The organism is Rhodococcus ruitaii (assembly GCF_055230935.1).
In genome coordinates this window covers 284,321-341,991 of sequence record NZ_JBUYWC010000002.1, presented here as the reverse complement: position 1 = coordinate 341,991, position 57,671 = coordinate 284,321, and the positions used below count along the sequence as shown (strand labels likewise).

Annotated in this window: 40 protein-coding genes and 1 pseudogene (2 of these 41 running past the window's edge); 13 read left to right on the top strand and 28 right to left on the bottom strand. The window is 66.3% G+C overall.

Annotated features, from left to right (window positions below):
- The 3 genes in view from ACZI8W_RS02600 to ACZI8W_RS02590 are tightly spaced (at most 7 nt apart) and all read right to left on the bottom strand, a layout consistent with a single transcriptional unit that may run on beyond the window.
- Positions 1-1,902, bottom strand: the 5' portion of a protein-coding gene (locus tag ACZI8W_RS02600) for a 5-oxoprolinase/urea amidolyase family protein (protein WP_463366910.1). Its footprint begins 69 nt before the window's first position; the window shows 1,902 of its 1,971 coding nt (coding positions 1-1,902); it begins with the start codon at positions 1,900-1,902; the stop codon falls past the left edge of the window.
- Positions 1,903-1,909: 7 nt separating this feature from the next.
- A complete protein-coding gene (locus ACZI8W_RS02595; protein ID WP_463366909.1) occupies positions 1,910-2,560 on the bottom strand; it encodes an urea amidolyase associated protein UAAP2 in 651 nt (216 codons plus the stop codon).
- 3 nt (positions 2,561-2,563) lie between these two features.
- Positions 2,564-3,406, bottom strand: coding sequence for an urea amidolyase associated protein UAAP1 (locus ACZI8W_RS02590; RefSeq protein WP_463366908.1), 843 nt, complete (start codon positions 3,404-3,406; stop codon positions 2,564-2,566).
- Positions 3,407-3,582: 176 nt separating this feature from the next.
- Between ACZI8W_RS02590 and ACZI8W_RS02585 the strand changes: the two genes are divergently transcribed.
- Positions 3,583-4,281 (top strand): TetR/AcrR family transcriptional regulator, encoded by a 699-nt coding sequence (locus ACZI8W_RS02585; RefSeq protein WP_463366907.1) that lies wholly within the window; start codon positions 3,583-3,585, stop codon positions 4,279-4,281.
- Between the two features lie 15 nt (positions 4,282-4,296).
- Here ACZI8W_RS02585 and ctaD read toward each other — a convergent pair whose 3' ends face one another.
- Both ctaD and ACZI8W_RS02575 read right to left on the bottom strand, forming a co-directional pair.
- Positions 4,297-6,051: an aa3-type cytochrome oxidase subunit I gene (gene ctaD, locus ACZI8W_RS02580; RefSeq protein WP_463366906.1), complete on the bottom strand. Its 1,755-nt coding sequence runs from the start codon at positions 6,049-6,051 to the stop codon at positions 4,297-4,299.
- 205 nt (positions 6,052-6,256) lie between these two features.
- Positions 6,257-7,153, bottom strand: a complete 897-nt coding sequence (locus ACZI8W_RS02575) for a hypothetical protein (RefSeq protein ID WP_463366905.1) — start codon at positions 7,151-7,153, stop codon at positions 6,257-6,259.
- A gap of 213 nt (positions 7,154-7,366) precedes the next feature.
- Between ACZI8W_RS02575 and ACZI8W_RS02570 the strand changes: the two genes are divergently transcribed.
- Entirely contained in the window at positions 7,367-9,706 is a 2,340-nt protein-coding gene (locus ACZI8W_RS02570) for an esterase-like activity of phytase family protein (RefSeq protein WP_463366904.1), read from the top strand.
- Between the two features lie 115 nt (positions 9,707-9,821).
- On the opposite strand, the gene ACZI8W_RS02565 is transcribed toward ACZI8W_RS02570, so the two are convergent.
- The 5 genes from ACZI8W_RS02565 to ACZI8W_RS02545 all read right to left on the bottom strand — a co-directional run bounded on the left by ACZI8W_RS02565 (position 9,822) and on the right by ACZI8W_RS02545 (position 13,910).
- Positions 9,822-10,577, bottom strand: a complete 756-nt coding sequence (locus tag ACZI8W_RS02565) for a hypothetical protein (RefSeq protein WP_463366903.1) — start codon at positions 10,575-10,577, stop codon at positions 9,822-9,824.
- Between the two features lie 49 nt (positions 10,578-10,626).
- Positions 10,627-11,148, bottom strand: coding sequence for a hypothetical protein (locus tag ACZI8W_RS02560; protein WP_463366902.1), 522 nt, complete (start codon positions 11,146-11,148; stop codon positions 10,627-10,629).
- Entirely contained in the window at positions 11,145-12,002 is an 858-nt protein-coding gene (locus ACZI8W_RS02555; RefSeq protein ID WP_463366901.1) for a ParA family protein, read from the bottom strand. The genes ACZI8W_RS02560 and ACZI8W_RS02555 overlap by 4 nt, the downstream gene beginning before the upstream one ends.
- Positions 12,003-12,086: 84 nt before the next feature.
- A complete protein-coding gene (locus tag ACZI8W_RS02550; RefSeq protein WP_463366900.1) occupies positions 12,087-12,554 on the bottom strand; it encodes a hypothetical protein in 468 nt (155 codons plus the stop codon).
- 159 nt (positions 12,555-12,713) lie between these two features.
- Positions 12,714-13,910 carry a hypothetical protein gene (locus ACZI8W_RS02545; RefSeq protein WP_463366899.1) on the bottom strand — a complete coding sequence of 399 codons (1,197 nt, stop codon included), beginning with the start codon at positions 13,908-13,910 and terminating at the stop codon, positions 12,714-12,716.
- Positions 13,911-14,685: 775 nt separating this feature from the next.
- Here ACZI8W_RS02545 and ACZI8W_RS02540 point away from each other — a divergent pair.
- The 5 genes from ACZI8W_RS02540 (at position 14,686) to ACZI8W_RS02520 (ending at position 25,964) form a co-directional block, all read left to right on the top strand.
- A complete protein-coding gene (locus ACZI8W_RS02540; RefSeq protein ID WP_463367042.1) occupies positions 14,686-20,163 on the top strand; it encodes an ATP-binding protein in 5,478 nt (1,825 codons plus the stop codon).
- A 736-nt stretch (positions 20,164-20,899) separates the two neighbouring features.
- Positions 20,900-21,730 carry a beta-ketoacyl-ACP reductase gene (locus ACZI8W_RS02535; protein WP_463366898.1) on the top strand — a complete coding sequence of 277 codons (831 nt, stop codon included), beginning with the start codon at positions 20,900-20,902 and terminating at the stop codon, positions 21,728-21,730.
- Between the two features lie 51 nt (positions 21,731-21,781).
- Positions 21,782-23,725 carry a ketoacyl-ACP synthase III gene (locus ACZI8W_RS02530; protein WP_463366897.1) on the top strand — a complete coding sequence of 648 codons (1,944 nt, stop codon included), beginning with the start codon at positions 21,782-21,784 and terminating at the stop codon, positions 23,723-23,725.
- 303 nt (positions 23,726-24,028) lie between these two features.
- Positions 24,029-25,225, top strand: coding sequence for an L-2-hydroxyglutarate oxidase (gene lhgO / locus ACZI8W_RS02525; RefSeq protein ID WP_463366896.1), 1,197 nt, complete (start codon positions 24,029-24,031; stop codon positions 25,223-25,225).
- Positions 25,226-25,304: 79 nt separating this feature from the next.
- Positions 25,305-25,964 carry an SDR family oxidoreductase gene (locus tag ACZI8W_RS02520; protein ID WP_463366895.1) on the top strand — a complete coding sequence of 220 codons (660 nt, stop codon included), beginning with the start codon at positions 25,305-25,307 and terminating at the stop codon, positions 25,962-25,964.
- Positions 25,965-26,052: 88 nt separating this feature from the next.
- On the opposite strand, the gene ACZI8W_RS02515 is transcribed toward ACZI8W_RS02520, so the two are convergent.
- The 5 genes from ACZI8W_RS02515 to ACZI8W_RS02495 all read right to left on the bottom strand — a co-directional run bounded on the left by ACZI8W_RS02515 (position 26,053) and on the right by ACZI8W_RS02495 (position 37,170).
- The gene (locus ACZI8W_RS02515; RefSeq protein WP_463366894.1) at positions 26,053-26,697 is read right to left on the bottom strand and encodes a DUF6875 domain-containing protein; all 645 of its coding nucleotides are present in this window, start codon (positions 26,695-26,697) and stop codon (positions 26,053-26,055) included.
- Positions 26,694-33,611, bottom strand: coding sequence for an amino acid adenylation domain-containing protein (locus ACZI8W_RS02510; protein ID WP_463366893.1), 6,918 nt, complete (start codon positions 33,609-33,611; stop codon positions 26,694-26,696). Before ACZI8W_RS02510 ends, ACZI8W_RS02515 begins: the two co-directional genes overlap by 4 nt.
- A gap of 127 nt (positions 33,612-33,738) precedes the next feature.
- A complete protein-coding gene (locus tag ACZI8W_RS02505) occupies positions 33,739-34,614 on the bottom strand; it encodes a hypothetical protein (RefSeq protein WP_463366892.1) in 876 nt (291 codons plus the stop codon).
- A 49-nt stretch (positions 34,615-34,663) separates the two neighbouring features.
- Entirely contained in the window at positions 34,664-36,769 is a 2,106-nt protein-coding gene (locus ACZI8W_RS02500) for a hypothetical protein (protein ID WP_463366891.1), read from the bottom strand.
- 188 nt (positions 36,770-36,957) lie between these two features.
- Positions 36,958-37,170, bottom strand: a complete 213-nt coding sequence (locus ACZI8W_RS02495) for a hypothetical protein (RefSeq protein ID WP_463366890.1) — start codon at positions 37,168-37,170, stop codon at positions 36,958-36,960.
- 185 nt (positions 37,171-37,355) lie between these two features.
- Here ACZI8W_RS02495 and ACZI8W_RS02490 point away from each other — a divergent pair, with 185 nt between their 5' ends.
- A complete protein-coding gene (locus tag ACZI8W_RS02490) occupies positions 37,356-38,264 on the top strand; it encodes a beta/alpha barrel domain-containing protein (RefSeq protein WP_463367041.1) in 909 nt (302 codons plus the stop codon).
- Positions 38,261-39,256, top strand: coding sequence for a glycerate kinase (locus ACZI8W_RS02485; RefSeq protein WP_463366889.1), 996 nt, complete (start codon positions 38,261-38,263; stop codon positions 39,254-39,256). Before ACZI8W_RS02490 ends, ACZI8W_RS02485 begins: the two co-directional genes overlap by 4 nt.
- On the opposite strand, the pseudogene ACZI8W_RS02480 reads toward ACZI8W_RS02485, so the two are convergent.
- The 7 genes and pseudogenes from ACZI8W_RS02480 to ACZI8W_RS02450 all read right to left on the bottom strand — a co-directional run.
- Positions 39,232-40,188 (bottom strand): annotated as a pseudogene (locus ACZI8W_RS02480) (MsnO8 family LLM class oxidoreductase); the annotation flags it as partial. The gene ACZI8W_RS02485 and the pseudogene ACZI8W_RS02480 overlap by 25 nt on opposite strands.
- A 71-nt stretch (positions 40,189-40,259) precedes the next feature.
- On the bottom strand, positions 40,260-41,390 hold the full coding sequence (locus ACZI8W_RS02475) for a hypothetical protein (RefSeq protein ID WP_463367040.1): 1,131 nt from the start codon (positions 41,388-41,390) through the stop codon (positions 40,260-40,262).
- A 59-nt stretch (positions 41,391-41,449) separates the two neighbouring features.
- Positions 41,450-41,938 carry an LppA family lipoprotein gene (locus ACZI8W_RS02470; protein ID WP_463366888.1) on the bottom strand — a complete coding sequence of 163 codons (489 nt, stop codon included), beginning with the start codon at positions 41,936-41,938 and terminating at the stop codon, positions 41,450-41,452.
- The gene (locus ACZI8W_RS02465) at positions 41,935-43,548 is read right to left on the bottom strand and encodes an alpha/beta hydrolase (RefSeq protein WP_463366887.1); all 1,614 of its coding nucleotides are present in this window, start codon (positions 43,546-43,548) and stop codon (positions 41,935-41,937) included. Before ACZI8W_RS02465 ends, ACZI8W_RS02470 begins: the two co-directional genes overlap by 4 nt.
- Positions 43,549-43,663: 115 nt before the next feature.
- A complete protein-coding gene (locus ACZI8W_RS02460) occupies positions 43,664-46,192 on the bottom strand; it encodes an ABC transporter permease (RefSeq protein WP_463366886.1) in 2,529 nt (842 codons plus the stop codon).
- 12 nt (positions 46,193-46,204) lie between these two features.
- Positions 46,205-46,966, bottom strand: a complete 762-nt coding sequence (locus ACZI8W_RS02455; RefSeq protein ID WP_463366885.1) for an ABC transporter ATP-binding protein — start codon at positions 46,964-46,966, stop codon at positions 46,205-46,207.
- 90 nt (positions 46,967-47,056) lie between these two features.
- Complete coding sequence (locus ACZI8W_RS02450; protein WP_463366884.1) at positions 47,057-47,818, bottom strand: SDR family NAD(P)-dependent oxidoreductase; 762 nt, start codon at positions 47,816-47,818, stop codon at positions 47,057-47,059.
- A gap of 238 nt (positions 47,819-48,056) precedes the next feature.
- Here ACZI8W_RS02450 and ACZI8W_RS02445 point away from each other — a divergent pair, with 238 nt between their 5' ends.
- Positions 48,057-48,665 carry a T3SS (YopN, CesT) and YbjN peptide-binding chaperone 1 gene (locus tag ACZI8W_RS02445; RefSeq protein WP_463366883.1) on the top strand — a complete coding sequence of 203 codons (609 nt, stop codon included), beginning with the start codon at positions 48,057-48,059 and terminating at the stop codon, positions 48,663-48,665.
- A gap of 39 nt (positions 48,666-48,704) precedes the next feature.
- The gene (locus ACZI8W_RS02440) at positions 48,705-49,475 is read left to right on the top strand and encodes a deoxyribonuclease IV (RefSeq protein WP_463366882.1); all 771 of its coding nucleotides are present in this window, start codon (positions 48,705-48,707) and stop codon (positions 49,473-49,475) included.
- 30 nt (positions 49,476-49,505) lie between these two features.
- On the opposite strand, the gene ACZI8W_RS02435 is transcribed toward ACZI8W_RS02440, so the two are convergent.
- The 3 genes from ACZI8W_RS02435 to ACZI8W_RS02425 are packed head-to-tail and all read right to left on the bottom strand — an operon-like array spanning position 49,506 to position 54,329.
- Positions 49,506-52,034: a polynucleotide kinase-phosphatase gene (locus ACZI8W_RS02435; RefSeq protein WP_463366881.1), complete on the bottom strand. Its 2,529-nt coding sequence runs from the start codon at positions 52,032-52,034 to the stop codon at positions 49,506-49,508.
- Positions 52,034-53,428: a 3' terminal RNA ribose 2'-O-methyltransferase Hen1 gene (locus ACZI8W_RS02430; RefSeq protein WP_463366880.1), complete on the bottom strand. Its 1,395-nt coding sequence runs from the start codon at positions 53,426-53,428 to the stop codon at positions 52,034-52,036. Before ACZI8W_RS02430 ends, ACZI8W_RS02435 begins: the two co-directional genes overlap by 1 nt.
- Before the next feature lie 55 nt (positions 53,429-53,483).
- Entirely contained in the window at positions 53,484-54,329 is an 846-nt protein-coding gene (locus ACZI8W_RS02425) for a class I SAM-dependent methyltransferase (RefSeq protein ID WP_463366879.1), read from the bottom strand.
- An 81-nt stretch (positions 54,330-54,410) separates the two neighbouring features.
- Between ACZI8W_RS02425 and ACZI8W_RS02420 the strand changes: the two genes are divergently transcribed.
- On the top strand, positions 54,411-54,995 hold the full coding sequence (locus ACZI8W_RS02420) for a TetR/AcrR family transcriptional regulator (protein WP_463366878.1): 585 nt from the start codon (positions 54,411-54,413) through the stop codon (positions 54,993-54,995).
- Positions 54,996-55,020: 25 nt separating this feature from the next.
- Here the strand turns inward: ACZI8W_RS02420 and ACZI8W_RS02415 are convergent, their stop codons facing one another.
- The gene (locus ACZI8W_RS02415) at positions 55,021-55,872 is read right to left on the bottom strand and encodes a helix-turn-helix domain-containing protein (RefSeq protein WP_463366877.1); all 852 of its coding nucleotides are present in this window, start codon (positions 55,870-55,872) and stop codon (positions 55,021-55,023) included.
- Between the two features lie 100 nt (positions 55,873-55,972).
- Between ACZI8W_RS02415 and ACZI8W_RS02410 the strand changes: the two genes are divergently transcribed.
- Positions 55,973-56,698: an SDR family NAD(P)-dependent oxidoreductase gene (locus ACZI8W_RS02410; RefSeq protein WP_463366876.1), complete on the top strand. Its 726-nt coding sequence runs from the start codon at positions 55,973-55,975 to the stop codon at positions 56,696-56,698.
- Here the strand turns inward: ACZI8W_RS02410 and ACZI8W_RS02405 are convergent.
- Together ACZI8W_RS02405 and ACZI8W_RS02400 are read right to left on the bottom strand one after the other, a co-directional pair.
- Positions 56,677-57,321, bottom strand: coding sequence for a TetR/AcrR family transcriptional regulator (locus ACZI8W_RS02405; RefSeq protein ID WP_463366875.1), 645 nt, complete (start codon positions 57,319-57,321; stop codon positions 56,677-56,679). The genes ACZI8W_RS02410 and ACZI8W_RS02405 overlap by 22 nt on opposite strands.
- Positions 57,318-57,671, bottom strand: the end of a protein-coding gene (locus ACZI8W_RS02400) for an ABC transporter permease (protein WP_463366874.1). 402 nt of this gene lie beyond the right edge of the window; the window shows 354 of its 756 coding nt (coding positions 403-756); its start codon lies off the right edge, out of view; its stop codon occupies positions 57,318-57,320. Before ACZI8W_RS02400 ends, ACZI8W_RS02405 begins: the two co-directional genes overlap by 4 nt.

Here is a 57,671-nt window from a genome sequence, read left to right as displayed (position 1 = left end):
GTCGATCGATTCGGTGTTGTCCACCAGAAACTTCCGGTGTTCGGCGAGCGAGAAGGTGCCGTCCGTGATCTCCACTCCCCCGCCGCGTCCGGCGGCGAGGTCGGCGCGGAGGTCGAGCAGTTCCTCGGGATCGACCGGGTACCAGGAGATCCGGTCGAAGAAGCGTAGGAGCCAGGGTGTGCCGTTCTCGAACGGGCCGGCCTGCTGCGGATGCCGGTGGTTCCACACCTGGGTGGTGCGTCCGACGAATTGGTAGCCACCCGGGCCTTCCATTCCGTAGATGCACAGATATGCGCCTCCGATTCCGACCGCATTCTCCGGAGTCCAGGTGCGTGCGGGGTTGTACTTGGTGGTCACGAGCCGGTGTCGCGGGTCGAGCGGGGTCGCGACCGGCGCGCCGAGGTAGACGTCGCCGAGCCCGAGCACCATGTACTCTGCGCCGAAGAGCGTGTCGAACACGTCAGCGACGGCGTCGAGGCCGTTCATGCGTCGGATGAACTCGATGTTCCACGGGCACCACGGCGCATCGGAACGCACTCCGTGCATATAGCGCTGGATGGCGTCGCGTGTCGCAGGATCGTCCCACGACAGCGGTAGCCGCACCTCCCTGCTGGATACCTCGAGTTCGTCGCTGTCGCCGAGGGTGTCCTCGACGTCCGCGAGGTGTCCGAGCAAGGTCGTCACGGGCAGCACATCGGGATCGACCTTGACCTGCAGGGACCGGATACCCGGGGTGAGTTCGAGCAGGCCGCGCGGGCGGTCGGCATCGAGCCGCTGGTGCAGTGCGTGGACGCGGGCGCGCAGCCCCAGGTCGAGGGTCATATCGCCGTATTCGACGAGCACGTTGTCGTCGCCGCTGCGCCGGTAGGTGACGGCAGTGTGGCCGTCGCGGCGGGCGAGCACACCGTCGTCGCCATCTCTGCCGGTGGAGGCGAGCAGCGACAACCCGGCGCGACGCGCCGTTCCGAGTGTGCGGCGGGATGCGACACGCTCCGCGCGCACCGGCACGAACCGGATCGTGTTGCCGGGGGCAAGCTGACCGAGTTTCCAGCGGTCGGCCGACGCCACGGTCACCGGGCACACGAAGCCGCCGAGGCTCGGCCCGTCAGGCCCGAGGAGGATCGGGGTGTCGCCGGTGAAGTCCAGTGCACCGACGGAGTAGGCGTTGTCGTGGATGTTCGACGGGTGCAGTCCGGCCTCACCGCCGTCGGTCCGGGCCCACTCCGGTACCGGCCCGACGAGTCGGACGCCCGTGCGGTCAGAGTTGAAGTGCACTTCGTAGTCAGTGGCGTAGAGGGTGTCGATGTCGGCACGGGTGAAGAACTCGGGTGCGCCGTGCGGGCCCTCGGTGACCGCGATCTGCCAGTGCGCGGTCAGTGCGGGGATGTGTTCGGAGGGTACCGCGGCGCTCGTACCCGTCGGAGAGTCGCCGACGACGAGCACGTCGCCGTCGCGGAGCGTACGGCCCTCGTGACCACCGAAGGATCCGAGCGTGAAGGTTGCTTTGCTGCCCAGGAATTGGGGAACGTCGAGGCCGCCGGCCACTAGCACGTAGACACGCAGACCCGGACCCTCGATCGTTCCGACGTCGAGCAGACTTCCGGCCGGAACCGTGACCGGCCGCCACTGCGGCACGATCTCACCGTCGATACGTACCGTGACCGGGGCGCCCGTCACGCACACCACGGTGTCCTCGGTGAATCGCAGGACCGGACCTGCCATGGCGGATTCGAGGCCCGGCACGCCCTCGTCGTTTCCGAGAGCGGTGTTGCCGAGGCGGAACGACAGGTCGTCCATCGGTCCGGACGGCGGTACACCGATCTGCCAGTAGCCGGCGCGACCCGGATAGTCCTGGACGGTGGTGAGCATTCCGGGTCGTTCGACGGTGATCTTCGTGGTCATCGCGAGCTCACACCTCCTGCGGGCGCGTGACGATCATCCGCACGGGTGTGGGATCGAAACCGTTGCACGGGTTGTTGATCTGCGGGCAGTTGGAGACGAGTACCAGCACGTCGCGGTCGGCCCGGATCGCGAGGCGCTTGCCGGGTGCAGACATCCCGTCGACGATGCCGAGGGTGCCGTCGGTCTCGACGGGCACGTTCATGAAGAAGTTGATGTTGGACACCAGATCTCGTTTGCCGAGACCCCACTTGGCCCCTTCGATCAGGAAGTTGTCGACGCATGCGTGCTGGTGTTTGGTGTGATGCCCGTAGCGGAGGGTGTTGGACTCCTGCGAGCAGGCGCCGCCGACGGTGTCGTGGTTGCCCACTTCGTCGCCGACGAGCGTCATGAGGGGATCGCCCTCGGCGTTGCGGAGTACCGAGCCGGTGGTGAGGAACAGGTTGCCCTGCCCCGCAATGGTTGCGGCGGCGCTGTAGCGGGACGCGGTGTCGTGGGCGTCGTAGATCAGCGTGTCGACGGCCTGGTTGCCGCGCAAGTCGACGATGGTCAGGACGTCGCCGGCGGCGACGACCGCCGACCAGGGGCCGCGAAGCTCGACCGTCTCGTCGAGCACAACGGTCCCGGGGACGAGTGCAGCAGTGTCGATGGTGGCGGTCATGGTTCAGTTCTCCATTCCGGATTCGGCAGCGGCCCAGACGTCTTCGGTGTTGAGCACCGCGCGGTGGTATTCGGGTTCGCCGGTGTCGATCGAGTCGAGATCACCGGCGGTGCGCCACGCCGTCACTTCGAGTGCGGTGGTGATGAACTCGGGGTTCGGATCGAGAGGGTGTGCGGTGTTGGCGAGGAGCACGATGGCGGGGAGGTGGACGAGCAGTTCGACGTACGCCCCGGCGCCGGCGGTTCCGGTGCTGGTGAGCGCGCCGTCGTCCTCGACGCGGATGCCGTGGAAGAACGACAACGACGGCGGGAGGTCGCGGGGCTGCAGATCGTGCTTGGCCGCGGCGACCGTGAACAGTTCACGGCCCGCAGGGGACGACGAATGCAACGCACCGGCGCCGTAGCGCGCCGAGTTTCCTGCCGCGTGGCTCGTGCCGCACAGCGCGTCGTGGTGGCCGGAGGTGTCGGCGACGACGGTCGCGAGTACACGTCCCTGATCGGAGAGCAGGGGATGCCCGACGCCGAGGTAGGCCTGCCAGGGCACCTTGACCGTGTCCGCGACGTTGAGCCGCTCGTGCGGGGCGTCGGCACGGAACAGCAGGAGGTGAGCGCACGCGGCGCCGTCGAGATCGCGGAGGCGCAGGCGGGTGCCGCGGGCAAGGACCTTGCTGGTGTAGCGGCCGCCCGGCACGGTCTCGGCCCAGGTCATCGACACGCACCGCCCGTTGGGTGGGGTCGGCCACGCCGACGCCGGCACGATCGGCATGGCATCGGTGACGGTTCCGACCTGTGCACGTGCGTGGGTTCGGGCGGCGTGGGTCGTGGCTGTCTCGAGTGTCTCGGTCATGGCGCTCCGATTCGTGGCTGACGGGGAAACTGTCGAGTGACAGTTTTCAGCGCAGGCATCTTCGGAGGATGTCCCCCGAGTAACGAGTGTGTGGCCGATGTTTCCACCTGATGACGCAACGCTCACACATCGATCCAACTGGGCAGCAACACAACTCGTTGTGCCATGGTGGTGAGGTGACCCGAGTAGGACCAGGCCGCCCGCGCCTGACAAGCCCCCGACGTCCAGGCAATACCGCCCGCGCGGAGATTCTCGACGCTGCCGCAGAACTGTTCAGTACGCGCGGTTTCGGCTCGACCACGACGCGACAGATCGCCGATGCCGTCGGTATACGCCAGGCGTCGCTCTACAACCATTTCGCGACGAAGAACGACATCCTCGTCACGCTGCTCGACGCCACCATCGCGCCGACCATCGAATTCGACGATGCTCTCGACGACTCCGAACCGGCCGCGGTGCTGTTGTGCGCGCTGACGTGGTTCGACGCCGCCCAGTTGTGCGCGGGACGGTGGAACCTCGGCGCGCTGTACATGCTGCCGGAAGTTCGCACCGAAGCGTTCGCAGCATTTCGGAACGACCGTCGACGTCTGGCTCGCCGCTACCGCGATCTCGCCGTCGAGGTGCTCGGCGGCGCGACGCTCGCCGGCGCCGATCCACGTGCCGAGCTACCGTTCCGGCTTGTGGAGTCGGTCATCGATATCCGCGCCGACCGGCAGCGCGGCGAGCAGGAGATCGACGCGCGGCTGCCCGAGGTCCTCGCGGCCGCGGCGCTCACCGTCCTGGGAAGGCCCGCCGACGACGTCGCAGATCGGGCGCGGGCACTCGTCGTCGGTGTCGTGGCCGATTCACTTGGTGTAGTGCACGCCCAGGAATAGGCGCTCGGGAACAGCTCAGTGCCGGTCGTACGAGGCGTCGGGTGGGGTGCGGTCGGCACCCTCTGCCACCTGCACATTGTGCTTCCGGGAGCCGAACCCCACATGCGCCTCAGCGCGCATCCGATCCGACATGTGCGGGTGGTGCAGTTCGAAGGCGGGGCGTTCGGACCGGATACGCGGTAGTTCGGTGAAGTTGTGACGTGGCGGCGGGCAGGTGGTGGCCCACTCGAGCGAGTTGCCGTAACCCCACGGATCGTCGACCGTGACGACCTGGCCGTAGCGGTAGCTTTTGAAGACGTTCCAGATGAACGGCAGGGTCGAGGCACCGACCACGAATGCCCCGATGGTGGACACCGTATTGAGCGTCGTGAAGCCGTCGGACGGCAAGTAGTCGGCGTACCGGCGAGGCATACCCTCGTTACCGAGCCAGTGCTGCACCAGGAACGTCGTGTGGAAGCCGACGAACGTCAGCCAGAAGTGCCACTTGCCGAGGCGTTCGTCCAGCATCCGGCCCGTCATCTTCGGGAACCAGAAGTAGATGCCGGCGTAGGTCGCGAAGACGATCGTGCCGAACAGAACGTAGTGGAAGTGAGCCACCACGAAGTAGGTGTCGTGGACGTGGAAGTCCAGCGGTGGCGAGGCGAGGATGACACCGGTCAGACCGCCGAACAGGAACGTGATCAGGAACCCCACCGAGAACAGCATGGGCGTCTCGAACGTGATCTGCCCTCGCCACATCGTGCCGATCCAGTTGAAGAACTTCACACCCGTCGGAATCGCGATCAGGAAGGTCATGAACGAGAAGTACGGCAGCAACACCGCACCGGTCGCATACATGTGATGAGCCCACACCGCGGAGGACAGCGCCGCGATCGCAATGGTCGCGTACACCAGACCCGAGTACCCGAAGACCGGTTTGCGGCTGAACACCGGGAAGACTTCGGTGACGATGCCGAAGAACGGCAGGGCGATGATGTAGACCTCCGGGTGCCCGAAGAACCAGAACAGATGCTGGTAGAGCAACACGCCACCGGTCGCCGGGTCGTAGATGTGTGCACCGAGGAGCCTGTCGGCCAGGGCGCCCATGAACGCCGCGGTGAGGAGCGGGAACACCAGCAGCACCAGGATCATGGTGATGAAGATGTTCCAGGTGAAGATCGGCATCCGAAACATGGTCATGCCCGGAGCCCGCATGCACACGACAGTTGTGATCATGTTGACGCCGCCGAGGATGGTACCCAGACCGGTGACGGCCAAGCCGGCGAACCACAGGTTCGCCCCTATCCCGGGGGCGTGTATTGCATTGGCGAGCGGCATGTAGGAGGTCCAGCCGAAGTCGGCGCCGCCACCGGGGGTGACCAGCCCGAACAGGACCACCAGCGCCCCGAACAGGAACAGCCAGTAACTGAAGGCATTCAACCGAGGGAAGGCAACGTCGGGCGCACCGATCTGCAGCGGAAGAATGTAGTTGGCGAACCCGAACACGACGGGGGTGGCGTAGAGCAGCAGCATGATGCCGCCGTGCATCGTGAACAACTGGTTGTACTGCTCGTTCGACAGAAATTGCAGCCCCGGCACCGCGAGTTCGGTACGCATCAGCAGTGCCATCAATCCGCCCGCCAGGAAGAAGGCAAAAGCGGTGACGATGTACATGATCCCGAGTGTTTTCGGGTCGGTTGTCGTGATGAGCTTGTAGAGCACCGCTCCCTTGCGGGCGCGTCTTTCCGGATAGGGCCTTGTTGCTTGGGCCTCCACCACCACCGGATTCATGGACGAACCTCCCGGACGACCGCGACGCCGACGTACGGCATTCCACCGGCGCGTGCCCTCGGCGTGCCTGAGCCCTCCGGAACAGGCCGGTAGCCACGAGCGTAGACCTCGCCCCAACGGACGGCGGTGTAATGGCGGATTCGGATATCACTGATGCCAGCGCCGGAAATGCTGGTTGGTGTATCGAAATATCGAACACCTACCGTCATTTCCGGCGCCTACGGGCCCGCGCTCGCTCGAAACGCCGGACAACCACATCGAAATGGGCCAGTTCCGCCCACGTCCAGCGGATCACATCCAGCCCGAGATCCCGCAGCGCGTCCTCCCGCAGCTTCTCTCTGACGAGATCCCGCCGGTCCGAGTATTTCCCCAGACCGTCGAACTCTCCGACGATTCCTTCGTCCTCCCAGAAGAAATCGAGACGGTAGCGTCGGCCGTCGCGCGCAACGATCTTGTGCTGTAGCTGCGGCCGGGGCAGTCTCGCCTCGTCGATCCGCACCCGCGACAACGACTCGCCGACGCTCTCACTCCGCGCATCCAGGAAACCCGCGACTGATCGTGCGCGTCCGACGCCGTGCAACCCCATCGCAGCATCGACGACGGAGGGCAGTGTCGCCGCGGCGTCGGTGTCTATGCGCAGCAGCGCATCGCCGATGGCGACTGCTTGCAGCTTCGGCGCAGACCGCGCGATGTCCGAGATCGTGCGCGCCACCGACGTCACCGGTACGTCGTCGACGGTCGTGAGGTCTGTCTCTGCCCACTGTGCGACGTGAGTGTGGATCCGAGACTTTCGCCGCGCCCCCTCGTCGGATCCGCGCGACACGTGCACACGCGTCAGCGGAATGTTCCAGACGGCCGCCCCGTGCAGGATCGCCGCCGAGACGTGACTCAGTGCATTCCCCGGACGCAGTGTCGAGCCGATGTGGCGCGCGAGGACCCGATGCCGTCCGATCTCGTCGAGTGCGTCGTAGTCCCTACGATGCAGGTAACCGCCGTGTGCGACCCTGACCAGGCTGCCGCTCTGTACCTCGCGCGCAATCTCGAACGCGGATGCTCCCGCCTCGATCAGTTGTGCACGCTTCACCACCTGTGGATCACCCATGGCGGCGATCCTGCCGCACGGCCACACGGCGCCCGCCCGATGACGACCGAACCGGACTGTTCTGTGGATGAACCCGTCGCCTGTGGACAACTTCGGGCAAACGAGAATCCTCGGACACTTGTCCGATGCCCGGCGTTCATCCAGAAATCCCCATCGGGTCATCCGCGGGCGAAAGGCTCGCACGATCGAGCTGAAACCGAACGATGAGGACAAATGACGACGACGAACCGAAGCCGCCTCGCGGCGATCGCTGCGATCGCAGCGCTGATGGCGGCCGCATGCTCGACCGATGACAGTGGCTCATCGGACGAACCCGCCCAGGACGCTCCGCGGGCCACGTCGTCGATCGACTGGAATGTCCCGGATTCCGGGCGGTACCACCGGCAGGCCACCTACCCGGTATTCGAGAACCGTCCCGCGGACGAACCTCTCGAGACCGAGACGGTCGCCGAGATCTCCACCGTCACCCCCGATGGCAACACCGTCATCTACACGGATGCGACAGCCAAGCGCGTCGGGTTCGTGGACCTGCGCGACCCTGCAACTCCCGTTGGCCTGGGCACCCTGTCGTTGGTCGAGCTCGGCAATGCCGACGACCAGCCGACCTCCGTGGCTGCATTCGGCGAGTTCGTTCTCGTCGTCGTCGACACCAGCGGCGGCGACTTCGTGAATCCGTCGGGCCGCATCGACGTCGTGCGGGTCAGCGACCGCACGCGCGTCCACAGCATCGACCTCGGTGGTCAGCCGGACTCGATCGCCATCAGTCCCGACGGCGCATTCGCCGCGGTCGCAATAGAGAACCAGCGCGACGAGGAGTTCACCCCGGACGGCGCCGAGGAAGGCGACCTCCCGCAGGCACCCACGGGTTTCCTGCAGCTCATCGACCTGACCGGCGAACCGACCGCGTGGACGGCACGCAAGGTCGACTTCGACGTCGAACAGGCCCGTGACGCCGGCCTCGACACTCCCGAAGACCTCGAGCCCGAATACGTCAGCATCAACTCCCGCGGCCAGGTCGCGCTGACGCTGCAGGAAAACAACGGCGTCGCGATCATCGACGGCCCCACCGGCGAGGTCACCTCGATCTTCAACGCCGGATCCGTCTCCGTCGACGGGATCGACACCGCCGAGGACGGTGTGCTCGACCAGACCGGGTCGATCTCCGACACACCACGCGAACCCGACGCCATCGGGTGGATCGGCGACGACCACCTTGCCACCGCAAACGAGGGCGACTGGAAGGGTGGCACTCGCGGCTGGACCGTCTTCGACGCCGCGACCGGAGACGTGGTCTGGGACGCCGGCAACTCGTTTTCCCAGCTTGCGGTGCGGACCGGTCTTCACATCGAGGGCCGAGCCGAAGCAAAGGGTCCCGAACCGGAAGGGCTCGCCATCACCGACATCGGAGGCCGGCCGACGGCGCTCGTGGCATCGGAACGCAGCAACTTCGTCGCGGTGTACGACGTCAGCGACCCCGCCGCACCCGAGTTCGTCCAGATTCTCCCGACGACACCGGGCCCCGAAGGGATCCTTCCGATCCCCCAGCGCGATCTGCTGGTCATCGCATCGGAGAAGGACGACGCCGAGGCCCGGGTCCGCGCCTCGGTCAGTGTGTACGGATACGGTGACGCGTTCGCGCAGAACTCGGGAACCCCATCGTTCCCGTCCATCGCCTCCGGCGACATCGACGGCATCCCGATCGGATGGGGTGCGCTGAGTGCCCTGAGCGCCGACCCGGCCGACGACGACCGGCTGTTCACCGCCACCGATATTGCGTACGGGCCGGCACGGGTTCTCGGGGTGGATGTATCGCAGACGCCCGCATTGATCGACAGCGAACTCGTGGTCACCGAGAACGACGAGCCCGTCGCGCTCGACGTCGAAGGGCTTGCGGCCCGCCCCGACGGCGGGTTCGTCCTTGCTGTCGAAGGCGACGAGGGCCCCGGCAACGAACTGGTCATGGTCGCCGCGGACGGAAGCATCGAGCAGCGGATCGCGCTGCCCGACGACATTGCGGCCGGACTCGGCGGTCAAGGCCTCGAAGGAGTGGCCGTCGACGGGGACGCCATCTGGGTGGTGTTGCAACGCGAACTCGACAGTGACGACACGGGAGTCGCACGCATCGGCCGCTACACGCCCGCGAGCGGCGAGTGGGAGTGGTTCGGCTACCAACTCGAGAGCACCGACGCCGACGGCGACTGGATCGGTCTGTCCGAGATCGTCGTCTACGACGGCGCACTGCTGATCCTCGAGCGGGACAAGCTCAACGGACCGGATGCCCGCGTGAAGGCGCTCTATCGTGTCGAGATTCCCACCGATGCCGGAGTGACCACGGCCGACGACACTCCGCAGGTGCTGCCGAAGACGTTGGCACGCGACTTGCTGCCCGACCTGCAGGCGACCCGCGGTTACGTGCAGGAGAAGGTCGAAGGTGTCGCGGTTGCGGGCAACGGCGATCTGTACGTCGTGACCGACAACGACGGGCTCGACGACGCGAGCGGCGAAACGGTGTTCCTCGATCTCGGGCCGGCGGGAGCTGCGCTCGGCGGCTGACGCTGGCGCCGGAAATGCTGGTTGACGTCCGATATTCCGGTACACCAACAAGCATTTCCGGCACCTACGTCAAGCGCTGTGGGTGCCATCGACCCAGAAGAAACTACGATTCTGCTTATCCGCTGTGCAACAGGCGCTTTCCGAGGGGATCACCCGACCGATCGTCGAGACGCCAGAAAGTCCAGCCGTCATAGTCGGCGTCGTCATCGCTGACGAATTTCGTGACGGCGTTCGCCGCGGCGGTGGGATGACCGAATCGGCGGCCTTCCATCGGACCACGCGTGATCTCGACGCTACTGTTCGTCGGGTCGAAGCGCGCGTGGATCCGATATCCGCCGAAGTCCGACACGATTGCCGTTCTGGGGTCGACGAATTCGGGTACGGTGGCCGGCGCGGCTGCCTTCGCGGTCCTGGTTCGCGGCTGCGACACCTGCTTATGACGACGAGAGTCGCGTACTCCGTTGAGATTGAGCAGGTCCCACCGATCATGCCCGTGCGCGACACTGCTCATCGGGATGGGATGACTTCCGGTGGGTACGCGGCCGGGACGCTCGGCGAGCCACAGTTCGACGTCCGCCGCAATCCCTGATTCCACCTCGTCGGATTCGACCATGTAGAACTCCGGGGAGTCCGTGGCGAAGTCCACGAACACCCAGTACGACGACCCTGTGGGATCACTACCGGGTGTGCCGTCCTGTCGACGGGCCATCCACTGTCCCCGGGTAGTCGATCGCACTCGCACGACGCAACTGTGCCCGTCCACCCCCTTGACCCGCACGGAACGAGAGCCCTTCAGCTGCACAGCGCTTCCGCCTCGCTGAACGACATCGGTGACGAACGCCCGGATGCCCCTGTCGGCTGACTCTTCCATGGAGCAACCATACGGTTACATTACGGATGTCGGAAAGCCCCGGTACCGGTCACCGAAAAGCGTCTCCCTTGGTGGACAAGGCCTTGACCCGCTCGACAATGCGTTCCTGCAGCTTGGACGCGGTGCGCCAGCGCATTGCGAGTTTGTCGTAGTCCATCGCGTGCTCGGCGATGATGTCTTTCAACCGGTCGACCTCGAGCGGTGCGAGTTCGAGGCGCAGACCCGCTTCTCCCCCGTCACGGAACGCATCGAACGGGTCGAACAGACCGGGGGCGCGTTTGGCGCGGCGAGCCGGCGCCTTCCGGGCCGGAGCGTGCCCGGCCGATTCGCACCCGAAGTCCGGAGCCGCGACGGCATCTGCCGATGTGGCGGCGGGCTCGAGCGCACCGACGATCGCGTCGGCGAATCGTTGATTGCGTCCGGCTTCGTCCGCGATCACCCGGACGAGCGCAGCGAGGGATCCGGCTGCATGCGGCGCGGTGCTGTTGAGCCGGAGCAGCGCGGCACTCGCCTCGCCGATCCGAACCTGCAACCGGGCGTCGGGCACACCACTGCCGGCTTCGCTACTCACAGATACACCTGCGCATTCATCAGGATCGTTTCGGTGAACATGCGCAGGGCATCGAACTGTCCGGCGCCACCGTATTTGCGCTTGAGCGTGCCGTACGGAACGAACTCCGCCGACGCAGCGATCTGGTTCGCTTCGGGAATCCACGCGGGAACGACGTTGGCTATCGTGTCGTCGCGTTGAAGCTGCTCGATGATAGTGCGGTGCAGGCTCGAGGCACTGCGGTATTTGGTGATCACCAGTCCGAGTTCACGGATCGAATGACCGGTGCGGGCGGAGAACTTCTCCACCCGTTGCTGCAACTGCGGGATCCCGTAGGTGGACAGGATGTCCGGAATCGTGGGAACGATGTAGCCGTCGGCGGCGCGGAGTCCGTTGAGGGTGAGCATCCCGAGGTTGGGTGGGCAATCGACAAGGATGTAGTCGTAGTCGTCGGCGATCGGGTCGAGCGTAGATCGCAGGATCTCGATCGGCCGACGCGATTCGGGATCGGCGTATTGCTGGAAACTCAGGCCCTCCTGGATCTCCATGAGATCCAGCGAGGATGCGAGCAGATCGATTCCACGCACCGCCGTCACGGGAGAAACGTCGTGCTGGAGTGCCTTCTCGATGTCGAATGCGTCGGCGTCCGGGTCCACAGCACGCGCGAAGAGCGTGGCAAGCGTCCGGCCGAGTTCGTTGAGTTCCCGCCACCGCTCCTCTCCGATCATCATCGTGGTGAGGTTGGTCTGCGGATCGAGATCCACGAGCAGCACCCGCTGGCCGAACTCGGCCGCCATGAACTCGCCCAGAGCGGCTGTCATCGTGGTTTTGCCGACGCCACCCTTGAGGTTGATTGTTGCAATTACCCGCGCCACCAGCGCACTCCTCCGGAAAATGTTGCTACACGTCGCTGCAGCAAACTACACCGGGAATGTGGACAATAGTGACGTGGGGCCCGCTCAGCGCCCCTGCGATTCCACCGCGACCCGCTCGTAGTCCGCAATTGCCTGGTCGCGACTCACCATCGAGTCTGCGGTCGCGTATCCGGAGAGCACCACCGCCGGCTTGTGGTCGATCACGGCAGATACGACCTCACCGCCCGAGGTGAACACGATAATCCCCTTGGCTTCGTCGCCGGGGAGCCCTTCCCACACCACGCCGTCGGTATCGAGCGCGCGGTTGATCTCGCTCACCAGAAGCGGCGCACTGAAGTGATACATCCGATCCCACGAGCCGCGATCGAGACCACCGGCCTCCGCGATCTCACCGAGGCTCCGCTGCTGTCCCGACGTGAGAACCGTGTCGAGCTCCGATTCCATTTTCGGATCATCGACCACGGTCACCGTGCCTCCGGAACCGCAACCCGCCAGCAGTATCGCTGCCACACCACCGAGCACGGCTGATTTCAATCCGCTGCGAAAAATCACTTCTGCCCCTCGCGTCACTTTCGTCCCCCCACCCGAACGCGACGGACGCTAACACCGAATCGAGCGGTCGATCAGTGGCTCGGCTCACAATTATCGAAGCCGAATCCGACCTATATGTGACGCATGATCCGGCCTTGTGCTCATTCACAAACCGCGACGTCACTCCTTCGCTGTCAGCTCCGCGATGTCGCCGAGAAGCGCGGATTGCAGTACACCTATCGTCTCAGTGGCACCACCGAATTGGTCACCGACGAAGTTCGTGTTGTCGGTCGAGAGTTCGCGCGCACCAGAGCGCCCGATGAGGTCGTCGATCCGCTCGTCGAGGCTTGCCGTCCGCTGCGCAACTTCCACCATGTTCATCCGACTGTCTGCGAATCCGAGAAGGTCTCCGATGCGAGCGAGAGCCGCGACCCGGTCGAGAAGCTGTTCCCAGACGGTGCCGAGCGCCGCAATCCGGGACTCGAGCCCCGTCCGCGCGGCAGGCGCGCTGTCGATCGCGTCGTCCAGTTCGGTGAGCAGTCCTCGCAGTGCGATCGTGTCGGTGGCGATCTGGGCGAGCTCGTCGGTGAGGTTCAGCTGTGAGCGCTGCACGGCAAGGTGTTCGGAATGCCAGGCCGGCGACGATTCGATACGGTCGTACAAGGTCCCCGCGAGAAACAGCAGGGTGTCGTAGCGATCGACGAAGTGATCCACTTCGCCCGGCACCTGCCGGACAAGTGCCTCGGCGGCGCGCCGTCCCACGTCCGCCGCAGGCGTACGCTCGGACCACCGGACCACGCGGTCGCTCGCGATACCCAGTACCGTGTCGCGGGCGCGCTCCGCCGCAGCCACCGGGATCGGGGCGGGGGTGTGCTGCAATGCGCGGAACAACGCCTCGCGCTGCTCGAGTTCGAGATGAATGCCGTCGCGGCGTTCCCGGCGCACCGCGCGCACCCCCTGCGCGTAGTGCGCCGGGGAATGCACGATCGAGTGCTGCACCGCTCGGATTCTCTTGTCGAACTCGCTCGCCCGATGCTCGAGCATCAGCCGAGACACGCCGGGGCGCTGCGCCGCAGCACGGGCAGCGAACCTCTCCCGTTCATCGGTCAGGCGCCGGAGCTCTCCGAAACCCCCGACATCCCCGCCGACGTCCGGGATCCGGCGCGCGAGACGCCGACGGGCAGCAAGCACCGATCTGGCCGGTTCGTCGAGGTAGCCGGAGGCGATCGCGACAGCCGCGTCATCGGACAATGGATCGTGATGGCCGTCGATGCGGCACTGTTCGCACCACCGCCGAACCTGGGCGGCGATCCGCTCGCGTCGTTCGAGCCGGGACTCGAACGACGCGGAATGCCTCGACTTGTCGGACTCGGTCATCGTGCCCCTCCTCGGTTACTGTCGACCTCCACTGTTCCAGAATTCTTCGACAGCGAACTGGTACCACGATGCTCCCCAGGCTCGACCACGGGATCGCACGGAGGCGAGGAAGGAAGCGCGTGAGGCAGCCCCGGCCCCGAAGGCGCCGTTGAACTGCGGTGATGGATGTCACACGGCAGATTTCCGAAAGATGGGTAGGTTCCGTCACCGGGTGCCGCCCCGAATCCTGCGACACCTCAAATTCCGTTGTCCCACAACAGGTTATCCATGAAGGACACGGAGACACTCCGGACCGACCCCAAGTTACCCACTGGTGTTACCGCACAGTATGCCTCACGCGACTCATCGCGATGCCACCACGCAGTTCATCTCCACAACCGGGAAGTCAAGCACTGCACCATCTCCCGCCGAAGCAGTCGGCCCTGCCACCACCCTCGACCGGTCGATCGCCAAAACGTGACAAACCCTCATGTTTGCTCCATGCTGTTCTTCGGACGGATCACCCGAAGCAGGGGGCGTTGTCACAGACGACAACCGCGGGCTTCTCGTACGATCCGTCCGAACCGCCCAATGGCACCCTGGGGCAGGGTCCGCGGGGCAGGGGACCGACACGCATGCCCACGCCAACCACGAGGAGCCGACCGATACATGTTCCCAGCCGCGTTGTCAGCCCGTGACGCGGGACGAGCATTCGGTTGACTCGGCTTCCTCGAATGGGGTTGAGCTTCGACGAGCGCGGTAGTGCGCACAATCATGGAGAACGGTGGCAACGAGTATGTTCAAACGGATCGCAGTGGTCAATCGGGGCGAGGCGGCAGTCCGCCTCATCCGGGCAGTCCGGGAGCTGAACTCCGAGCACAACTACGACATCACGACGATCGCGCTGCACACTGAGGCCGAGCGACGGGCCATGTTCGTCCGTCAAGCCGACGAGAGTGTCACCCTCCGGCCGTCCACGACAGCCGCGACCCCCTACCTCGATTACGCCGAACTCGAGCGTGCGCTGACCGAAGCGAAGGCCGACGCGGTGTGGGTCGGCTGGGGCTTCGTCGCCGAGGACCCCACCTTCGCCGACGTGTGCGCCCGGCTGGACATCACGTTCATCGGCCCGTCTTCCGCCGCGATGCGCCTACTCGGCGACAAGGTCGAGGCCAAGCTCCTCGCCGAGAAGGTCGGCGTGCCCGTCGCACCGTGGTCCGGTGGTCCCGTCGAGAACCGCGCCGATGCGCGCCGCCACGCTCAGGCGATCGGCTACCCGCTGATCATCAAGGCCCGTTCCGGCGGCGGCGGGCGCGGCATCCGCAAGGTCTACGCAGAGGACGAGCTCGAACTCGCACTCGAGCGCACCCAGGGTGAGGCCGAGCGCTCCTTCGGCGACCCGGTCGTCTTCATCGAGCGTCTCGTCACCGACGCTCGCCACGTCGAGGTGCAGGTCATCGCCGACAACCACGGCAACGTGTGGGCACCCGGCGTACGCGACTGCTCCATCCAGCGCAAGAACCAGAAGGTCATCGAGGAATCCGCCTCCCCGCTGCTGACCAAGGACCAGGCCGACGAGCTACGCACGGTGTCCGCCGACCTGATCCGCGCCGCGGGATACAGCGGCGCGGGCACAGTCGAGTACCTGTACCAGCCCGACCTGAAGATCTTCACCTTCCTCGAGGTCAACACCCGTCTGCAGGTCGAGCATCCGATCACCGAGGCGACCACCGGCATCGATCTGGTCAAGCTGCAGATCCTCGTCGCCGCCGGCGAGCAGCTCCCCGGCGACTGTCCGCCCGAGTTCGGTCACGCCGTCGAAGCCCGCCTGAACGCCGAGGACGCCGACAACGGATTCGCCCCCGCGCCGGGCACCGTGCAGCTGCTCAAGTTCCCGCTCGGCTCGGGTCTGCGCGTCGACACCGGAATCGCCCAGGGCGACGTGATCCCGCCCGACTACGACTCGATGGTCGCCAAGATCATCGCGTGGGGCCGCGACCGCGACGAAGCCCTCGCCCGCCTCCGCACGGCGCTCCGCGAGACCACCGTCGTGCTCGACGGCGGCACCACCACCAAATCGTTCCTCCTCGACCTGCTGAACCGCGACGAAGTCGTCGGCGCCAGCGCCGACACCGGCTGGCTCGACCGCACCGGCGCCGGCACCGCCACCGGACCGACGAAGGTCGCCGATATCGCGCTCCTCGCAACCGCCGTCGACGTGTACGACGCCGACGAAGCCCGCGCTCGCGCCGGGTTCCTCGCCTCGGCACGTGGCGGACGCCCTCGAGCAGGCCAGACCGGCGCCCGCAAGATCGAACTGAGCTACCAGGGCCAGGGCTACGAACTGCTCGTCGGCCAGATCGGTCCGCACCGCTACCGCATCGGCGCCGGCCACACCGAACTCGAAGTCGACATCGAGCGTCTCGGGGAATACGAAACCCGTCTCACGCTCGACGGAAAACGCCACAACATCGTCTCGATCGCCGGACCTGCACACTTCCTCGTCGAGGTCGACGGCACCAGCCATCAGATCAGCCAGGACGAAGCCGGCGTCGTCCGCACGCCTGCCCCGGCCGTCGTGGTTGCCGTGCCCGTCGCCGTGGGCGACGACGTCGAGGCCGGTCAGACGCTGGTCGTCCTCGAATCCATGAAGATGGAGACCGCGGTCCGCGCACCGTTCGCGGGGAAGGTCCGCGAGATCCTCGCGGTTGTCAACGGCCAGGTCGACGCCGGCGCTCCGCTACTGCGCGTCGATCAGATTGCCGAGGAGACCACAACGGTGGTGGCCGATCGGGTGCAGTTCCCCACCGCCGCACCTGCCTTGACCGACGACGCGGTGGCCGACGCCCACGCTCGCCTCGACCGGCTCGAAGCACTGATCACCGGCTACGACGTCTCTGCCGAGCGCACCGCAACCCTGCTCGGCGAGTACGAGCAACTCACCGCGAAGGCTGCGTCCTGCGACCTGGTGCGCGCCGAACTCGCACTGCTCACCACGTTCGCCGACGTCTGTGAACTGTCGCGCAACCGTCCGACGCAGGATGAGGAGAACAGCGACGACAAGGTACACAGTCCCCGCGAGTTCTTCCACGGGTATCTCCAGTCGCTCGACGTCGAGGTCGGTGGCCTGCCCGAGAGCTTCCGCGGACGCCTTTCACGCGCTTTGCGTCACTACGACGTCGTCGAGCTCGAGCGCACACCCGAACTCGAGGAGGCCGTCTACCGGCTGTTCTGCGCACAGGAACGCATCGAGGCGCAGATCCCCGTGGTCTCGGCGCTCCTCGATCGTTGGCTCGAGCACGGCACCGGCGAGTCCGGTGTGTCGGGCGAACTCAACGAAGTTCTCGATCGCCTCATCGTCGCCACCCAGGTCCGCTTCCCCGTCATCGGCGACACCGCCCGCAACCTGCGCTACCGCTTCTTCGAGGAGCCGGTGATCCGCAAGGCTCGCGAGCAGGTGTACGACGGTGTGCGCGGTTCGCTCGCCCACCTCGCCGAGCATCAGGGTTCCGCCGACTACGCCGAGCGGATCGAGTCGCTGGTCGCCACTCCGGAGCCGCTCATCGATCTGCTCGCGCAGCAGATTTCGCGTCCCGAGTCGGTTCCCGGCCCGCTCCTCGAAGTGATCACTCGGCGGGCGTACAAGATCCGCACCCTCGAGGACGTGGAGTCGACCATCCGCGACGGTCGACAGTTCGTCACCGGCAACTTCGATCTGCGCGGCACCCGGCTGTACCTGATCTCGGCCGAGGCCACCCATTCCGACCTCGCTGCGCTGCTCGATTCCGTCGAAGGCGCCGCGACACCGCTGCCGAGCACCGAGAATCTCGTCATCGATCTCTACCTGGCGTGGAATGACGCTCCCCGCGACTCCGATGCGCAGGCGCAGGCGTTGCAGACCGCGCTGGCCGCGAAGGACGTCACCGCGACCGCGCGTCGCGTGACGGTCACGGTGTGCCACACCGATAATGCCGAGGAGCATGTCTTCACGTTCCGCCCCTACGAGACGGGATACGCGGAAGAGACCAACATCCGCGACATCCATCCGCTCACCGGCCAGCGTCTCGACCTGTGGCGCCTGAAGAACTTCGACGGCACACGTCTCCCTGCGAATCCGGACACGTACCTGTATCACATCGTTTCGCAGGACAACCCGTCCGACGAGCGGTTCATCGCCCTCGCCGAGGTGCGGGATCTGACACCGCAGCGCGACGAGTCCGGTGCGATCGTGGGCCTGCCTGCGTTCGAGCGGGCGCTCGCGAGTTCGCTCGACGGCATGCGACGTGCGCAGGCGGCCCGCGGTGGTCGCCGTCTCGACGCGAACCGCGTCGTGCTGTTCGTCTGGCCGGTCGTGGACCTGACGTTCGACGAACTGCGCCGGACCGCCCAGAACGCCGCACCACTCACCGTCGGCGCCGGACTCGAGGAGATCACCGTCATCGGCTGGCTCCGGGAGGGGCAGGAGCAGCCCGCCCGTGAGGTCGCGCTGCGATTCTCGTACCGCTCGGGTGCAGGTGTGGTCGTGGGTCTCACCGATCCGCCGAAGGAACCGCTCAAGCCGCTCGACGAGTACACACAGAAGGTGCAGCGTTCTCGCGCCCGCAACACCGTGTACCCCTACGAGCTGATTCCGCTGCTCACCGGCAACGGTGGCAGCTTCGTCGAGTACGATTTCGATGAGTCCGGCGAGTTCGCCCCCACCGACCGACCGTACGGTCGCAACAAGGCCGGCCTCATCGTCGGTGTCGTCACCGCCGCAACCGAGCTGTATCCCGAGGGCATGACCCGTGTCGCGATGTTCGGCGACCCGACCAAGGCGCTCGGCACGGTCGCGGAGGCAGAATGCTCCCGTGTCGTCGCCGCCGTCGACCTCGCCGAGAAGCTCGGCGCTCCCGTCGAGTGGTTCGCCCTGTCGTCCGGTGCGACGATCTCGATGGACTCCGGCACCGAGAACATGGACTGGGTGTCGCGTGCACTGCGCCGCATCATCACCTTCACGCAGAACGGCGGCGAGATCAACGTCGTCGTCACCGGCATCAACGTCGGTGCGCAGCCCTACTGGAACGCCGAAGCGACGATGCTCATGCACACCAAGGGCATTCTGGTGATGACGCCGGACAGCGCGATGGTGCTCACCGGGAAGCAGTCGCTGGACTACTCCGGTGGTGTGTCCGCCGAGGACAACTTCGGTATCGGTGGCTACGACCGCGTCATGGGCCCCAACGGCCAGGCCCAGTACTGGGCCCCGAACCTGTCTGCCGCAATCGAGGTGCTCTTCGGTCACTACGCCCACGCATTCATCGCGCCGGGCGAGCGGTTCCCGCGCAGGGCCGAGTCGACCGACCCGATCGACCGCGACGTGCGCGTCTACCCTCATGTGCATCCGTCGAGCGACTTCACCACTGTCGGCGACATCTTCTCCTCCGAGACGAACCCGGACCGCAAGAAGCCGTTCGATATTCGTACGGTGATGCGTGCCGTGGTCGACCAGGATCACGCGGTACTCGAGCGCTGGGCCGACATGGCGGACGCCGACACCTCGGTCGTGTTCGATGCCCACCTCGGCGGCCATGCGGTATCCGTCATCGGCATCGAGTCGCGGGCCATCGCTCGTAAGGGCTGGTTCCCGACAGACGGCCCCGACCAGTGGACCTCGGGCACACTGTTCCCGAAGTCGTCGAAGAAGACTGCGCGTGCGATCAACGCGGCGAGCGGCAACCGTCCGCTCGTGGTGCTCGCAAACCTGTCCGGCTTCGACGGCTCCCCCGAGTCGCTACGCAACGTGCAGCTCGAGAATGGTGCCGAGATCGGCCGCGCGATCGTCAATTTCGACGGACCCATCGTATTCGTGGTGGTCTCCCGATACCACGGTGGTGCGTTCGTCGTGTTCTCCGGGGCGCTCAACGAGAACATGGAAGTTCTCGCAGTCGAGGGTTCGTTCGCCTCGGTCCTCGGTGGCGCACCCGCCGCGGCCGTGGTCTTCACCCGCGATGTGAACAAGCGCACGGCGAGTGACTCGCGCGTCGTCGAGCTCGAGGCCCAGGTGGCGGCGGCAGAGGATGGCGAGAAAGCACGTCTCGGTGTCGAACTCGCATCGCTGCGGACCTCCGTGCGCTCCGAGAAGCTCGGTGAGGTCGCCGCAGAGTTCGAGGCGATTCACAACATCCAGCGCGCCCAGCGGGTCGGCTCGGTGGACGCGATTGTGCCGGCCGCAGAATTGCGTCCGCAGATCATTGCGGCCATCGAGCGTGGCATTGCGCGAACCCTCGCGTAACCCGCCGTAGTACGACCGAAGCCCTGCCCCGGACATCCCGGTGCAGGGCTTCGGCATTGTCGTCCGTCGTCGAGATCGAGGAGGCCGGGTTCGAACGGCGGCAATCCGCTCGCTACCACACGACGGACCCTTGTGCCTAACATCACAATGGATGCACAGAGAGAAACGGATGATTCCGAAATTCCGGGAGTTACGGCCCCGGATCATCCTGTCGGCACTGAGTGCACACAATTCTTGCACCGCATGCCATTCTCATAGATCCGGTCACATGTCATCCTATTCTGTTGCACCACAGTGTTTTACGAAGAGTCACTCAATCTGATCAAGATCGTCACGCCTCATTCGCGATTCGACCTGACTCCGGAGTAATACTGCGCGCCACCAGAAGCCTCAGAACCAACCCTGCACACGTACGCGGACACCTCTGCAAACAGACAGCCTGTTCGTACTCGCGAGTACTCGCCCAACCTTTCCCTAATATGTTGCACTGCAACGTATTATGAATTGATCATGAATTTCTCACGAATATCCACAGAGACGCATTGCACATGACAAAGTCGAGGAAATACTGCATCATTGAATGCGCAGGGAGTTGACGAGCAGGGGCGCTCGACAATACAAAGCGCAGCAGGGGAATATCGCAATCGCGCACCACCACAACACTATCGGGCACACGCAGCCCCAAAGGCACATCGCAGTGCCTGACGCGATCGCCGCCAGTCAGAGGAGACGACACATGACCAGCACTGCCGAACCCACCACGCAGTCCGTCCAGGGCAACAAGCTTCGCGGACGCGTCGCATTCGTCACCGGAGGGACGCGAGGCATCGGTGCTGCCATCAGCCGCAGCCTGGCCACTCAGGGCGCAACCGTGGCAGCGGGCTACGCCCGCAACACCTCGCAGGCCGATCAGTTCCTGGCAGATCTGAAGACCAACGGCCGCGACGGCGTGAACTACTCCGTGCACAAGGGGGACGTCTCCAATGCCGAGGATTGCCGCCGGACCATCGACGAGGTCATCGCCGAACACGGCCGCATCGACATCCTGATCAACAACGCCGGCATCACCATCGATCGCACGGTACTCAAGATGGAGGACGACGACTGGGACAAGGTCATCTCCGTCAACCTCTCCGGCGCGTTCTACCTGGCCCAGGCCGCTCTTCGCCACATGCTCGAGCGCGGTACCGGCCGTATCGTCAACGTCTCGTCCGTCATCGGCGAGACCGGCAACATCGGCCAGGCCAACTATGCCGCGTCCAAGGCCGGCCTCTTCGGCCTCACCAAAACCCTCGCAAAGGAAGCCACGTTCCACCTGGGCAAGGCAGGCCTGCTCACCCCGGACAGCATCGGTGTCACCGTCAACACCGTCACCCCGGGCTTCGTCGCCACCGAAATGGTCGACGCCATCCCGGAGAAGGTGCTCGGACGCATCACCGACAGCATCCCCGTCAAGCGCCTTGCCGACCCCCAGGAAATCGCTCGTGTCGTCCACTTCCTCGCGGCCGACGCATCGTCGTACATCACCGGCCAGGTATGGGGCGTCAACGGCGGACTCGACATGTGATCGCGCGCTCCATCTGCCAACCCGTACACCACTGAACGGTTCCCACTTCACATGCAGCCCTTCGAGCTCAACCGGCATGGCAAGATCGTCTTCCCGTCCAACTTCTTTCCCGATCTGGATTTCTCGGCGTTCACCAGCATCGAGCACCTCGACTCGGTGATCCGCCGCGATTTCGACACGAAGGCTCCTTCGGTATCCGAGATCCTCTCGCGCAGCGCGCAGGGCGTCTACACGTCGAAGTTCGAACTCATGCGAGACATGGCGCTGAGTGGCTTCTGGGCCAACCGGTTCGCGCTCACCATGTTCGACAAGCAGCCGACACGATGGTCGGATGTTCCTCGCAACCGCGACGACATCTACATGCCGACCCTCACCCCCTGGCCGGATGCAGCGGACCGTATGGCTGCCGTCCAGAGTGCCTATCGTGAACTTCCTGCTGCCTGGAACGACACGGCCGAGGATCTCATCTTCGCACGACTGTTCAATGTCTTCGGCTCCCGCCGGCACATCGCCGGATCGTTACCCACCGTCAAACCGACGGTCGAGCAATTGCTCGCCGACCCGGACAACATGACGCTCCGGATCGGCAATCACGATCCGAACTTCCCGATCTACACCTACGACGAGATCCTCGACAGCAGTGAGGATATCGCGGAGCTCGAGGCCCTCGGCCGGTGGTCGATGGTGCTACACAACCAGCATCCTTACAACCGTAACGACCTTCAGGTCGTCAAGGTCTCGGAGCTGAAGGATGACGACTACGTCGTCATCTTCACTCCGCGCGATCGGGAAATCCAGCGGTTCATCACCCGGGCGGTGTCCGGCAAGACCCGCAAGGGCGTGAGCTTCACCAGCCCCACCCCCGCCGCGCCGTCGAAGCCCTACTCCGCAATCGACGTCAGCAAGGATTTCGCAGTCCGACCGCGCATCGACGCCCTTGCAGTCGCGCACGGCGACACGGTCTGCACCAACGAGGATCTGATCCGGAACACCGCGTACAACTGGTCTCCGATGACGGCCGAGTCGATCGCCACGAAAACCGGAATCGAGCAACGCCGCTACACCTCCGGCACGTTCGAGGACCTCGCACTCTCGGCAGCGAAACAGGCCGTCGACCATGCGAAGGTCGGGCCCGAAGACATCGGCGCTGTCATCGTGTGCACCTGCACGAGCGGACGGTTGATCCCGTCGCTCGCCACGTGGATATCCGGTGAACTCGGAATTGCACAGAGCCACGCCTCATTCGACCTCATTGCCGCGTGCGCGGGTATGCCCTACGGCCTGGCCGAGGCGACCCGGATCATGCAGCAGGTCAAGCGACCGGTGCTGGTGGTGTGCGTCGAGAAATTCTCCGACAAGATCGGCAATGTCCGTCCCTCGCGCATGATCTTCGGTGACGGCGCTGCCGCAATCGTCGTCTCGCCCGCGGCCGAGGGCGCCGACTCCGACATCGAGTACTTCAACAGCTACGCGAGTGGGCCTACGAGCGAGGTCAATTCGATCATCTGGCCCAACCCGGACTTCGACAACTTCATCACCGTCTACGGTCCCGAGGTCAAGTCGCTCGCCGGTCGCTACCTCGCACAGATGCTGGACGAGATCAAGGAACTGCCCGCTCCTGTCGGCAAGGGCGGGACGCTGCTCGACAACATCGATTTGATCGTGCCGCACCAGGCGAACAAGACGATGATCATCGAGCTCGCCGCAAATGCCGGACTGTCGGCGGATCGCCTGTACTTCAACATCGAGAAGGTCGGCAACGCGTCGTCGGCGAGTATCCCGCTCGCGATCCACGACGCCGTCCGTGACGGTGTCATCGACAAGCCGGTGCGCATCTTCGCACCCGGATTCGGCGCCGGCGCGGTCGCGGGTTACACCGTCATGCGCATCGATCCGAAGGTGGTCGTGCCGTTCCGCCACGCGGAGGAGCACGCCGAGATCGATCCCACGCATGGGCAGCCGTCACCGTCCGACGTGGAGCTTGCGTTCCGCTAGAAAGACCATGTTGTGCCGATCGTCCCGTTCGCACTGTTTGTGCGGACGGGACGATGCCCATTTCGAGGCCACCTTTTTCGGATGGCCTCGACAGTGATTCGAAAGGCACCATCGATCCGATGAAAGGGCCCCTCCGACCGCACCCACTGGCCGTTCGAGCATGCAGTTCTCGTCGCCGGTTCGCACTCAGCGCGACCAGAACTGCGCACTCGACGGAGCGGCCGGTTGGTGCCACTCCCCCTGGCGGAGGCGCAAGTCCTGCATCATCTACATGCCGTGCATCACCGCGAATAGAGTGGCGCCATGAATACGCTGCGCGCCGCCGTTATCGGCGGTGGAATCATCGGCGCTGCCACTGCACGCCGACTCGCGATGCTGGACCACGACGTCACCCTGTTCGAGAAGGAACCTGAACTTGCAGCACACCAGACCGGCCACAACAGCGGTGTGGTGCACGCCGGTCTCTACTACACGCCGGGGAGCTTGAAGGCTCGGCTGTGCCGGCGCGGCGTCGAACTACTTCAGGAGTTCACCACCGAGAAGGGCATCCCGTACAGCGAGTGCGGAAAGCTTGTCGTCGCCCTGGACGAATCCGAATTCGAGCGACTCGACGCGATCGAGACCCGTGCAACTGCCAATGGAGTTCCGGGCATCAGACGAATCGGAGCCGACGAGATCACGGCAATCGAGCCGCACGCGGTGGGGATCTCGGCGCTGCATTCGCCGCACACCGCAATCATCGACTACGTCGCCGTCACCCGCGCACTCGCCGACGACGTGACGGTTGCGGGCGGCGCTCTGCACACAGGCACTCCGGTCACCGGTCTGCGCACCGCGGGGATTCAGGTTGTCGTCGACACCCCTTCTGATACCTGCGCGTTCGACCTGGTCATCACGTGTGCAGGGCTGCAGTCCGATCGCCTCGCGCATTCTGCCGGCGACACGCGTACTCCTCGGATCGTTCCGTTTCTCGGCGACTACCGACTGCTGACACCCGCGGCCGCCTCGAAGGTTCGTGGTCTGATCTATCCGGTGCCCGACCCTCGCTACCCGTTCCTCGGGGTACATCTGACGAAACGCATCGACGGTGAAGTCATGGTGGGACCCAACGCGTTTCTCTCACCCGGACGTGAGAGCTACGGTGGACTCCGCGGCTCGTGGCGCGACCTGCGCGACGCCGTCGCCTGGCCCGGGTTCTGGAAGTTCGCGGCACACAACCTTCCCGCGGCGGGCCGCGAACTGCGCACCGCCACGAGCACTCGGCGCTTCGTGGCCGAGGCTTCGAGATATGTTCCCGGACTCACCGCCGACGATGTGGTCGCCGGTCCCCGCGGAATACGCGCGCAGGCCATGAATGCCGATGGCGGGCTGGAGGACGATTTCGTTATCACCGGGCACGGGCGCGTCGTACATCTGCGCAATGCACCCTCGCCCGGGGCCACCTCATCGATGGCCATCGCCGAGCACCTCGTCGATGAGGCTCTCGAACGTATCCGCTGATGCTTCTCACGCACACAGAAGCGTGGGAACAGGCATGCTGGAAGAGGCACCACCGTCCCGGACGCAAGGAGCACCCGATATGGCACGCATCGCACTCTTCGGCGGACACGGCAAGATCGCGCTTCACCTCGAGCGGATACTCGCCGATTCCGGCCACGAGATCAGCGGGTTCATTCGCAACCCCGACCACGCCGACGACGTACGAGCCGCCGGAGGCACGCCCGTGGTAGCCGACGTCGAACAACTCGACATCGCGGCGCTGACCGAATTGCTGCGGGGGCATGATGCGGTGGTGTGGTCAGCGGGGGCTGGTGGCGGAAACCCCGACCGTACCTATGCGGTGGACCGCGACGCGGCGATTGCGTCGATGACGGCCGCGCAGGAGGCTGGCGTCCGCCGGTACGTGATGGTGTCGTACTTCGGGGCACGCCCGGACCACGGCGTGCCCGAGGACAACAGCTTCTACCCGTATGCCGAGGCCAAGTCCGCCGCCGATGCGCACCTGCGCGGCACCGACCTCGACTGGACGATTCTGGGGCCGAGCGTTCTGACGCTGGATCCGCCGACCGGACGCATCGACATCGCCGGTCAGGGCGCGAGCGACAACGGGCAGGTGTCGCGGGCCGATGTCGCTGCCGTCGTCGCGGCGGTGCTGGAGCGTCCCGGGACGGTGGGCCGCACCATCGAATTCAACAACGGTGACACCCCGATCGCCGAGGCGCTCGACGCGCTCAGGTAGCCTCCTCCCCTCCAGGAGGTGAGCGAATGGCACACTCGTCTCCTTCATCAGTCCCAATGTGCCCTTCGCTCAGGACTGGCGGCGGTCATCACGAAGTCATCACGCGGTCGGCGATGTCGGCGCGCACCATGGACGGCACGCTCGCAGCGAATTTCTTCAGATACGCGAGTACCCATTCTCGCTGCGATGCGAGGAACGGGAAGTCCGAGCCCACCATGTGCCGGACGGCGAGCATGGGTAGCGGCGCGTCGAGCGCCCGGAACACACTGTTCCGCAGACCGGACACAGTGCAGCCCGGGTAGAACTGACCGAGCATCAGCCCGTCGAGTACGAACTCCGACTTGCGTTCGTTCTGCACGAGGTCGATCACGTCGAAGTCGGTGACGTCGGGGAACACCGCGACGACGGACTTGAGTGCCGCATCGGGCCCTGAGGTCGGCGACAGGTGCGGGAAGAGTTCGGCGAGGTCGTCGGCGACGTCGCGCATACGCTGCGCGTCGATCGCACCCGGCACGACCACCGCATAGAACAGCCCCCGACCGATCGACGGCGCCGCGAACGGGCACACCGGGCCACTGCGCCCGAGGTCGTCGTGCGGGCTGCACAAGAAGTCGACCGCCCAGCGACGCAATTCCCCGGTGCGGGGATGCTCGTCGTCCCGGACATCGTCGAAGACGCTCACCGGTTCGATGCCCGATCGGCGGCCACGGAGAACACTGGTCTGGTCGGTCATGATCGGCCTTTCCGGAGGTGGTCCGTGAGGACCGGGGTGATCTGGTCGAGTGCGAACGAACCGGTGATGTCCCGGTGGGTGACGTCCAGACGGTGCATGAGGATGCGCCCGTCGATGTGCGCTTGCCAGACCTGGGCGGGATCGGGCATCCGCGCGGCGACGGCGTCGGCCGATTCGAAGAACAGCAGGTCGGTGGTGAGTCGTTCAGCTGGTCGGTGGCCGGTGACGAAGCCGACGGTCCGGCTGAAGACGTTGTGCAGGAGGTCTCGGTGCTGTCGCGCGGATCCTGGCCCTAGTGCCTCGATCTCGGCGGCGACGGTCTCCGCGTCGGGTGCTCGGTCCTGAAGGTGAGTGTCGAGCATGGTCAACGTCGCGACCACCTCCCCCGCGGCGACGAGTTGAGTTGCGATCTCGTGGGCGATCTGCCCGCCCACCGAGTAACCGAGCAAGTGATACGGACCGTGCGGCTGCGTCGCCCGGATGCTTTCGACGTGCGCGGCGGCGAGACCCGCGAGGGTGTCGACAACGCGATCCGGATCAGTCAACAGCGGTGACTGCAGTCCGTACACGGGCCGGTCGTCGATTCGCCGCGCGAGTCCGGTGAAGCACCACGCCAGCCCTGACGCGGGGTGGACACAGAACAGCGGATCTCCGGACTCATTCACACGCATCGGGATCACCGCATCGAAGGAATCGCAGGAGTCTTCACCCGCCGGTGAATCGACAAGGTGTCGAGCCAGGGAACCCGGGGTCGGGTGGGTGAAGATCCACTGCACCGGAACGGGACGACCGAGGGACTCCGACAGCGCGGCAACCACGGCCGTCGCGCCGAGCGAGGTGCCGCCGAGGGTGAAGTAGTCGTCGTCGAGCCCCACTCTCGGGGTATCGAGGGCTCCGGCGAACGCGGCGACAACGGCGGTCTCCGTCGCATCGCGTGGCGCCCGGTAGGGTCGACGTCCCTCGGCGAGGTCGGGGATCGGCAGTGCCGCCCGATCGAGTTTGCCATTGGGGGTGACGGGGAGCGTGTCGAGCACGGTGAGGGTCGTCGGCACCATATGCGGAGCGAGTCGCGTCTGGGCGTGGGCGCGAACATCGTCGGCGACGATGTCTGTGCCGGGAGACGGAACGACATAGCCGTCGAGGCGGTCGCGGCGAACGGTGACCACCGCACGGGCTACGTCGGGGGCGTCGAGAAGCACCGATTCGATCTCACCGGGTTCGATGCGGAATCCGCGGATCTTGACCTGCAGGTCGCTGCGTCCGATGTAGTCGAGGGTCGGTGCGCCGTCGGCGCCGCGGCGCCACCGCACGAGGTCGCCGGTGCGATACATCCGCTCCCCCGGCTTCCCGAACGGATCGGCGACGAATCGGGACGCCGTACCGCCGCGCCGGTTCCGGTAGCCTCGGGCCACCGCGGGTCCGCTCACGTACAACTCCCCCACCACTCCGACAGGAACCGGCCGAAGGCGGTGGTCGAGGACCAGTTCGGTGACTCCGCGAATGGGCCCACCCAGGTCGACACGCCCGCCGGGCACCAGCGGCGCACCGGCGTTGGTCTGGATGGTGTTCTCGGCCGGCCCGTAGGTGTTGACCATCTCGCGGCCGGGCGCCCACCGCGCCACGAGTTCGGGCGGGCAGGCTTCGCCACCGACGACGACCGTGCGCAGGTGGTCGAGTCCGGTAGGGTCGAGAGTGGCGAGCACCGACGGTGTCAGGGCGATGTGCGTGACACGTTCCCGGGCGAGAAGATCAGCGAGTTCGGTGCCGCCGTAGACCGTGGGAGGGGCAACGATCAGGCACCCGCCCGACCCGAAGGCCCACAGCTGTTCGAGGACAGCGGCATCGAAACTCGGCGATGCGAAATGCAGGACCCGCGACCGCGACCCGAGCACGAACCTCGTGCGCTGTTCCTCGACGAATCCAGCCAGTCCCGTGTGGGTGACCACGACACCCTTGGGCGTCCCTGTCGATCCCGAGGTGTAGACGAGGTAGGCCGCCTGGTGTGGGCGTAGCGATGCGCGACGGTCGATGTCGGTGATCGCGATCCCGGAACAGTCTGCGATGGAGTTTCTTTCGGAAGGGTCGTCGAGAACCACCCACCGCTGGAGTGGTGGTAGGTCGGCCTGCAGTTCCTCGACGGTGATCCCGGTGGTAGCGCCGGAATCCTCGATCATGTGCTCGATCCGCGCGTAGGGGTACTTCGGGTCGACCGCAACGAAGGCCGCACCGGTTTTCGCAACCGCCCACACCGCCAGGACCGACTCCACCGAACGAGTCAGCGCGACGGCAACCACAGTTTCGGGTCCCGCTCCGAGGTCGATGAGCCGGCGGGCCAGCCGGTTCGAGCGCGCATCGAGTTCGCGGTAGGTGAGTCTCGCGTCGCCGCACACGACCGCGACGGCGTCGCCTCCGATCGCGGCGCCGCGCGCCAGCAGCCGCGGGATGGTGACTGCGGGTTCTGTCGGCCGCCCCGAGACCGGTACGAGATCGGCTCGTTCGGTCGAGCTCAGGATGTCGATCGCGCCGACCCCGCAGGCGGGTCGGTTGACGATCGCTTCGAGTACCCGCGCGAACGCCGCAGCGAAAGATCGGACTGTTGTCTCGTCCAGAATATCTGTGCTGTAGCCGAATTCGGCACTCGTTGAGCTCCCTTCCCGCGGTTCCTCCACAGCGAGGTAGAGGTCGCACTTGGCTACCGACGGTGCTATGTCGACGGCGTCGACCGCGAGGCCGGGTAGTTCGATGCCGATGGATGCAGGGTTGCGGAATTCGAGCAAGGCCTGGAACAGCGGGGAATGCGACGTCGACCGCGCCGGATCGAGTGCCTGCACAACCTGGTCGAACGGCACGTCCGCATGATCGAAGGCGTCCAGATCTCGGTCGCGGGTGCGGTCGAGGAGTTCGTCGAACGACGCGGAGGCATCGATGTCGGAGCGGAGCACGACCGTATTGACGAACATGCCGACCATGTCGTCGAGTTCGGCGGTGCCGCGTCCCGCTACCGGTGTCCCGATCGCCAGTGTCGTTGCACCGGTGATCCGTTCGAGCAGGATGGCGAACGCCGCGTGCATCACCATGAAGACTGTCGCCTCGTGGGCGCGGGCCAGCGCGACCACGCCCGAGAGCACTTCGGCCGGAATCTCGAACGACACCGCGCCCCCGTGGTGAGTGCGGCGCGCGGGTCTGGTCCGGTCGACGGGCAGGTCGAGGAGTTCCGGGACGCCCTCGAGCGTCGACCGCCAGAAGTCGATCTGCCGCGACCGGGACGACTGCGGGTCGGAGGCATCGCCGAGTCGGGCGAGGTGCCCCAGCGCGTGGTCGGTGTAGCGCGTCGGAAGTGGCGCCCACGCGGGGGCGTGTCCCTGTAGCCGGGAGGTGTAGGCGAGCATCGTGTCGCGGGCGAGCGGCAGCGTCGACGCGCCGTCTGCGGCAATGTGGTGCACAACCATCACGACGACGTGATCTGCGGGCCCGAGCTGCAGTAGCGCGGTACGGACCGGGAGATCGCGGCTCACGTCGAACCCTGCGGACGCGAGTTCGCGGAGCGCATCGCGCATGCCGTCTTCGCCGTGTACGGGCACGGGTGTGAAGTCGAACACCGCGTCGTCGAGGACTTCCTGGTAGGGGCCCGACTCCGACGACGGGTAGCGGGTGCGTAGCGGTTCGTGTCGCGCGACGACGTCCGCGAAGGCCGCGCGGAGCACGTCGAGATCGAGGCCGCCGGTGACCCGCAACCCGATGGGTACGTTGTACGCGGGCGACGCGGTGTCGACCTGGTTGACGATCCACATGCGCTGCTGGGCGGGCGCCAGGGGAATCCGCTCGGGGCGGGGTCCGGCAGGAACGAGCGCCGCAGCAGGTGCGGCATCGTGTGCGCGGGCCGCGAGATTCGCGACGGTCGGCGCCTCGAACAGGTCTCGTACGCCGAGCCCTATCCCGAGCGCGGCGTTCACACGGGCGACCGCGCGGGTTGCGCTGAGGGAATTGCCGCCGAGGTCGAAGAAGTGGTCGTCGCGCCCCACCCGCTCGAGCCCGAGAATCTCGGCGAACACCTCCGCGACAGCATGTTCGACTGTGCCATCCGGTGCGACGAACTCGATGGTCCTCGCGCCGAACACGGGTTCCGGCAGAGCCGTGCGGTCGAGTTTCCCGACGGGCGTGACGGGCAGCTCGTCGAGGACGACGATTGCGGCGGGCACCAGATGGGCGGGCACGCAGCCGCGTAGATACTCGGTGAGTTCGCGGACGTCGGGTTCATCCGAGTCGGGAACGACGTACGAGACGGGAACGAGGTCGCCGGCCGGATCGGTGCGCCCGACCGTCACGGCCACAGCAACGAGCCGGTGACGTACCAGCGCTGCGTCGATCTCACCGAGTTCGACCCGGATACCGCGGATCTTGATCTGAAAATCGGAGCGGCCCACATAGTCGAGGACAAGCGTGCCGTCGGGTAGCCGCCGCCAGCGCACCACGTCGCCGGTGCGGTACATGCGCGTGCCGCCGGGCGCTGCGACGAAACGTGTCGCGGTGAGGGCTCGGCGGTTGCGGTAGCCGCGCGCCAACGCCGGACCGGCCACGTACAGCTCCCCGGCCACCCCGACGGGCACGGGTTGCAGGTGGCCGTCGAGGACGGTTTCGGTGAGTCCGCGGACCGGACCTCCGATCGTCACGGACTCGCCGACCGCGAGCGTCGCGGCGTTCGACATGACGGTCGATTCCGTCGGCCCGTAGCCGTTGAGCATCACACGACCGGGGGCCACGCGTTCGACGAGGTCGTCGGGGCAGGCTTCCCCGGCGACTGCCAGCGTGTGCAGGGAACTCGGGAGCCGCGGCACCGTGGACAGCACGGTCGGTGTGAGGACGGCGTGGGTGATGTCGTTGCGCTCGAGAATCCCGGCGAGTTCGTCACCGCCCATCACGGCGGGTGGCACCACGACCAGACTCGCCGCGCTACCCGCGGCCCACAGGATCTCGAAGACGGAGGCATCGAAACTCGGGGAGGCGCAGTGCAGCACACGGGCGCCGGGATGCCCGCCGAAGCGGTCGCGCTGTTCGGCGACCAGGTCGGCGATGCCGCGATGGGTGACGGTGACGCCCTTGGGAACGCCTGTCGACCCGGACGTATAGATCAGGTACGCGGCGCGGTCTGGGTGTGTGGACGCGGCGGCAGACTCGCTGAGCTCCGCGGCGGGCAGTCCGTCCCTGAGCTCGAGCCAGCGAACCCCGTCGGGCAGCGCTGCCCGGAATGCCGGGGTGGTGAGTCCCACCGCCACGGCCGAATCGGTAAGCATGTGTTCGATCCGTTCGGTCGGGTACGACGGATCGACAGGCACGAAGGCAGCGCCGCTCTTGACGACCGACCACAGGGCCACCACCGATTCGATCGACCGTGCGATCGCGACGGCCACGACCGTCTCCGGGCCGGCTCCCGAGACACGGAGGGCGTGGGCGATCCGGTCGGAGATCACATCCAGTTCGGCGTAGGTGACGGTGCGTCCCTCGCACTGCACCGCGACACCGTGCGGATTCGCGGCGACGGCAGCGGCGAGGACCTCGGGCATCGTCACGGTGGTCTCCCCTGCTGCGCCGCGGACAACGCCGGGCACGTCGATCACCCCGATGCCGGTCAGCGGCGTGTCCGACGATGCGGACGCGAACGCATCGACGAGGTCGAGGAGTCGCGCGTGGTGCCGATGCACCTGGTCGTCGGTGTAGCGGCCGGGATTGGCGCGGATCTCGACGATCGTCTGCGGTGGGTGGCCGGAACGATAGATGTTGATCATGATGTCCGGCACCGGGCCTGCGGTGAGGATGTGGAAATCGGCCACAGTGGGCCCGAACCGCCACTGCCGGTCGAAGAGCATCACGTTGACGACAGGCGACGCGATCTGCCGGGCAGCGACGTCCGCGCCGAGCTCACGCAGGATGTCGTCGACGTTCCCCCGCTGATGACGCAGCGCACCGGTGAGTTCCAGCCGGACCCTGTCGACGAGCGTGCCCACGGTGTCGTCGCTGTGTACTGCCACGAGCAGGGGTACGACGTTGGCGAGCATGCCTCCGGACCGACGCAACACCGCGGTGGTGCGCGCGGAGACAGGGATGTCGACGAGGACTTCCTGCCGTCCAGTGGTGTGCGCGAGGTGGCACGCGAACGCCGCCACGATCCGTGCGGCCGAATCGGCGCGGGACGCATCCAGCCGGTCTGCCGTCTCCTCGGCGAGCGCGGCACGAGCGACCCTGCTGCGGACCACAGGCGGTGCAATCCGGTCGGTGAGTGTGACTGCGGCCGAGCGAGTGTGAAGTCGTTTCGCCCAGTGGTCGCGGTCCTGTTGATGCCTGCGGGAGGCACGGTAGTCGTGGTCGATCTGCTGCAGGGTGCGCAGGTCGGCGGCGCGATTCGGCTGTGGTTCACGATTCTCGAACTCTGCGGTGTACAACTCGGCGACCCGATCGACCAACGTCGCCGCACCGTGCCCGTCGAGCGCGATGTGGTGGATGCGCGTGTACCAGAAGTACCGGTCGTCGGCGACCTGAAGCAGAGCGGCCTCGGTGAGCGGGTCGTCGGCGAGATCGATTCCAGCGGTGTGATTGTGGTCCATCCACTCGTGTGCCGCCTCTGCCGGGTCGGGCGCCGCACGGAAATCGTGCACATCCAGTTCGGCGTCCGGCGGAGGCGCGACCACCTGATGGGGTTCGCCGTCGATGTCGACGAGCCGGAGAAAAACCGATTGGAACTCGTATGCCGCGACAAGCGAGACGCGGCGGAACACGTCGATGTCGAGTACTCCGCGAATGTCGACGTACTGTGCGATGCAGATCGGCACGTGCGGTGCGAGCTGTTGGGCGAACCACAACCCACGCTGGGCGGGAGACAGTGGAAATGGTTCGTGGACAACAGCAGTGGCGGTGGCCATGGAATCACACCCGGGGTAGCAGCGACGGTGGCGTCCATTCCTTCCGGACGACCGGACGAACCGGCTCCACTACTGTCCCGCGGGGACGGCCCCGCAGGTACGCACCCTAGGTGTCGACCCGCGCCACCTACTCGGGTTCGCCTTCGTTCTCGCCTGGACGATGCCGCGCATCGGAGACCTTCGCAAAACCCCGGCCGAGGACACCGCCCACTGATTTGAGCGGACTGTCGATCGAATCGAGCACCTCGGGGATCTCGGGGTCTTCGTCGACCAGCCACCCCGCCGCATCGGCACTGCATGCCGAGCGGAAGTCTTCGAGGTCCTCCCGCAATCGTGCGAGCGTTCGCATCGTGCGCGGCGAGGACAAACGTCTGACAACCTCGAGCGGGGTGCCCTCGGCGAGCCGGGCCAGCGCACGGCGCCCGCGGCGGAGCAGATCACCGTCCTGCTCGAAGTGTTCGGCCAGCAAGGTACGTGAAGCGCCGAGGACCTCGCTCAGTGCATCCGGTCCAGCGGTGCGGGCACGTTCGATGCACAGGCGTTGCCACATCGTCGCAGCGTCCTCGACGAGCACGAGCAACTGCAGCGTTTCCCCGAATCGTCCTTCGTCGGCCATGGTGAGCAGTAATGCGACGTGCGCGGACACGACGCTTTCGGACTCGACCGCGTCGAGGTGCGCGAGCGCGTAGGCGCGGAGCCGCTGGACCGCCACGAACAGCAGCGGACCGAGTTCCGCGATGCTGCGCCACTCGTCCGTCGGGAGCGATCCACGGTGATCGACGATCGCGATCGCACGTGTCAACGCGTTGTGGTGGGCGACGACGTCGCCGAGGACGGGAGCGCCGGCTGCCACCAGGATCTTCTCGACGGTATCGGGTTCGGCATCCTCGCCGGTGAGCCGCAGAATCGCAGCTTCGACCGATCCGACAGCACCCGTCAACGCGCGCGCAATCGCGTCGGCGGGGATCACGCCGGAAACGTCGGGGTTCGGCAGGTCGTTCATGTGCACCATCGTGCTACGAGGTACCCACGATGCACCACCCGGCAACTCCTCACAATCGGGTGCCATCCTGACTGCTGGGTACGCGCACCCACGCGCTCTCGAGCAACGAGACCACCTCGGCTTCGTGACGCGCACGGTACGCGCTGAGGATGCGGCGCGGGCGAGTCTCGCCGCTCAGCCCGATCGCCGCCGCGAACGCGGCGGCAATGCCCGCTTCCGGCACGACCTCCGGCATTGTGTAGCCGATGAGCGCGAGCGCTTTGCGGAGTGGATCGGCATTCGAAGCGAATGTGCGCAGGGGTAGCACGTCGAACCGGCCGTCCGGCCGGACGTCGAAGAACAGCTCGCCGTATTCGTCGATGCCGAGCTCGTCCAGGAACCGACGCACCGATGCGAGCTGCGGAATCGGCCCCGTCCATCTCAGCACCTGCGGTCCGAGCCGCGACTTCAGCACGATCTCGGCACCGGGCGCACACCCTGCGATGCCGGCGACCGCGGACGGAATCGGGACCTCGGCGCCGCGTATGTGGTCCCGCGTGACGGGAATCCGCAACCTCCAGTGCTCGTCGAGCCGATACAGGCGCTTGGTGCGTTCGGGGGGCAGCGCCGGTACGTGTGTCCGCCGCCGACGGCGGACACAGTCGGCGACGACGTCGAAATCCCCGCTCGCCGCGAATACCCGGGCGGATGCCTCGGAAATCGAGAACCGTTGGACCAGCGCTTCGGCCACCTTGTCGAGTTCTATCGAGCCACCGGCACCATCGACGAGCCGCGCGATGCGCGACCCGACGGTGGTCACGAGGTCGGTCTCCCATTCGAGTAGACCCCACAGCCCGTCGTCCTCGGTGACGGTGAACCGGTCGTCGTCACCGAGCTCTTCGACGACGCTGTGGACGTCGATATTCGCGTTCATGCGTGCGACGAGCGTTTCGACGGAGAGCGGATCGCCGGCCACCTCGAGGATCTGCGCGGCGTGACCCGAGACAGTGTCCTGGGGCAGGAGGATCCGGTTTTCGAACATGGCGACTCCGCAGTGCTTCATCCACGATGCGAATTCGTCCGCGGGAAGGTGCCATATCGCCGCGACCTCCGCGGGGTGCACTACTCCGTTGACGGACTCGAACTCGCCGAGCAGCGCGCGGGTCTGCTTCTCGGCCTCGGCGAGATCGGGTACGGCAATCCACCCGTGCGCGACAGTGCAGCGGTCATCGAGGCGGTCGAGGACCTTCCACAACGGCGCGTCGAGTCCCGGCACGACCTGCGCCAGCACCGGACGATCACGCAGGATCCGGCTGAACGAGGCCACCGGGCGGACATCGGTGCCCAACGCCGCCAGGAAGTCGCCCACCGCGGTGCCGAACGGGAACGTCGATGGCTGGGACGAGCCGGAGTCGGCATCATCGTGGATGCGGCGTCGCAGGGCGTCACGCTCGGCGGCGGGCAACGACGCAACGTGGTCGGCCAATTCGATCACCGGATCTGCGGGAGCCCCAACCGGAAGATCCCGTGCCGCAACTGCCTCGAGCCGTGCGACGGCCTCCTGGATCTCTTCGGGCGCACCCGTATCGAGACCGATGCTGAGCAGCGGTCGATCCCGTTCGCCGCACAGTGTGCGCCACCGCGCGACAGCAGCGAGGTCGTCGACGAGAAGCGCGAGCGCCGGAACAGGCACGGCAGACTCTTGCGGCCCGAGCCTGGCCGGGTCGCGCAGCACCGTGAGCACCAGCGCCGCGCACACAATTTCTTGGACCGCGTCGTTGTCGGCGCCGCGCACGTCGAAAAGATCGGCCGGGCTGCGACTGAACAGCTCCGCGGTGGTGGGGGCATGCGGCAGGCGCGCAACGATGGTCGCAGCCGCCATCCCCAGGTCGAGGGCTTCCACAGCGACTTCGACAGTGCGGATCAGCCCGTCCGCGAACCGCAGTTCGGGGTGGTCGGTGACGTAGATCCGGGACAGTTCCGCGCACAGCTCCGGAATCTCGGTGGCGGCACCGGTCTCGACCGGTGACTGTGATTCCCACCAGCTCGGTCCCGGCACGAGCGCAGTCAACGCTGCGGTGCGCGCAGACCCGTAACGATCGAGCCACGGCATGAGCTCGAGCCAGGTTCGATCGTCGAGCTCATCGACCGAACGCGCACGTGACCACAGCGACACGAACTGATACTCCTCTGCGACGTCCCGCGGGGACCGCCGTGGGTCCCTCCGTGCGAAGCGCCCGTACGGACGCCCGACCGTTCAGCATACCGACCGAAATCGCGCGCTCACCGAAGATGATCCAGTTGTTCGCCGCCGCCTCTGTTCGCCGCCGCCTCGTTCATCATCGAGGAGTCAGGTGCGCACGGTCAGGTGACTGCAGCATCGCGAGGGGCGTCGTCGCCGGCCTCTCCTTCCCCGACGTCCGGCCGCAGGCGCAACAGCACGAGACCCGCGACCGAGGCGACGATGAGCGAGCCCACTGCCCCATTCACGTGTAAGGCGTACACGGCGATCCCGGATCCGATCAGCCCTGCCAGCAGCGCACACCACAGCAGCACTTTCCCGACGAACGCTCTCATCTCTCAAATACCTTCCGGCAAGTCCCCATCCAGGTCGCAACGATAGTGTCACCTGTCACAAAGCCGGCAACACCCGGGCGGTGTGTCCCCGTTTGGTGTACGGATCTCGGCGCGAGGATACTCGGCACCACACGGCGTGAGAGACGAGAGGGCACAACGTGGATACACAGCCGACCGGGCACGATGTGATCCTGCGGGACGTGACCTTGCGCGACGGGCTGCAGCTCGCGGGAAAACTGCTTCCGACAGAGCGCAAGGTCGAGATCGTGCGCGCACTCCTCGCTGCGGGGGTACCCGAGCTCGAGATCGGATCGTTGGCGCGCGCCGACCTGGTGCCGCCGATGGCGAACAGCCTCGAACTGGTATCGGCGCTGACCGAAGCCGAACTCGATCGCTGTTGGATCTGGGTGGCCACCCCGCGACACGTGGAGAAGGCGCTCGCGGCGGGAGCCCGACGGTTCCAGTACTGCTTCTCGGTCTCCGACTCCCACAACCGCGCGAACATCGGCCGCGACACCGAAGACAGCCTCGCGGCGTTGCCCACCGCCGTGGAACTCGTCCACACCGCGGGCGGCAGCATCCAGCTGTGCCTGGCAACATCGTTCACCTGCCCGTTCGACGGACCCGTCGAACCCGACCGTGTCCTCGAGATCGCGTGCGACCCGCGGGCCGACGGAGCGACGGACGTCGTCGTCGCAGATACTCTCGGTCAAGCTGTTCCCGGGCAGGTCAGCGCCCTCGTGTCGCGTATCCGCGCGGAGTCGCCCGATCGGCGGATCGTCTACCACGGCCACGACACGTGGGGGCTGGGCGTCGCGAACAGCCTCGCTGCCGTCGAGGCAGGCGCGACCGTCGTCGACGGCGCGCTCGGCGGGCTCGGCGGCTGCCCGTTCGCCCCCGGAGCGAGCGGCAACACCGCGAGCGAGGATCTGCTCTTCGCGACCCGTCCGTCGTGGCTCTCACCGCAGGTGTTCGCAGACATCGTCCAGCTCGGCGAGGACGTGGTCGCCGAGCTGGGCGAGCCCAATCGATCCCGTGCCAGGCAGGGAGCGCGGTCCGAGGCCGAAGCCTTCGAATGGGTCGTCCGCGTATGAGGATCCTGATTGCGCCCGACAGCTTCAAGGGCACCTACAGCGCCGTGGAGGTCGCCGACGCGATTGCCGCGGGAGCCGCCTCCGCAGGCCACGAGACGGTACGAATGCCCGTCGCCGATGGTGGTGAAGGCACCCTCGACGCGCTCACCGCACCGCTCGGCCTCGAACTCATCGAGGTCGACGCCGTCAACCCGTGGCGGACACCGTGCCGCGGATTCTTCGGCCTGTCCCCCGACGGCATCGCGATCGTCGAGCTTGCCGCGGTCAGTGGAATCACGACCGCACACAGCGGTGTTCGCGATGCCGTTACCGCGGACACGTACGGCACCGGGATGGTCATGGCCGCAGCGGCGAAACGCAGTGCGCGGCAGATCGTCGTGGCCGCGGGCGGGTCGGCGACCACCGACGGTGGGCTCGGAGCGCTCGCCGCAATCGACGACGCCGGTGGCCTGGGCGCCGTCTCCGTGGTCGTGCTCACCGATGTCACCACCCGCTACGCCGATGCCGCCCGGGTGTTCGGGCCGCAGAAGGGCGCCGACCCCGCGACCATCGATCTGTTGACGGCACGACTGCACGAGGCCGCGGCGACACTGCCGCGCGATCCCCGGGACGTGGACGGCACAGGTGCGGCCGGTGGCTTCTCGGGTGGGATGTGGGCCGGACTCGCCGCCGAATTGCGTTCGGGTGCCGACTACGTGCTGGATGTGTCGGGATTCGACGACGCGCTCACCACCGCCGACCTCGTGGTGGTCGGCGAGGGACGACTCGACGGGCAGTCACGTGCCGGCAAGATCGTCTCGGCGATTCTGGCGCGCAGCGGGTCGGTGCCTGTCGTCGCGGTCGTAGGGTCGGTCGGTGACGATCTGGGCGACTACCGGTCGCGGTTCGCGGACGTGGTGGTGGCCTCCGACGCAGATGCCATGCGGGCGGCAGGTGCTGCGCTCGTCGCCCCCAGGCCGAACACGCGGGCAAGCCGCGCATCCGACGCATAGAGCGCGTCGAGGTCGAAGGTGGATGCCGAACTCAGTACCTCGGCGGCACCTGTCGTCGTGAGAAGTTTCTCGATCCGCTCGGCCACCTGATCCTCGGTGCCGACGATCGCCGTCGTCGCCGTGTCGTCGAGGATCCGCTGTCGGCGCTCGGTGACGGGTAGGTCGCGCAGTGCCTCGACCGCCGACAGCGGCGGGAAGAAGCCGCGCTCTCTGGACAGCGCCATCGCCCACCCTTCCGGCAACAGCAGTGCGGCCGCGGCCGCTTCGGTGTCGGCGATGAGGATGTCGGCACCGATCACCAGGTACGGCTCGGGATTCGCTGAGCTGGGGCGGTACTCGGTGCGATAACGATCGAACGGTTCGGGTCCTTGCGTCAGGAGCGGACCGGCGACGACGGCAGGTAAGCCCAGGCGTGCCGCGACTCGGAGGCCGGCGTCGGTGCCGAGCACGAACAGTGGCGGCGGGTGCGCGACCCGTGGCCTGATCGACACCGTCGCCGTGTCATCGAGATACGCGCGCAACTCCTCGATATCTGCGGCGAAGTCGTCCGGGTCGGCGCGGGTCGTGCGCAAGGCCTCGCGAATCGGCGCGGTGAAGCCGAGCGACCGCCCGACGCCGAGATCGATCCTGCCCGGGTGCAGCGCTGCGAGCATGGCGAACTGTTCGGCAACGACGATCGGCTGGTGATTGGGCAGCATCACGCCGGCCGACCCGACCCGGATGCGGTGTGTCCGATCCGCAACGGCCTGGATCAGCACTGCCGGTGTGCCGGATGCCACACCCGGTACCGCATGATGTTCCGCGACCCAGAACCGTTGATATCCCGCTGCTTCCGCGAGTTGCGCGCGGTGCAAAGTCTGCCGCAGCGCGGACGCGTCATCCTGCCCGTCCCGAGTGCGGGAGCGGTCCAGCAGCGACAGTGCGACATCCATGTTGGGTATCAACACCTCATCGTGAGGTGATAATTCCGTGGGAGTTGCCTGCCGTGGTCAGGGCGCGGGGGTCAGGGTGCGGGATCGGCCGGAGGGTCGCACGGCGGTGCGGGCTCGGGAGTGTGGTCCGGTGCCGGGCTCGGAGCGGGATCGGACCCCCGGGCCGGCCATGACGCGGGCTGCGCAGCGACGCACGGATCATCACTCTGCTGTGCTGGGTCCTGCGATGCTGGGGCCTCAGGGGTATTGCCGTCGTCCGGGGTTCTCGCGTCGTGTGGAACTGGGTGTGGCGCGATCCGATCCCACAGTTCCGGGGTGTCCGTCTCCGGCGCGAAGTCTGTGGTGCCGGGTGTTGCGCTCTGACTGGCGGAACCGCCCTGGCTTTCGGAGCCACCGCCGGATCCGCCCATGGCGAGAGCCAGTCCTCCGCCGAGCAACGCGACGAGAGCGACGACGACCGCCATGAGGGTCAGTTTCCGGCGGGGCGACGCCGCACCCACCACCGCCCCCGCCGCAGCAGTGGGCCGCACTCGAGCGCGTCGCGACGCGACCAGCGCCGCCCCGGTCGCGCGATGCCACGGCAGGCCGTGCGGTGTCACGAACGGGACACCGAGGGCCGCGGAGAGTTCCTGGGCGGGCGCAGCGTCGCCGGGGCGCAGATCGAGGAAGACCAACGCCGCTGGCGAGACACCCGACCGGGCGAGCGCTTCGTCCGTCGTGTCGGACAGTGGGTCGGGCCGTCCGGTGAGGCCGTCGTCGCCGCGGACGACCGATGACAACACCGTCCGGGTTCGGGTGTCGACGATCGACACCGATTCGACACCGCCGGTGCGGGTGTGCAGAGCCAGGACAGGGGTGTCGACAAGTTCCGGTGCTCCAGCCAGATACGTGAGCCGTGCCCCGTCGAGCGGGACCACCTCGACAGGCGCCTCGCTCACCGCGCGGACGGCTTCCGCCACCGTGTCGGTGTCGGCGTCGCCGCTCTGGAGGGTGACAAGACCGATCGTGCCGATGGTCAGCGACGCGGTCTCGGCGCGTTCGGTCATCGACGTCACTGCCCGTGCGACTGCCTCGGCCTGCGGTACCTCCGGTTCGGCTGCCCAGCGTTGCGAATCGAACGGACCGAGTTGTGGGACGTCGGCGTCGACGAGGACAGCGGAGACTTCACCGTCGTCGACGGCAATTCCGAGCACGGGGTGCATCGTCACCGCCTCTTCACCAAGATCGCCACGGACCGCACGAGCTTATCCGAACTCGTCCTTCAAATCCGGTAGCACCCGACAGTCAGTGCGACGACTGCTGCCAGATAGCTGCTGAACGTGATGTACGAACCGTCGGCGGCGAACATCCGCATCGAGAACCCCACGTCGGCGGGAAGGATCTGACTACCATGGAAGCCTGCGGCTGCGGCGGTGCGTTCGAACAGATCTGCCCCGCGCTGCACATCGTCCACGGGTACCGGACTCGAACTTCCCAGAAGGGGCAGGTGCCTCGACATTCCGTATGTTCCGTCAGCGAGCATGCATCTCGCGTTCGTGCTCTCGTACTTCTCGGAGAACTCGAGGCCGGGGAACTCCTCGGAGAGCGCATCCACGACATCGCGTTGAACCTGAAGATAGTATTCGACAGCTGCGTCGCTGGTCTCGGCGACCGGCTCGGGAACAGCTTTGAAGCTCGCGGTGGCGCAGGCCGTCGTCGTCAGCATCAACGCTGTAGCGATACACATGGGGAGAATCGAGAACGCTTTCATCGGATGCTCCGTTCGTCGGCGGTGTCCGCGATGACAGCCGCAATGTTGTAGGCGCTCATGGATCCAGGCACCAGATACGAGCTGTGTCCGACGGATTCGGTGAAGGACTCACCCGAGAGGTTTTCTCCCGCTTCGCTGGAGAGATGGATCAATCCTGGAAGCCGGCTGGGATCGCCACCGAAGACCCCGGTATCGGCGATGAGGTCGCCATCGGCCTCGATGAGGTACATCGATCCGGGCTCCATACCCAGGGCGCCGACGTCGGAGGTACCGAGCCCGGGGGCACCGACGAAGACTGCTTTCTCTGCGTCTGCACCGTGCTGCAATGCGAGACTCGTTACGAGCGCCCCGTACGAATGGCCGACCGCAGTCACGTGCGGTGGCGATTCGGGTCGTGACGCGTCGAGCCCATCCAGGAACGTGGCCAGGCGTGGCGCAGCGAGCGTCGCCGACAGATCCGAGGCGGGGCTGCGTTCGGTGAAGGCGAGCCCCCACCCGAAATGTGGTGCCTGATAGTTCATCCAGGTGACGGCAGCGACGGTCTCAGCCCTTCGCTCGACATGACCGAGCTCGCGTTGAGCTTCATCGCGCAGCGAAGACACCTGCTCGTCGTATCCGGGGAGGTTTCCCTGCACGGTAGAGCCTGCACCGGGTGTGAAAACCGCGATGTGGTCGGCGGTCTCGATGTTGCCGACCGCGACCGCCGCCATCGCCTCACGGCCGGACATGTCGAGCACAAGCAACCGACGCTCTTCCATCGTGAGAGTGTCCTCGATTGCATCGAGGGCGTCGAGCTTGTTCAGGGTCTGCTCCAACCCGGCATCGGCATTGGAGAGGAGGCCACCGAATACATTGCCCTCCAGCTCTTCCTGCAGTATCCGGGCAGCCCCTTGCAGCCGTTCGCGTTCGATACCGATCAGGGCGCGGTTGGCGATGTCGCGGGCGTCCGAAGGTACTCCGTCGAGACCCCCGATGCGCTCCGGGTATTCGGTGAGCAGCACCGTGCGGTCGAAAGGGCTGAGGCTTGCCCACCAGGCCGCGACCACGCCGGGATTCACCCCGAAATCCGGGATGGGGCCTATCTCCGGGAATCGAGTGCCCGTGGGGACGAACTGCGTTGCCGGCGCAACGGTTTCGTCGGGAAAGGCACGCCTGAGCGTCGACGCGGCGTCGTGGTCGAGTTCCGCCGCACGACGCAGCAGCGCGTCGAGTCGCGTACGCAGAGCGTTGCGGTCGGTGTCGAGTTCTGCTCCGGCACTACCGGGGGCGTCGGTCAGTGTGCCATCTGATCCGATGACGAGGCCGTGGGCGTTCGCCCAGGTGTGTGCAGCCGCGAGTTCGGTGTGCAAAGCGCGGAGTTGCGGAGCCACCGCTGTTGCGCACGCACTTACCCTGCGATACGAATCAGCTTGAACACCCACGGTATCGACAAGCATTCGCAGCCGGATCGCTGCGGCATCCGCGGCATCGCCGGTCCATGCTTCCCCGAATGTGGCCGCTCGGCGGATATCGCCGCCGATACGGTCCAGTTCGGCTGCACGCTCACCGAAGTGGGTGCCGAGGTCGTCCAGTGCGTCCGGATTCCACCTGGCCAGATCCCGCACATCCATATCGATTCCACCCCCCTGCCACGGAAGCATAGAAGGCGCATACGACTACCGGCCCGGGGAGGGGGTCCCGGGCCGGTATCTGTGGATGGATTCGTTGCCTGTGGATAACTTTCCGCTACATGTCTGCGATTGCCTCCAGAGGCGGGGTCTTCGCGGCCCGCTGCCCCGGCCACAGCGCTGCGAGTACGCCCACCACGCCGGAACCGATGAGCATCCCCAGAACCTGTCCCCACGGCACCGAGATCAAGTCGAGCCCCTGATCGGCGAGGGTCCTCACGAACGCCCAGCCGAACACCAGTCCCAGCGCGAGACCGACGACCGCACCGAACACCGCAATGAGCAGCGACTCGATATAGATGGTGCGTCTGACCTGTGCACGTTGCATCCCGACGGCACGGAGCATGCCGATCTCGCGTCGCCGTTCGACCACCGACAGTGCGAGCGTGTTGACGATGCCGAGGATCGCGATGACGACAGCCAGTGCGAGCAACCCGTACAGGATCGCGAGGAGCATGTCGATCTGCTGCGCCTGTTGACCCTTGAACTGTTCGCGGTCCATCACCTGGACGATGACGAGGTCGTTCGTGGCGTCCTCGAGTCCGGACCGGATGGCTTCCGGATCGGCGCCGTCGGCGGTGTTGACGAGCACGACCTGCGCCGACCGCGACGCCACCGGGGTGAACTGTTCGTACAGCTCACTCGAGACGATCCACGGTCCGATGAGCTGATTGTCCGCGTAGATCCCGACGACGCTGGTGTCCACGGTCTCACCGTCGTTGCTCGTGAGCGGAACGGTGGTACCGAGCTGCCAGTTGTTGTCCGCCGCGGCGGTCTCCGACACGACCATCTGGTCGCCCGTGACGGCGTCGGTGCCGTCCTTCACCTCCAGGGTGAGGACGTCCTGGATCGAACCCCCCGTCACCGCCGTGCCATACGCAGTTTCATCGTCGATCGTCGCCTGGACACCGTGCGCGGACACCACATCGACGACGCCGTCGACGCCCCGCGCGGCATCCTCGGCCGCAATCGGCAGCCCGAACATCGGCGGCCCTGTGAGCACGAACTCGGATTTGACGCCGGTGTCGACGAGCGCGTCGACACTGGCCTTCGCAGACGAGCCGAACACTCCGATGACGGACACGAGCATCAGACCGAGGGTCAGCGCGAAGGCCGTTGCTGCGGTACGACGCGGATTACGGGTCGCGTTGGTGCGGGCCAATCGTCCGACCGCACCGAACGGTCGCGCGAACACCGCACCGAGAACCTTCACTACCGGACGCGACAGAGCGGGCGCCGCGAACAAGACCGCGAGGATCAAGGCGAACGCGCCGATTCCTACTGTCGCGGCTGCTCCCCCTCCGGTGCTCTGCGCACCGACCGCGACGAGCACAGCGCCTGCGACCGCGGCGACCGCACCGGCGATCGTACGGACCCTCAGAGACTCGACCGAGGCGGTGGATTCCTCACGCATCGCGGCGACCGGCGGCACGTGCATGGCGCGCCGCGCCGGGGCATACGCGCTGAGGACGGTGACGAGGACTCCGACGACCAGCGCGACGATCACGGTGCGCGGCGACAACTGGAGCGGACCGGACGGCAGTCCGAGATCCGCGGCGTTGAGCGCTGCGCGGAGCCCGTACGCGAGCGCGACACCGGCCGCGATCCCGATCGCGCTGCCGATGACGCCGACAACGAGCGCTTCGAGGGTGACCGACCGGCCGACCTGCTTACGGCTCGCACCGACAGCGCGCAGCAGTGCGAGTTCGCGCAGGCGCTGAGCCACGATCATCGAGAACGTGTTGTAGATGATGAAGGTGCCGACGAGTAGTGCGATGGCACCGAATGCGAGCAGGAAGTAGTTGAGGAAGCTCAGCGCCTCCGAGACCTGATCCTGGGTCTCTTCGGTGACTTCTGCCCCCGTCTGCACCTTCATGTCGGGGACCGCGGCGGCGATCTCGTCCCGCAGCGCCTCGGGAGTCATCGAGCCGTCGCCGACGACGTCGAGGAACTGGACGTGCTCGCCGTCGGAGAACAACTGACTTGCTTGCTGCTCGGTGAACAACGCGCCGATGTATCCGCCGGTGTCGGTATCGAGGTTGTAGATGCCGCTCACGGTCACCGAGACCATGCCCTGCGACATGGTCAGTACCCTCGTCGCGTCGCCGACAGCGAGGTTGCCGCGTTCGGCCGCGCTCGTGTTGAGGGCGATCTGCCCGACGTCCGTGGGTGGAGCGCCCTCGACGAAGACCTCCGGTTCTCCGACGGACTGGTCCGGCGGGAACCACGCGTACCCCTCGGCGGGTGCGCCCCCGGTCTGGATCGCGGCGCCGTCGGAGCCGAGGACGATGAGCCCGCCGCCGATCATCGGCGCTGTGCGTTCTACTCCGTCGAGCGCGTCGACCCGGGTGATGTCGTCGACGGGAACACCGCTCGAACCGAACTCTTCGCTACTGACGCGCACGTCGACACCCTTGGCGACATCACCGAAGATGTCGTCGAATGTGCGCTGGAGTGTGTCGGTGAACACGAAGGATCCGGTGATGAATGCGGTACCGAGCACCACCGACAGGACCGTCAGAGCGAGTCGCACCTTGTGCGCTGCGAGGTTGCGCAGCGCAACCTTGCGGATGGGATTTCCACTCATGGCTGCCGGCTCCTACTGCGCCGTGGGCGTCGTGGCGGCGGTGTCGAACTGCTTCATGCGATCGAGCACCGACTCGGCAGTCGGTCCGCGCATCTCGTCGACGATGCGGCCGTCGGAGAGAAACACGACACGGTCTGCGTACCCCGCGGCCCGCGGGTCGTGGGTGACGATCACGACGGTCTGATCGAACTCGTCGACCGCGGCCCGCAGGATCGACAACACCTCCCCGGACGAATGCGAGTCGAGATTGCCGGTGGGTTCGTCCCCGAAGATGATCTCGGGCCTGCCTGCGAGTGCGCGGGCGCACGCGACACGTTGCTGCTGGCCACCGGACAGTTCGCCGGGCTTGTGATCGAGACGGTCCCCGAGCCCGAGTCTGCCGACCACGGTGTCGAGCCATTCGGTATCGACCTTGCGACCAGCGATGTCGAGCGGCAGCGTGATGTTCTCGAGCGCGGTGAGTGTGGGTACGAGATTGAACGCCTGGAAGACGAACCCGATGCGGTCGCGACGCAGTTGCGTCATCGCCTTGTCGGACAGCGTCGTGAGGTCGGTGTCGCCGATGAGCACCGCGCCGGACGTCGCACTGTCGAGTCCGGCAAGGCAGTGCATCAGGGTGGACTTGCCGGAGCCGGACGGGCCCATGATCGCGGTGAACTCACCGGCAGCGAAGTCTTCGGTCACGCCGTCGAGAGCGTGAACCGAGGTTTCACCTGTTCCGTAGATTTTCTTCAGGTCCTGGGCTCGGGCAGCGGGGGCCGAATGCGATGGCATGCGCATCATCTTCCCCGGTGAAGCGCCGACGCACCATCGGGGACTCCCCTGATTTGTGGTCGGGCCCCATCAGGGGCCCATCGGTGGTTGTCAGCTCCAGCGGGCCTGGCCACCGTCGAGGGGTATTGTGGCGCCCGTGAGATAGCGGGCGTCGTCGCCGACGATCCACGCGACGGCCCGCCCGATGTCGTCCTCACAATCACCGATCCGACGCAGCGGGATGCTCTTGACGAACGCGTCGGCCTCCTCGGGTCGATTCTCGGTCCACCACTTCAATCCCGGCGACAGAGCGTGCGGCGCTACCGCGTTGACCCGGATGCCGTCGACGCCCCATTCGGCGGCGGCGGCCCGCGACAGGCTGCGCAACGCTTCCTTGACGGAGGCGTACCCCCCGTAACCGCTGAGGTCCCATCGCACCGCAACCGACGACACCATGTTGACGATCGATCCGCCACCGCGCTGCTTCATGCTCGGATACACGGCCTGCATTGCGTGGAGCGACGCGATAGGGCCGGTGGTGTACGCCTTCATCATCAGCTCGGCCGACAGCCCGAGGACCGGACCGAGCGGGTTCAGGCTGGCATTGTTGACGAGGATGTCCACTCCGCCGAACCGCTCGACGGTCTCGTCCACGGCAGCGGTGATCCCGGCCGGATCGACGATGTCGCACACGATCGGCTCGGCCGCTCCTCCGAAGCCGCGGATCTGTTCGACCGTGTCGAGCAGCTTCGATTCCGTCCGTCCGGTCACCGCGATCGCGGCTCCCTCCCTGGCCAACGCGAGCGCGACTCCCTGCCCCACACCCTGACCTGCTCCGGTGATGAACGCGACCTTGCCATCCAATGTGCCCACGGGCGACCCTTCTGTCTCGATCTGTCATCGCATGGAAGCAGATCCCACCGCTTTCGAGCCCTCGTCAGTCCTGCTCACCGGAACACCGCGCCCGCGCGAAACTTTCCTCCCAGTGCCCGGCTTGCCGCGGGTCGTGAGGCAACGGAAAGCCGGACGACTGGGGGAAAGTCAAACAGTGGCGACACCGGCTAGGCTCTAGCCGGTCACCCCGACCGCAGGCACCACAAGCGAGGGCAGCATGAGCGAGCACAACCACGGCCAGGACACCACGGCCCCCGAGCCCCTCCGCATCGACGGCGCGTTGGCGGTCGCGACCGAGGAGTACACGCAGCTCCGCGACCTGGCGATCCGCGCGCTCACCGACCTGCTCGGCAGCGCACCGGAGACGGATGAGGACGGCGACATCGCGATTCCCGTCCACGGGTTCGGTGTGTACGTGACGGTCGCGGAGGATGGCCCGCAGCTGCACATCTGGTCATCGCTGCTCGGTGATCTCGCCGACCGCGCCAAGGCCGCAGATGAGCTGGCCGACCTGTCGAGCGCGTGGGCGCGTCTGCGCTTCACCATCCAGGACGGGCACCTGCTCGTCTCGACGATCCTCGACGCAGATCCCTTCGCGCCGCAGCATCTGATCAACCTGGTCGACGAGATCCACGACCTCACGCACGAACTCGACGACGACTTCGCAGCGCGATTCGGTGGTGTCCTCGACTGCGATGCCGACGATATATCGTATGCGGGACCGTGTGGGGGCGGCGGCTGTGGTGAGGGCTGCACGTGCGGCCACGGCGGCGAGGATGCGGGCGATCTGGGTGCGAGCATCCCGGTAGGAGAGCCCGAGGCGTAATCACTCGGGGCACCGCAGTTCAGGGATAGCCTGGAAGGCATGCGGATAGGTGCTCACGTCCGGCAGGATGACGACCCCATCGGTCAGGGTGAACGGCTCGGCGCAGACCTGGTGCAGCTGTTCCTCTCCGATCCGCAGAAATGGGACACGCCGGGCGGACACCCTCGGACCGAGCAGATCCTCGCCTCCGAGATCGACGTCGTGGTGCATTCGCCGTACGTCATCAACGTGGCAAGCCTGAACAACCGGCTGCGCATGCCGTCACGCAAGGCCGTCGCCGATCATGCCGACGCCGCGGCGAAGATCGGCGCATTCGGTCTCGTGGTGCACGGCGGGCACGTCCGCGACGGCGAGAGCGTGGCCTCCGGCGTCCAGAACTGGCGCAAATTGTTCGAACGGCAGGAGGACAAGGGCGGGTTCGCGGTGCCGATCCTCGTCGAGAACACCGCTGGCGGGGATTTCGCGATGGCCCGCTACATCGACGCCATCGGCCGGCTGTGGGATGCGATCGGCGACTACGACGTCGGGTTCTGCCTCGACACCTGCCACGCGTGGGCGGCGGGTGAGGACCTCGTCGATGCCGTGGAACGGGTGCGGGCCCTGACCGGCCGCATCGATCTGGTGCATCTGAACAACTCTCGAGACGAGTTCGATTCCGCCCGCGACCGCCACGCAAATCTCGACGACGGCACGATCGACCCGCAATTGCTCGCTGAGGTCGCGTTGAAAGCGAACGCACCGGTGATTCTGGAGACACCCGCCGAGGGGCTCGCAGACGATATTGCCTACCTGCGCGAGCACACGTCCTGAGGTGTCGTCGTCCTCACCGACACGCCGCCCTCACAGCCGGGGGTCCACCGGCTCCGACTCGAGCGCGAGGATCGCGAACACCGCCTGGTGTATCCGCCACAGCGGGTCCGCCTTCACCAGGCGGTCGACGGCTTCGAGCCCCAGCGCGTACTCGCGCAGCGCCAGCGACTGTTTGTGTCCGAGACTCCGGTTGCGGAGCCGTTCGAGATTCTCGGGCTCTGTGTAGTGGGGACCGTAGATCAGTCGCAGATACTCCCGCCCTCGCACCTTGATCCCGGGCTGTACCCGTGAGCCGGGCACCAGGTTGCCGAACGGTTTGACGACCATGCCCTCACCTCCGGCCGCGGTCACTTCCTCCCACCACGCAATGCCGGCTGCCTCCGATTCCGGCGAGTCCGTGTCGACCACAATCCGCCGGGTCGTCCGCATCAGGTGCGGCGCCGCATCGACCAGCCGATCCGCTATCGCGAGGTGCCAGCCGTGGTCTCGGTCGGCATACCCGGTGTTCTCCGTGGCCAGCACCTGGAACGGCGCGAGTTGCACCCCGCCCAGTCCTTCGGTCGGCCAGACGTAGCGCCGGTATGCATCGACGTACCGCGCGACGTCGTCGGCGCGATTCCGGACGCTCGACTGCAACGCGGCGACGTCCAATCCGCGGGAGGCAGCCGCAGCCAGCACCGTCTCGCGGGCCGACAGGTCCGCGCGGGCGGCCGCCCCCACCGCCGCGTACTGCGATCTCAGCAGACCGTCCGACTTCGCCGACCACGGCAGCAGTTCCGCATCCAGCAGTATCCAGTCGGTGCCGAGTTCGTCCCACAGACCGGCCGTCGTGACGGCGTCGGCGATCTGCACGACCAGACGCTCGGTCAGTTCCGCGTCGAACATCCTTCGCCCGGTGCGGGTGTGCACCATGCCGGACAGTCCGTCGGATACTCCGAACCGCTCTGCGGCGACTCCCGCGTCGCGGCACACGAGCGCCACAGCCCGCGACCCCATGTGCTTCTCCTCGCAGATCACCTTGTCCACCTTCGCTTTTCGATACGTTGCGAAAGCATCGGACGGATGTTCGAGAAGACCCGGTAGCGACGACGTCGGGCACGGCGACATGGTCGGGGGAAGGTACATCAGCCACTGCGGCGCCACCGCCCAGCGGCTCATCACTTCGAGCGCTCCCGCCGCGTTCTCCGGGCGCACTGTGATGCGCCCGCGCAGCGATGTCTCCACTCCCCCGACGTCGAGGATGTCTGCGATGTCGAGCGCCTGCGGATCGGAATCGGCGACGTAGAGCGGCCGAACCGGCGGATACCACTCCTGCTGCGCGGGAACCGACACGACCTCGCGTTCGGGATAGCGCAGGGCGGTGAGCGCCCCACCGAAGACGCATCCGGTGTCCAGGCACGCTGTGTTGTTGATCCACCGCACCTCGGGCACCGGTGTGTGTCCGTAGAGCACCATTGCGTCGCCTCGATATTCCTCCGCCCACGGATAGCGAACGGGAAGCCCGAACTCGTCTGTCTCTCCTGTGGTGTCGCCGTAGAGAGCGAAGCTGCGCACCCGGCCCGACGCCCGGTTGTGATACTCCTGTTTCAGACCTGCGTGCGCCACCACGAGCTGCCCCTCGTCGAGCACCATATGTGCGACCAGCCCGTCGCAGAACTCCGCGACCTCCCGGCGGAACTCCCCGGTCTCGTTCGCGAGTTGTTCGAGGGTGCGGTCCAATCCGTGGGTGGTACTGACCTTTCGCCCCCGCAGCGCTTTGACCAGCTTGTTCTCGTGATTCCCGGGCAGCGCCAGCGCATGGTCCGCCGCGACCATGCCCATCACCAGGCGCAGCACCCCCGGTGAGTCAGGGCCGCGATCGACGTAATCGCCGAGGAACAGCGCCCTTCGACCGTGCGGCGGTCGTGCGTCCACAGGTCGGCCGGATTCGTCCCGGAGGATCTCGTATCCCAACGTCTCCAGCAGGGTTTCGAGTTCGCTGAGGCAGCCGTGGATGTCACCGATGACATCGAACGGGCCCGCCAGGTCGCGGCGATCGCTCCGCAGTGGTCGCCGGACGATCCGGGCCTGCTCCACCGCGTCGACACCGTCGAGCACGTGCACGACCTGGAAGCGTTCCCGCGACAATCCGCGCAGGGATCGGGTGAGCTGCTGACGCTGACGCCGCAAGACCGAGCGGTCGAACGCGCGCTCACCACGCCCGGCGTTGCGTTCGGCGCACACCGGTTCCGGCACGTCCAAGACGATCGCGACCGCCAGCATGTCCTGCGAGCGGGCCAGTTCCACCAGTGCCCGACGGGCGGCGGGCTGCACGCTCGTCGCGTCGACGACGGTCAGCTTCCCGGCTCGGAGCCGCTTCGCCGCGATGAACTCGAGTACCTCGAAGGCGTCGGCGGTCGCGGCCTGGGAGTTGGGATCGTCGCTGACGAGGCCGCGGCAGTGATCACTCGAGATCACCTCGTACTCACCGAAGTGCCGCGCGGCGAAGGTCGATTTTCCGGATCCGCTGATACCGACGAGGACCACCAGCGACGGCTCCGGGATTTCCAGCTCGCTCATCAGTGCGCCCCTTCTCGTGTGAAGACGGCCATCTGGGTGGGCGCGCCGTGGGTGGCATCGGCATCGCCGATCCCGGTGAACCGAACGTCGTAGCCGTGTGCCGCCGCGATGCCTGCGGCCCACGACTCGAACTGCGTACGGGTGAACTCGAAGCGGTGATCGGGATGCCGGAACGTGCCCGGTTCGAGATTCGGGAACAGCACGTTGTAGTCGGCATTCGGGGTGGTCACGAGGACGAATCGCGGTCGCATGTCGGCGAACACGGTCTGCTCGAGCGCGGGCAGCCGGTCTTCGTCGACGTGCTCGACGACCTCCATGAGCACGGCCGCGTCGAATCCCCGCAGGCGTGCGTCCCGGTAGGTGGCCGACGACTGCAGCACCGAGATCCGCGCCCGTTGCCGGTCGGGCAGATCGTCGAGCCCGAGACGGCGTTCGGCCTTACCCAGCGCCGCGTCGCCGACGTCGACACCGACAATCTCGGTGAACGATGGTCGGGCGAACAACTCGCGCAGCAGTTTTCCTTCGCCGCAGCCGACGTCGACCACCCGCGACACGCCCAGCTCCTCGAGTTGCGCGAGCACCGCGTCCTGGCGCAGCTGTGCCAGCCCCGCATTCACCACGCGGGGTTCACCGGTCGTGGTGTCGGCGCCGTCGGAGATCCGGTCGGTCACCGACGCCACCAGTTCGCGTCGGTGCGCCAGATAGCGGGCAGCGATCAGCTCGGTCTCGGGATGGCCCGCGAGCCACTCACCTGACATGCGCACGAGTTTGTCGGCTTCCGCCTCACCGACCCAGTAGTGCTTGACGTCGTCGAGTACCGGAAGCAGGACGTACAGGTGCCGCAGCGCCTCCGACACGGTGAGCGTGCCGCTCAAGGTCAGGTGCACGTAGTCGGAATCACCCCAGGTCGGGATCGTGTCGTCGAGTGGTAGCGGTGCGGCGGTGACCGTCCAGCCGAGCGGACCGAACAGGCGGGCCGGCAGATCGGCTCCGCCGCGCGACGGCATCACCGCGATCGTCACCGTGAGTGCGACCGGTGTCCGGGGCAGTTCCGGGCGCGACGCAAGCGTGCCGGACAGCGCCGACGTGAACACCCGTGAGATCGCGACCGCCAGCATCGACGACGCCGCATACGGCCGGTCGTTGACGTATTGGCCGAGCGCGAATCCGTCCGCACCGCCGCGGAACGAGCCGCGGGCCAACCCGACCGGATCGACGTCGAGCATCAGCGCGACGGTGCACCGCGAGCGCGACACCTCCGGGTACAACACGGTCGCGGTACCGACCGACAACTCGAACGATTGCACCCGATCCGGGTGTTTGTGCAGGAGATAGCCGAGGTCGGTGGCGTCCGGGAAGGCGTCGGTCGCCGACGCGGTCAATGTGAGGTGCACCGATCGAACACTACGGCGGCGGTACCCGTTGCGCGAACGAATTCGACGGCGACCGTCAGGAGCGCGACCGGTGTGGTCGACGAGCGACGACGGCGAAGTTCAGGGGAATCCGGGGCGCCCCTGGGGGCAGTGCCCATCCCTGCGGACAGGGCGTGAGTTCGGTGAAGGCGGGCCAATCCATGTAGGGCAATTCGGCGAGTGCCTCGATCGTGAGTCCAGCGTCGAGCAGTGAACCGACGACCTCACTCAGGTCGTGACGCCACTCGTGGTTGGTGGCGTGCTCGACTTCCCCCGGACCGTCTGTATACGTGCCGGAGTCTTCGTAGGTGCGCGCGCCTCCGCCGCCGAGGTAGTCGTCGGTGATCCCCCAGGGTTCGAATGCCATGGCTCCGAGGATCGGGTGATCGTCGCGGATCATGAACACGCCACCTGGTTCGAGAACGTCGTGGATGGACCGCGCCCAGGAGGCGAGGTCCGGGAGCCAGACTATCGTTCCTGCACTGGTCACGACGATGTCGAAGTGGCGATCTACCAGCGTCGAGGCACGGCGCGCATCACCCTCCACCCAGGTGACGTCGTGGCCGTCGGCTTCGGCGATTCGCCGTGCATGACGTAACGAGTTGGGTGAGAAGTCGAGGCCGTGAACATCGGTGGCCCCGAGCCGTGCCCAGGAGATGGTGTCGATACCTATGTGACACTGCAAATGCAGCAGGGATGCGTCGCGGACACCGGATTCCGGCAAGTGGGGCGCCAGCACTGCGAGGTCGTTGCGAACGACACCGGAAATCCTCGTCGGATCTGCGAGGAAACCCTGGACGTCGTACATCTCGGAACGGGCGTGTATGTCGGCACGATCATCCCAGTTGGTCTGGTTGCTGGTGATGGCTTCCGCTTCGTTCATGACCTGCCTTTCGTGTTTCCGGACGACCTCATCTTTGTATCACGCGTGTGATATTTCCAGCCATGGATTTAAAGTGAGGTGGTGCCTGTGCAGATTGATTCCGATGAGCGGCGCCGCCACATCACCGAAGCAGCTCTACGCCTTGTCGTCTCCGAAGGTATTGCGTCCGTGACATTCCGGAAGGTGGCAGCAGAGGCCCGCCTGAACATCGGATCGGTACGCCACTATTTCGCCGATCACGAGACCCTGATCGTTGCGACGGTGACCGCGGCAGGCGACCGCATGGGGCAACGTCTTGCCCGCCACACTGCTCCCGAACGGTCAGACAGTGAAGCAGGCAGGGACCATCTGATCTCGTTGCTCGAGGAACTGGTACCCCTGGATGACGAGAGAAGCAGGGAAGCCGTCATCTTGATGGAGGTCATTACCGCCGCCCGGACCAACCCGGCCTTCACGCCTGTGACAAGTCGAATGGCAGCAGACCTCCACGCCGTCCTCGTCGATGCGCTGAACACGATAGGGGTAGCGCAGCCGGCGATCGAAGCAGTTCGCCTGGCCGCACTCATCAGCGGCCTGTCCCTGGATGCGGCCACTCCGCACGGAGATGTTGAACCGGAAACGATCCGAGCCGTACTGCACATGCACGTCGCGGCACTCGTGCCGTAGAAAGAGTCATGCTCGAACGTCGAATCTACCCGCGAACGCCCACCACTCGCAGAAGCGCGAGCGACTCCGCCGCGGACGTGCCGGGCGCTGCGGAATACACGTGGACCGACTGGTCGACATCGGGGATGTGCAGGGTGTCGCAGTCGAGAAGGATCGCCCCCACGTCCGGGTGGTTGATCGTCTTCGTATGCGTGCGCCACTCCCCGACATCACCTTCGTCCCACAACAGGGCGAATTCGTCCGACTTGCTGCGCAGCTCCTCCACGAGCGCAACCACTCCCGCGTCTCTCGGATAGCGAGCTGCCGCAGAACGCAAGCTCCGGACCGACTGCCGGGCAGTTGCCGCGGCTTCCTCGGCGGTGGCACCGACACTGCTCATGGGTGGATCCGCGGGGTCTGGAAGGAACCTCAACCTGTTGATGTTGCGACGGTGTGGCGGTATCGCAGACCAGTCCCCCTGCAGTGCCGACGCCATCGCGTTCCAGGCGAGGACATCGCCCTTCACGCTCATCACCAGAACCGGCAGGTCGGCGAATCGGTCGATCAAGCGCAGTACACTCGGCCGCACATGCATGTCGACCGTGCCCGGGACCGGAGGCGCGACACCCGCCAGATGGAACAGTTGAGTGCGTCCGTGGAGGTCCATTCGCAACGCTCGAGCCAACGCGCTGAGCACCTGCGCCGACGGAACCGGTCCGCGCCCCTGCTCGAGCCGGACGACATAGTCCACGCTGATCCCGGCCAGCATCGCGACCTCTTCACGTCGCAGTCCCGGGGTGCGGCGGCGCGAACCGGACGGCAACCCGACATCGCCCGGAGTGATCCGTTCACGCGCGTGCCGCAGTACGGCTGCCAGTTCGATGCGGTTGATCGCCATGCCCCCAGCATGACGCCTTGTTGTGATGCGTGGGTAGTACGGTCGATCCCACGATCATCCGGCCCTGGAAAGGCGCGAACCGGCAGGCGAACGTGAAGACATGACCACTCACCATGTATTCACAGTCCTCGTCACCGGCGCTACCGGAGGGCTCGGCGCCGAAACTTGCCGCCGGCTCGCCGCCGGGGGACACACCGTCTGGATGGGCGTTCGCAACATCGACGCCGGACACGAAGTCGCCGCGAAGATCCGAGCCGAGCGCCCCGCGGCCGACCTCCGGGTCGTCGAGCTCGATGTCACGAAAGACGACTCCGTCACCGCCGCATACCAGGCCGTCTCGGAATCCGGCACCGGTCTCGACGTTCTGGTGAACAACGCCGGTATCGGAGGACGGTTCGCTGCTCCCGTCGATACTGTGCCAGCCGACTTCCTGCCGGTTTTCGGGGTGAATCTGCTCGGACCGGTCCGCGTGACCCACACGTTCCTGCCGCTGCTCACGCAATCCTCGTCGCCGCGACTGGTGATGGTGTCGAGTGGGATGGGTTCGTTTGCCGTCACGAATGATCCCGCGCGGATCGAATCGACCTTCCACGGCCTCGTGTACCAGTCGTCGAAGGCAGCCCTGAACATGGTGACCACCATGTATGCGAAGGCACTTCCGGATGTACATGTCGTGGCCGTCGACCCCGGCTACACGGCGACCGCGTTCAACGGCTTCTCCGGGCCGCAATCGGTCGAAGAGGGTACCGACGCGATCGTGGAGGCGTGCACCTCCGATTCACCGGCGGGCATGTTCATCGACCGTCACGGATCCGTGCCGTGGTGATCCGATCCGGTGACATCCGGTAGGTCGCCGGTGAGATAGCGCTGCGCTGTAGGCGCGATGATCTCGATGAGTTGCCCGGGCGGCAGAGACGCCAAGGGCTCGAGCCCCAGGACGTAGCGCATGAGCATCACGCCCGTCATCTGTGTCGCCACCAACTCCGCGCGCAGCAGACCCGTACCGACGGGCCGGTCGATCCTGTCGAGGAGCGGCTCGAGCGCCACGTCGAGCAGGAACGTCCGGATCAAACCTGCTTCGCCACCTGCGATCTGCGTGCGAAACATCGCCACCGCGGCGTCACGGTGCGGGGACTCCCACACTCCGATCAGTGCGGTGGCGAGGGCGTGACCGAGGTCCTCGACCGGTGTTTCGTACACCGGCTCGAGGATGTCTCGGGGGTCGACGGGTAGCGCGATGGCCGCGGTGAACAGTTCGATCTTCGTACCGAAGTAGTGATGCACGAGCGCGGGATCCACACCGGCGCGCGAGGCCACCGCCCGCACGGTCGTCTTGTCGAACCCGTTGGCGGCAAACATCTCCCGAGCAGAATCGAGGATAGTTTCGCGCGCACCCGACTTGCCTGGGCGCCGGCCCGAGCGCGGAGCACCCCGCGATCCGGTGGTCACGGCGTCCGCCGGCGCAGAGTCGCGGCCCCGAGCGCGAGAGCTGCCGCAGCGAAGGCTGCCACGACGATGAGGTCACGCACCATGACGGCGGTGGTTCCCGGGTACCGGGTGATCTCCTGCAACGCCTCCACCGCGTAGCTCAACGGCAGCACATTGCTGATCCAGCGCAACCAGTCCGGGAGTTGCTCGCGCGGAACGAGCAGGCCGCACAGCAGGAACTGCGGGATCACGAGCACCGGCATGAATTGCACCGCTTGAAATTCGGTGCGGGCGAACGCGCTGCACAACAGTCCCAGCGACACACCGAGTACCGCGACCAGAACTGCTGTAACAAGCACCCATGCCACCGA

Excerpts from the sequence above, each read along its gene's own strand:
- ACZI8W_RS02570 (WP_463366904.1), top strand. The coding sequence starts at position 7,367 with ATGACGACGACGAACCGAAGCCGCCTCGCGGCGATCGCTGCGATCGCA.
- ACZI8W_RS02465 (WP_463366887.1), bottom strand. The coding sequence starts at position 43,548 with ATGGATGTGCGGGATCTGGCCAGGTGGAATCCGGACGCACTGGACGAC.
- ACZI8W_RS02515 (WP_463366894.1), bottom strand. The coding sequence starts at position 26,697 with ATGACCGACCAGACCAGTGTTCTCCGTGGCCGCCGATCGGGCATCGAA.
- ACZI8W_RS02590 (WP_463366908.1), bottom strand. The coding sequence starts at position 3,406 with ATGACCGAGACACTCGAGACAGCCACGACCCACGCCGCCCGAACCCAC.
- ACZI8W_RS02545 (WP_463366899.1), bottom strand. The coding sequence starts at position 13,910 with ATGACCGAGTCCGACAAGTCGAGGCATTCCGCGTCGTTCGAGTCCCGG.
- ctaD (WP_463366906.1), bottom strand. The coding sequence starts at position 6,051 with ATGAATCCGGTGGTGGTGGAGGCCCAAGCAACAAGGCCCTATCCGGAA.
- ACZI8W_RS02440 (WP_463366882.1), top strand. The coding sequence starts at position 48,705 with ATGCGGATAGGTGCTCACGTCCGGCAGGATGACGACCCCATCGGTCAG.
- ACZI8W_RS02410 (WP_463366876.1), top strand. The coding sequence starts at position 55,973 with ATGACCACTCACCATGTATTCACAGTCCTCGTCACCGGCGCTACCGGA.
- ACZI8W_RS02445 (WP_463366883.1), top strand. The coding sequence starts at position 48,057 with ATGAGCGAGCACAACCACGGCCAGGACACCACGGCCCCCGAGCCCCTC.
- ACZI8W_RS02425 (WP_463366879.1), bottom strand. The coding sequence starts at position 54,329 with ATGAACGAAGCGGAAGCCATCACCAGCAACCAGACCAACTGGGATGAT.
- ACZI8W_RS02485 (WP_463366889.1), top strand. The coding sequence starts at position 38,261 with ATGAGGATCCTGATTGCGCCCGACAGCTTCAAGGGCACCTACAGCGCC.
- ACZI8W_RS02535 (WP_463366898.1), top strand. The coding sequence starts at position 20,900 with ATGACCAGCACTGCCGAACCCACCACGCAGTCCGTCCAGGGCAACAAG.
- ACZI8W_RS02470 (WP_463366888.1), bottom strand. The coding sequence starts at position 41,938 with ATGAAAGCGTTCTCGATTCTCCCCATGTGTATCGCTACAGCGTTGATG.
- ACZI8W_RS02435 (WP_463366881.1), bottom strand. The coding sequence starts at position 52,034 with ATGAGCGAGCTGGAAATCCCGGAGCCGTCGCTGGTGGTCCTCGTCGGT.
- ACZI8W_RS02455 (WP_463366885.1), bottom strand. The coding sequence starts at position 46,966 with ATGCCATCGCATTCGGCCCCCGCTGCCCGAGCCCAGGACCTGAAGAAA.
- ACZI8W_RS02530 (WP_463366897.1), top strand. The coding sequence starts at position 21,782 with ATGCAGCCCTTCGAGCTCAACCGGCATGGCAAGATCGTCTTCCCGTCC.
- ACZI8W_RS02475 (WP_463367040.1), bottom strand. The coding sequence starts at position 41,390 with ATGCACCCCGTGCTCGGAATTGCCGTCGACGACGGTGAAGTCTCCGCT.
- ACZI8W_RS02565 (WP_463366903.1), bottom strand. The coding sequence starts at position 10,577 with ATGGAAGAGTCAGCCGACAGGGGCATCCGGGCGTTCGTCACCGATGTC.
- ACZI8W_RS02415 (WP_463366877.1), bottom strand. The coding sequence starts at position 55,872 with ATGGCGATCAACCGCATCGAACTGGCAGCCGTACTGCGGCACGCGCGT.
- ACZI8W_RS02520 (WP_463366895.1), top strand. The coding sequence starts at position 25,305 with ATGGCACGCATCGCACTCTTCGGCGGACACGGCAAGATCGCGCTTCAC.
- ACZI8W_RS02595 (WP_463366909.1), bottom strand. The coding sequence starts at position 2,560 with ATGACCGCCACCATCGACACTGCTGCACTCGTCCCCGGGACCGTTGTG.
- ACZI8W_RS02575 (WP_463366905.1), bottom strand. The coding sequence starts at position 7,153 with ATGGGTGATCCACAGGTGGTGAAGCGTGCACAACTGATCGAGGCGGGA.
- ACZI8W_RS02505 (WP_463366892.1), bottom strand. The coding sequence starts at position 34,614 with ATGAACGACCTGCCGAACCCCGACGTTTCCGGCGTGATCCCCGCCGAC.
- ACZI8W_RS02540 (WP_463367042.1), top strand. The coding sequence starts at position 14,686 with ATGTTCAAACGGATCGCAGTGGTCAATCGGGGCGAGGCGGCAGTCCGC.
- ACZI8W_RS02510 (WP_463366893.1), bottom strand. The coding sequence starts at position 33,611 with ATGGCCACCGCCACTGCTGTTGTCCACGAACCATTTCCACTGTCTCCC.
- ACZI8W_RS02495 (WP_463366890.1), bottom strand. The coding sequence starts at position 37,170 with ATGAGAGCGTTCGTCGGGAAAGTGCTGCTGTGGTGTGCGCTGCTGGCA.
- ACZI8W_RS02460 (WP_463366886.1), bottom strand. The coding sequence starts at position 46,192 with ATGAGTGGAAATCCCATCCGCAAGGTTGCGCTGCGCAACCTCGCAGCG.
- lhgO (WP_463366896.1), top strand. The coding sequence starts at position 24,029 with ATGAATACGCTGCGCGCCGCCGTTATCGGCGGTGGAATCATCGGCGCT.